Below are 55,941 nucleotides of genomic sequence, written 5' to 3' on the forward strand. Positions count from 1 at the left end.
CATCCGCCACCACGAGAGCCAACCAGCCCAGCCCGAGCGCCGCGAACCAGATCTGCCCCGACCGGCGCTGTACCGGCTCCCCGTTCTCGAAGCCCTCACGCTGCGCGAACCAGATCCCGAAGAGATACCACCCGGCTACCACGACAGCGAGCGCGACGATCGGAGCGGGATGAGCACTGTCGGTAACCGTGCGCACGACACCCACCGCGAGGAGCAGGAAGAACAGCAGATGGGCGCCGAATTGCATGGCGCGTAGCACCGGCACGGCCCCGCCCGAGTCAGACCCATCGGAATTCCGCATCTCGCCCACTCTAATACCGCACTATGCCGTCGACCGCACCGATCGACGACCTCCAACTTTCGATGGATCAGCGAACCCAACCAATGCGCGATGCCGGGAATGTTGCCTTGCACGACACTGAGATGCATGTTCCTCGCTTTCCGTGATCTCCGGTTCGCCAAAGGTCGCTTCACGCTGATGACCTCGGCCCTGTTCCTCATTTCGCTGATGGTGGTCACGCTGTCGGGGCTGACCTCCGGACTGGGTAATCGGTCTATCGCTGCGATCGAGAACATCGGCGCCGACCACTTCGCATTCGGTGCTCCCCCCGATGGCCGCTCGGTCTCGTTCGCCGAGTCGACCGTGACGACGCGGCAGTATGCGGAACTTGCGGAGGCCGACGGTGTCGATGCTGCGTCGATCATCGGGGTGGCACCCGCTCGGATCAGCGTCGACGGTCGAGAAGTTGCCGCTTCTGCGTTCGGCGTCGACGGGCATTCTTTCGCCGCTCCGGTCGTGCTCGGTGCCGGCTCGGTAGCCGTGGACGCCGACCTCGCCAATGACAACGGATGGACGAACGGAACCCGGATTTCGATGAGCGGAAAGGTATTCACCATCACCGCTCTGGTCGACGACTCGTTCTACAGTCATCAGCCCGTGGTCTGGATGGACCACGACGCATGGATGTCACTGCCGTCGGCCGGTGGCAGTGACGGCACCGTCGTTGCATTGCGGACCTCCGCAGGGTTCGACGCCGATTCTGTCGGTGAGGCGACCGGGACGGCCGTCACCGACGGCCGCGGTGCGCTGAACGCGATCGGGTCGTACACCTCCGAGCGTGGATCGCTGCTGTTGATGCAGACGATGCTGATGATCGTCAGCGCCTTGGTCGTCGGGGCCTTCTTCACGGTATGGACCATCCAGCGCGGCCAGGACCTCGCTGTGCTCAAGGCTGTCGGTGCCTCCACCCGCTATCTGCTCCAGGACGCACTCGGGCAGAGCTCGATCGTGCTGGTACTCGGATCCGGACTTGGAGCCCTGGCCGCAGCCGGTCTCGGAACGGCAGCCTCGCAGTCGGTTCCGTTCTCGCTCACGATGTCCACCACCGTGGTTCCGTTCCTCGCCCTCGTTGTGACGGGCATGATCGGCGCGGCTGCTTCCCTGGTCCGTATCGCCAAGGTCGACCCGCTCGCTGCCCTTGCAGCCGCTCGATGAGTCATCTACCGAGAACGAAGGACTTCGACATGAGTATCTGCTTACGCAACATCGTCCTCAGCTATCCCGACGGTGACGGGCATCGACGCGTCCTCGACGACGTGGATTTCGAGGTCCGACGCGGCGAATTCGTGGCTGTGACCGGTCCGTCCGGGTCCGGCAAATCGAGCCTGCTCGCTGTCGCCGGCCTTCTCATCACCCCCGATTCGGGTCGTGTCGTTATCGACGGCAGCGACATGACGGGACTGGACCGTGACGAGCGCACGACCGTGCGACGCGAGAAGCTCGGATTCGTGTTCCAGCAGTCGAACCTGCTGCCCTCGTTGACCGCAGTCGAACAACTGCAGATGATGTCCCATCTCGCGGGCGACTCGGTCCGCGAGAGTCGTGCCCGTGCCACGGACCTGTTGTGTTCATTGGGTCTCGACGGGCACCTGGACCGGCGACCCCACCAACTGTCGGGAGGGCAACGGCAACGGGTTGCGATCGCGCGAGGACTGATGAACGACCCCTCGGTGTTGCTCGTCGACGAGCCCACCTCGGCCCTCGACGAGAACCGCAGCCGCGAGGTCGTGGCCCTGCTCGCCGATCTGAGCCGGGATCGGGATGTGGCGATCGTGATGGTCACTCACGACCTGAGCCGGCTGACTCTCGTCGACCGCGCCTGTGCCGTGCGCAACGGGACACTGATACCCCTGCCTGGCTCCGTGCCGAGCGCAATTCACTGAAACAGCGGCGAACTGTTGTCACGCGGTATCGGGAATCTTCCTGACCGGGCCATGGCTTGGGCTTCGGCGGAGTGGGGTCGATTTTCCGGACCGCGGGAGGCATCGTGAACGACCCAGCGCCTGTGTCCGGCGACGCGCGGCGGAGTCTGCGCACGTCGGAACCGATCGAGACCGGTGTTGTTGTCGATTTCTCGCGGAAACTCGACAACAACACCGGTCTCGATCTGCTGGGAATCGGAATCAGGCGGCGGGACGCCCCTGATCGCGCAGGGCGGAGAGGGCGTCGATGCGCTCGACTGCCTCGGCGACGATGCGGTCGATCAGTTCCTGGCAGCTCGGCAGGTCGTCGAGCATGCCGACGACCTGGCCCGAGGCGAGCACACCGGCTTCGGTGTTGCCTTCCACGAGACCGGCCTTGAGGAGCATGGGGGTGTTGGCGGCCATGATGATCTGCTGCCAGGTGCGGTCGCTCGCCTTCTTCATGGCGAGGCCGTCCTTGACGATGGTCGACCACTTCATGCCCGTCATCGACTTGAACTTCGTCGCGTTCCGCGCGGCCGCGAGCAGTCCCTTCGCGTAGGTGGACTTCTCGAGGCTGTTCACCAGGTCGGTGTTCAGGACCCGGTGCGGCATGCCGTCGACCTTGAATGACACCGTGGTGTCCTGCAGTCCCCGCGAAAGGTACTGCTGCTTCACCGAATCGGGAACAGCACTGTCGCTCGTGAGCAGGAACCGAGTGCCCATCGCGATGCCGGCCGCGCCGTAGGACAGCGCGGCGGCGAGCCCACGACCGTCGAAGAAGCCACCGGCGGCGACGACGGGGATGTCGACGGCGTCGAGGACGCTCGGCAGCAGCAGGGTTGTCGCGACGGGACCGGTGTGGCCACCGCCCTCGCCGCCCTGCACGATCACCGCGTCGGCGCCCCACGAGGCGACCTTCACGGCGTGCTTGGCAGCACCGATCGACGGCACGACGACGATGCCGTGATCCTTGAGCTTGGCGATCAGCTCCTTCTTCGGTGCGAGGGCGAACGACGCGACCTTGACCTTCTCGCGGATCAGCAGGTCGATGCGCTCACCGGCGTCCGAGGCGTCGGCGCGGATGTTGACGCCGAACGGCTTGCCGGTCAGCGACTTGGTCTTCGCGACCGCCGCTTCGAGTTCGGCGTAGGTCATCGTCGCCGAGGCGAGGATGCCGAGACCACCGGCGTTCGACGTCGCGGCGGTCAGGCGGGGACCGGAGACCCATCCCATGCCCGTCTGAACGATCGGGTGCTCGATCCCCACCAGGTCGGTCAGGGCGGTGCGCAGGACGGTCACAGCGAGACCTCGCGGTCGCGCAGACCCTTGGGGTCGATCACCTCGCGGATCAGACGCAGTTCCTCGAAGGTCGGCTCGCGGGTCACGCCCGCCTCGTCCAGGCCGGCGACCTCGAAGGAGGTGTTCTCCGCGACGGTGGACGCCTCGACACCCGGGTGCAACGAGAGCGCCCGGAAGGTGTGGTCGGGACCGCCGAAGTCGAAGACACCGAGGTTGGTGACGACCCGCGCGATGTCCAGGAAGCGGTACGCCGGGTTCTCGGGATCGACCTTGTCGTATCCGACACCCGAGACGATATCGACCGTGTCGACGAAGACGCGCGAGGAGTGCTTGCCGACCCAGTAGCTGGTCGCGTGGTTGATCGTGTTGCCGGGAGCGCCGCGCACACCGAACATCTGGCGTGTCGGCTGCTGGAGTGGACCGAAGGCCGACAGGTTCTGGTTGCCGTACCGGTCGATCTGGTTGGCGCCCATCACCACGTGGCGGCGGCCCGAGGCGACGACGTCGAACACCTTGCGGAAGGGCATCCAGCCTTCGATCGGTGCCTTCGCGCCGAGGGCCGGGACGTCGGCGAGGATGAGTGCTTCACCGTCGGTGATCAGCAGGTCGGGCTCGGTGGTGAGCTTGGCCAGGCGTGCACCGATCTGCGGCAGTGTCGCCATCGGGCTCGCCATGATCTCGCCGGCACCCGAGAAGATGTCGGCGCATGCGATCGCGCAGTACTCGGCGCGGGTCACGGTCTCGGTGGTGGTCATGCCTGCTCCTGTGCGAACTTCTGGACTGCGGCCTGGTAGTCGTCCTCGCTGCCAGAGAGGAAGCGGTCGACGAATGCCTGCCATGCCTCGGGGTCCTTGGCGGACTCGGCGTAGTGGCGCTGGAACTTCTCGTCGCGGCCGTAGCTGTCGCCCGCGAGGGTGAAGTGCGCCCCGTTCGGTGCTTCGACGATTCCGTCGACCATCATGCGGTTGAGCAGGAGCTGCTGCAGCGGAACCTCTTTCACGAGCTGCTCGGTCTCGACGATCTTCTCGACGGAGACGTAGCGACGTTCGGCGGCCATGCAGTAGAGGTCGTCGAAGTAGGGGTCCACGCCCTGGTAACCGGAGTTGCCGTGCTTGTCGCCGATGTTGAGGTGCACGAAGGACGCGTCGAGGTTCAGCGCCGGCATGGCGATGAGGGTCTCGGTGCCGTCCGGTCCGGGATACGGCGAGGTGACGGTCTTCAGTTCACCCTCCCAGAAGTCGACCACGGCCGAACCCAGGCCCGCGCGGAGGGGCAGGAACGGCAGGCGCGCGGCGGCGGCTTCCAGGCCGCACTTGATCATGCCCTCGTCCATCTCACGGGCGATGATCTCGCCGCCCGTGCGGGCCTTGGAGAACCACGGGTCGTAGAACGGTGCCGAGTCGAGCGAGACGAATCCGTAGTACGCCTTCTTCACCTTGCCCGCCGAACACAGCAGGCCCAGATCGGGACCGCCGTAGGTGACGACGGTCAGATCCTTCACGTCCGAACGGAGGATGGCCCGCACGAGGGCCATGGGCTTGCGGCGCGATCCCCAGCCGCCGAGGCCGATGGTCATTCCGCTGCGCAGCTCGCCGACCACGTCGTCGAGCGACATTCTCTTGTCACGCATGGTGTTCCGAACTCCTGGTGGTGTGAGGCGTCAGCTGTTGCTGCGCGGCTTTCCTGTTGCGACGAACTCGTCGCGGTGCTCGTCGGCGATGCCGGCGAGATTCAACTCGAAGGTGAAGCCCTGCTCGAGGCGGTAGCTCGTCTTCACGTCGACGGGGTCGATGCGGTTGATGGCTTCCTTCGCACGGCGGATGACGCGGGTGTCCTTCGCGGCGATCATCTCGGCGACCTCGCGTGCGGCGGCGTCGAGTTCGCTGCGCGGCACGACCTTGTACACCGAGCCGAAGTGCTCGAGCTGCTGCGCGGTGACGTTCTGCGCCGTGTAGTAGAGGGTGCGCATCATGTGCTGGGGGACGAGGCGCGCGAGATGCGTTGCGGCGCCCAGTGCACCGCGGTCGACCTCGGGCAGGCCGAAGACGGCGTCGTCGGAGGCGACGATGACGTCCGCGTTGCCGACGAGGCCGATGCCGCCTCCGACGCAGAAGCCGTTGACGGCGACGATGACCGGTACCTCGCAGTCGTAGACGGCGGCGAATGCCGCGGCACACCCGTGGTTGGCGGCGATCAGGGCGTCGAACCCTTCGGTGGCCTGCATTTCCTTGATGTCCACACCCGCGTTGAAGCCTCTGCCCTCGGCGCGCAGGATCACCGCGTGGGTGTCGAGACTGCGCCCGGCCGTGGTCACGGCCTCGGCCAGGTCGAACCAGGCCTGTGAGGGGAGAGCGTTCACGGGCGGGAAGTCGACGGTGACCGTGGTGATACCGGCGCTGTCGGAGGTCGAGGTGATGCCCATGGCATGTTCCTAACGTCTGTACCAAACCAAGCGATTGCTTGGTAAGTTAGCACAGGATAGCCGCCGGACCCAGAGGGTCGAAGGGCCGTAGGGTCGAAGTACGACCGATCATCGAGGAGAGAAGATGCCCGAAGCAGTAATCGTGTCCGCAGTACGGTCGCCGATCGGGCGAGCACGCAAGGGCTCGCTCGCGTCGATCCGCCCGGACGACCTGGCGACCCAGATGGTCGCTGCAGCGCTCGCGAAGGTCCCCGATCTCGATCCCACCGAGATCGACGACCTCATGCTCGGCTGCGGCCAGCCCGCCGGACAGTCCGGCTTCAACATCGCTCGCGTGGTCGCGGTGCAACTCGGCTACGACTTCCTTCCCGGCGTGACCGTCAACCGGTACTGCTCGTCGTCGCTGCAGACCACCCGCATGGCGCTGCACGCCATCAAGGCCGGCGAGGGCGATGTGTTCGTCTCCGCCGGCGTCGAATCGGTGTCGAGCTTCGTGACCGGCAACGCCGACGGTCTGCCCGACACCAAGAACCCGCTGTTCGACGACGCCCAGGCGCGTACCGCCAAGCTCGCCGAAGGCGGAGTGCCGTGGACCGACCCGCGCACCGAGGGTCTGCTCCCCGACGTCTACGTCGCGATGGGACAGACCGCCGAGAACGTCGCCTCCCACACCGGCATCTCGCGCGAGGACCAGGACCGCTGGGGCGTGCGCTCGCACAACCGCGCCGAGGAAGCCATCAAGAGCGGCTTCTTCGAGCGGGAGATCACTCCGGTGACCCTCGCCGACGGCACGGTCGTCAGCACCGACGACGGTCCGCGTCCGGGCACCAACTACGAGGCCGTCAGTCAGCTCAAGCCGGTCTTCCGCCCGGACGGCACGGTGACCGCCGGCAACGCGTGCCCGCTCAACGACGGTGCGGCCGCTCTGGTGATCATGTCCGACACGAAGGCGAAGGAACTCGGACTGACCCCGCTCGCGCGCATCGTCTCCACCGGTGTCTCGGGCTTGTCGCCGGAGATCATGGGTCTCGGACCGATCGACGCGACCCGCAAGGCTCTCGCCAACGCGAACATGGGCATCGACGACATCGACCTGTTCGAGATCAACGAGGCGTTCGCCGTGCAGGTGCTCGGTTCGGCGCGTGAGCTGAAGATCGACGAGGACAAGCTCAACGTCTCGGGCGGTGCGATCGCGCTCGGTCACCCCTTCGGGATGACCGGTGCCCGCATCACCGCGACACTCATCAACAACCTGCAGACCCACGACAAGCAGTTCGGCGTCGAGACGATGTGCGTCGGTGGGGGTCAGGGCATGGCGATGGTGCTCGAACGCCTCAGCTGAGCTCAGTCCTCCGAGTCGGTCGGGGGGTCGTCGGTCTGCCGCTTGCGCTCGTCCTGGCGCCGGCGGCGCGCGACCTCCCGGTTCGCGAGGACGGCCGCGAGCACGACCGGCCAGACGTACTTCGCCTTGTCTGCGACGGCCTTCACCCACTCGGGCACGGTGAAGTCGAACAGGGAGAATTCCGGCAGGGAGATGGTCGGCCACGGAATGTCGGGCCACGGAATGTCCGGCCAGGAAATGTTGATATCCCAGTCGGGCCAATCGATTTCGGGGATCGGGATCTGTGCGAGCAGCCAGAGCACGATCAGCGGCACGGCGACCCCGGCTACGGCGACCGCCGTGCGCTGGGCGGCGTATTTCCGGGGGTGCGCCCGGATCCATTCCTCGCGAACAGCCGCCTTGGATCCAGGCTCGGGGTCGAGGTCGACCCCGCCGATGCCGGTGAGGGCGGCTGCTGCCGCACCGAGTTCGGTGTCGCCGTCCCACCAGGTGACTCGTCGGGCCGGTCCGATGAAGGTGGGGAGCCTGACGGCGATCGCGCCGCGTTCGTGCCCGTCGAGGACGACCTTGTCATCGGAGGTCTTCTTCGTGGCGATCTCCTCGCCGTCGATCGTCCAGGTGATCCTGCGGCCCAGCCCGGCATCGTCGATTTCCACGGCGTGCTCGGCGCTCTCCCAGGTGAGCAGCCAGCGCTCCGGAGTCTTCGGCATACAGTAATAATAGAGCGGACACTCCATCAATGGCATCCAGGGAGCCGGGGACATGGCACGTACGGTCGATCCGGTCCGGCACGAGGCGCGCCGCCTCGGGATCATCGACGCAGCTCTGACCTGCTTCGCCCGACACGGCTACGACGGCACGACCACGGCCGCGATCTGCCGCGAGGCCCGCATCGGGTCCGGAACCTTCTTCCACTACTTCCCCACGAAACTGTCGCTGATGGTGGCCGTTCTCGAACTGGGCACAGCCGAAAGCGTGGCGTGGTTCGAGGCGCAGAGCGGGCGAACCGACGCCACCCGTGTACTCGACGAATACGCCGTTCGGGCAGCAGAGGATGCGTCGGATCCCCGTACGGCCGGCTTCGTCCGAGCGGTCGGGGCTGTGATGACCCGGCCGGAGATCGCGGCTGCTCTCGACCGCGACGCCCGCGCGCTGCGCGACGGATTGCTTCCCTGGGTGCGGCTCGCGCAGCAGGCCGGAGAGATCCGGACCGACCTGCCCGCGGATCGGCTCGTCACCTGGCTACAGGCTTTGCTCGACGGCTACCTCGGCGTCGTCGCCGCCGAGACGTCCTTCGACCCCGTGCTCGAACAGGAAACGCTCCGCGACGCCCTGCAGCGCCTGCTCCGGCCGTAGATGTGCAGATCCGTCGTCACCAGTGGCCGTGGGTGTCGCGCCAGCCCTTGCGGATGATCTTCCCGGTGGCGTTGCGCGGCAACAGGTTGCACGTCAGCGTCCATTGCGTCGGCACCTTGAAGTAGGCGAGACGCTCGGATGCGAAGGTCGTCAATTCCTCGACGGTGACCGTGGAGCCTTCGACGAGCACGACCACCGCAGCCACCTCCTGGCCCCATTCCGGGTGGGGCGCGCCGGTCACCATGCATTCGCGGACCGCCGGGTGCAGGGCCAGGACGCGCTCGACCTCCGACGGGTAGACGTTCTCGCCGTTCTGGTGGATGAGGTCGGCGCGCCGGCCCACCAGACGCAGACGGCCGTTCTCGACCACGCCGAAATCACCTGTGCGCAACCAGCGGTCGGGAGTGATCGCCTCGGCGGTCGCCGCCTCGTCGTCCCAGTAGCCGAGCATGACGAAGGGGCTGCGCACACACACCTCGCCCACGCGGCCGTCGGGCAGCCAGGCGCCGCTCTGATCCCGGATCTCGAGGCTCACCGTGATGATCGGCGCGCCCACCGTGCCGGGGAACTCCTCGAGTTCGGCGGCGGAGGCCACAGCGATCGACGTGCTGCACTCGGTGATGGTGTAACTGTCGACCATGGCGTGCTTGCCGAACGGAAGCCCTTCGCGCAGAAGTTGTTTGAACTCCGGCGTCGAAGGTTCCGAGGACAGGGTGAACCGGCTCAGCGAGGTGAGGTCGTATCTGTCGAGATCTTCGTCCTCGAGCATCCGCGCCGCCATCGACGGCACGGCCATCCAGTGGGTGACCTGTTCCGCCTCGATGAGTTCGAGCACGGGACGCACGCCGTACCAGCCCTGGTTCATCACCACGGTGCTGCCGGTGGCCAGGCGCGGCACGATCGTGTTGTGCAGGCTCGTGATGTGGAACAGTGAGGACGTCAGCAGATAGCGGGAGTCCGATGGTGCGGACCGGTCGTATGTGCCGCCGGTCCAGATCGTCGCGATCGCGTCGAGGTACCGGTGGTAGTCGACCACTGCCAGCAGATTCCGCTGCGAGTGCAACGCACCCTTCGGATCCCCGCTCGTGCCCGAGGTGTACAGGAGGACGGCCGGATCGTCCTCGGCGACTCTCGGGGGCGGCGGCTGCGCGCCGTCGAATTCGGCGATGAGGCGCGGTAGATCCTCCTCGATCGACAGCACCACCGTCTGCGCACGGTCGATGCCGGCCACGGCCGCAGCGCGCGGACCGTCGACGAAGAGCACCCGGGGTCGCGAATGACGGATACCGAATTCGAGTTCCGGTTGCACCCACCACGCGTTCAGGCCCACCGAGATCGCACCGAGGGCCTGCGTCGCCCAGAAGGCGGTGACCCACTCGGGCCGGTTCGCCGACAGGATCGCGACCCGGTCGCCCACGCCAACCCCGTACCGCTCGTGGAGCGCCGCGGCGAGGGCGTACGACATGCGCGCGTTCCGGGCGAAGGTGATCCGCTGATCGGTCGTGACCAGATACTCGCGGTCGCCCCAGGCGAGGGACTGCGAGAGCAGATCCGCCACGGCGACGTCGCGTCTGCGCATGACGGGTATCTCGGTGCCCAGGACGTCCTGCACGACGATCTCGAACTCGCCACCCGGACCGGTGAGTCGCGATACCAGCTGATCGAGGAAATGGGAGGGATCGGAGGGGATGGTCATCGCCTGTATCCCACCGGTGCCCCTGCACGCTTCACGGACGTCCCCTCCTCCATCGAGTGCGTACCGCCAGAATCTCACGACGGGTCACCCCGACTTCGAATGTACCGGTGAGTGGGACGGGCGGTGACGGTCACCATCGCTCTCCCTAGCCTGTGACCTGGGCGTCTGTGGAAAAGCGAGGTCCTGTCTCCGTCGGGCCGCCGCCCGGCGCCCCTGTGAGAAAGGACCGAAGACGAATGACCGCAACGACGCCGACGCCCGCGCAGTGGCGAGGCCACGACCTGGGTGCCCGCACGATCCGCTACGACGAGCGGGACGCGATCCTGTACGCGCTCGCGGTGGGCGCCGGCGCGGCGGACCTCGATCTCGTGTTCGAGGACCGGCTGCGGGTGTTGCCGACGTTCGCCCTGACGCTGGCCCAGTGGGCACCGGATGCGCTCGGTGCGCTCGGTGCCTTCGACACGGCCACCGCGCTCCACGGTTCCCAGAGCCTCGAGGTGCTCGCACCGTTGCCACGCTCCGGGGAGATCGCGATGTCGGCGCGCGTCGGTGAGGTCTGGGACAAGGGCCGGGCAGCGGTGTTCGAGGTCGTCGTCGAGAGCGAGTTCTTCATCGCGACGTGGTCGTTGTTCGCACCGGGAGCGGGAGGTTTCGGCGGCGAGCGCGGACCGTCGGCGCCGTCCGCGCCGGAGGGGGATGCCGACGTGATCGGCACGCTCGCCACACGCGCCGACCAGGCGGCGCTTTACCGGCTGACCGGCGACCGGCACCACATCCACATCGATCCCGAGGCTGCGGCGCGCATCGGACAACCCCGCCCCATCCTGCACGGCCTGTGCACGCTGGCGGCCGCGACCCTGCCTCTGGCCGACATGCTCGGAGGGCACCCCGCCGACCTGAAGACGCTGTTCGGGCGCTTCGCGGCCCCCGTCTTCCCCGGCGATGCGGCACAGGTCCGCGCCTGGGGTGACGCAGTGGACGTCCGGTTCGACGTCGTCACGGCGACCGGCGCCGTCCTGTCCGGCGGTCGCGCCGTTTTTGCTTGATCGCCACAACCGTCTGGAGGAAAGACTTGGACACGTTCGCAGAAGTAGTGCGCGCTCGTCACGGTGACCCGAAGGTAGGGTTGCGTTTCGAGGACCAGCAGTGGACCTGGGGCGAGGTGGTTCAGGAAAGCGCCGATCGTGCCGCCGCGATCGTCGCGACCGTGCCTGCTCCCGCAGATCGGCAGCGCCACATCGGGGTGCTGCTCGAGAACGTCCCGGACTTCGTCTTCTGGATCGGCGCCGGTGCCCTGGCCGGAGCAGCCGTCGTGGGCATCAACGCCAGCCGCAGCGGCCCCGAGATCGCCCGCGACATCGCGCACGCGGACATCGACCTCGTCGTCACCGAATCCCGCCTCGCCCATCTGCTCGAGGACACCGGCCACGGACTGCCGGCCGACCGCATCCTCGACATCGACGACGATCGCTACGCGGAGTTCCTCGCGCCGTTCCGCGGTGCGGATCTGCCGGAGACGATTCCGTCCACCGACGACATCGCATTGTTGCTGTTCAGTTCCGGTTCCACCGGCGCTCCGAAGGCCGTGATCGTCGGCCAGGGCCGGCTCGCACGCCTCCTCGGTCCGCTCACCGAACGTGTTGGCATGCGCGAGGATTCGGTCGCCTATCTGTGCATGCCGCTCTTCCACGGAAACGCACTCATGCTCAACCTCGGCACGGCCATGCGGGCCGGCGCGACCGTCTGCATGATCCGGAGGTTCTCCGCGAGCCGGTTCTCCGACGACATCCACCGCTACGGCGCCACTTTCGTCAACTACGTGGGCCGGGCCCTGTCGTACATCCTCAGCCGGCCGGAAGACCCCCGCGACCGCGCGAGCACCCTCGAACTCGCGTTCGGCACCGAGGCATCCGAAGCCGACGTGGCCCGCTTTTCCGAACGCTTCGGCTGCACGGTCGTCGAAGGCTACGGGATGAGCGAAGGCGTCTTCCGCATCAACCGCACCCCCGACACCCCGACCGGATCGCTCGGGGTCGCCGTCGGAGGCGTCGATGTCCGGATCTTCGACGAGGACACCGGGCAGGAGTGCCCCCGCGCCCGTTTCGACGAGACCGGTCGCCTCCTCAACAGTGACGCCGTCGGACAGATCGTCGCGTGCGGTGCCGCCCACACCTTCGAGGGCTACTACAAGAATCCCGAGGCGATGGCCGATCGGGTCAAGGGCGACGACTTCTGGTCGGGGGACCTCGGGTACCGCGACGAGAACGGCTTCTTCTACTTCGCCGGAAGATCCTCCGACTGGCTTCGCGTCGACAGCGAGAACTTCTCCGCCACTCCCGTCGAGCGCATCATCCTGCGGGTGCCGGGCATCCTGTCCGCCCCGGTCTTCGCCGTGCCCGATCCCACGACCGGGGATCAGGTCATGTGCGCCGTCGAACTCGAGCCCGGCGCGGAGTTCGACCCGGCGGTGTTCGGGGCGACCCTCGCCGAGCAGCCCGACATGGGAGACAAGTGGTGGCCGCGATTCGTGCGCGTCACCGCGCAGATCCCGCTGACGGGCAGCAACAAGGTGAACAAAGCCCCGCTGCGGGCGGTCGCGTGGAACACCCCAGACACGGTCTACGTGCGTGTCCGACGGACCTCCGAGTACGTCCTGCTCGGCGACGCGGAACGCACACGCATCGAGCGGGAGTTCGTGGCCAACGGCCGGGCGGCCCTGTTGCCGACCCCCGAACCTGCGCCGGTCGCATGATCGCGGTCCGGCCCGGTCTCACGACATCGGAAGGTCTCGACCAGTGAGATGGCCTCATCAGGGGTGATACCGATCACCTAGCGTTTCGGTCGTATCGCGACGGAATGCTCCAGCGGACTCCGCCGCCTGACCTCCTCAACGCTTCCCTCCCGAAAGGACGGACGACCGTGAGCATCGGCACTTCCGAACAATCCGAGATCCGCGAGATCGTCGCCGGGTCGGCTCCCGCCCGCTTCGCCCGGGGCTGGCACTGCCTCGGCCTGTCGAAGGACTTCAAGGACGGCAAGCCGCACTCGATCGAGGCATTCGGGACCAAGCTCGTGGTGTGGGCCGACAGCAACGACGAGATCAAGATCCTCGACGCGTACTGCCGGCACATGGGTGGGGATCTCAGCCAGGGCACGGTCAAGGGCGACGAGATCGCGTGTCCGTTCCACGACTGGCGCTGGGGCGGCAACGGGCGCTGCAAGAACATCCCGTACGCGCGGCGTGTTCCTCCGATCGCCAAGACCCGCGCGTGGCACACTCTCGACCAGGACGGCATGCTCTTCGTGTGGCACGACCCCCAGGGGAACCCGCCGCCCGCGGACGTGACCATCCCGCACATCGAGGGCGCCACGAGCGACGAGTGGACCGACTGGGTCTGGTACACCACCGAGGTCGATACGAACTGCCGCGAGATCATCGACAACATCGTCGACATGGCGCACTTCTTCTACGTGCACTACTCCTTCCCGGTCTACTTCAAGAACGTCTTCGAAGGCCACGTGGCCAGCCAGTTCATGCGGGGTCAGGCTCGTATGGACGCTCGTCCGCACGCGGACGGACAGCCGAAGATGCTCGGAAGCCGCTCCGACGCGAGCTACTTCGGACCGTCCTTCATGATCGACGATCTCGTTTACCAGTACGAGGGTTACGACGTCGAGTCGGTCCTCATCAACTGCCACTACCCGGTGTCCCAGGACAAGTTCGTCCTGATGTACGGCATGATCGTCAAGAAGTCCGACCGCCTCGAGGGGGAGGAGGCGCTGCAGACCGCCCAGCAGTTCGGGAACTTCATCGCGAAGGGCTTCGAGCAGGACATCGAAATCTGGCGCAACAAGACCCGCATCGACAACCCGCTCCTGTGCGAGGAGGACGGCCCCGTCTACCAGCTGCGGCGCTGGTACGAGCAGTTCTATGTCGATGTCGAGGACGTTGCGCAGGAGATGACCGACCGCTTCGAGTTCGAGATGGACACCACTCGCCCGGTGGCCGCGTGGATGAAGGAGGTCGAGGAGAACCTTGCCCGCAAGGCAGCCCTCGACGAGCAGGCAGGCGCGCAGCAGTCCACCACGACGGGCTAGGAGCCAAAGACATGCAGAACCGGATGGAACCGTTGCGCTGCGGCGAATGCGCCGCGCAGGTGCTCGTCCAGAAGAACAGCTGGGAGCACACGTCCATCCAGTGGAACACCGATGCGCGCCGTCGTTGCCCTGTCGTGCAGGACGACGACGGGCGCGACGGGCGACCCGGCGCGCCCTGGATGTCGTGTTCGCATCTCGACGCCGCGATCGCCAAGGCGGCTGCTTCCGGGGTCATCGAGGTCTTCGACGACACTCCGATCCGAGCCCCCATCGTGCAGTGACCTCTTCAGCTTCCGACTACCTCCCGAAGGACCAGTGATGGCCGAAACCCTCGATCTCGACCGCTCGTACTATGGCCCGTGGGCCGTCATCGCCGGTGGCTCCGAAGGCGTCGGCGCGGCATTCGCCGACGAATTGAGCCGCGCGGGTTTCGATCTCGTGCTCATCGCGCGTCAGCCGGGCCCACTGCAGGAGACGGCGGACAAGGCACGGAGCAACGGGGTGCAGGTGCGCACCCTCGCGCTGGATCTGCTCGACGACGATGCCGTGGAAGAGATCCGCAAGGCGACCGAGGACATCGAGGTCGGCCTGTTCATCTTCAACGCCGGCGCGAACAGCTACGGCCACGAGTTCGTCACCGGCGACCTCGATGGGTTCCGCGGCGTGATCGAACTCAACGTCCACCGGCAGATCGAGTTGTCGCACCTGTTCGGTGGACCGATGAAAGAGCGCGGGCGCGGTGGCATCATGCTGCTCGGGTCGCTCTCCGGCTACATGGGTGCCGAACACCAGAGCATCTACGCGGCCTCGAAGGCGTTCAGCCGCGTCTTCGCCGAAAGTCTGTGGCTCGAGCTCGCACCGCACGGCGTGCACGTGGTCGAACTGGTACTCGGTGTCACCCGCACCCCGGCGATGGTGCGCGCGGGCCTGAACTTCGACATCCCGGGGATGCTCGTCGCCGAGCCGGAAGACGTTGCGCGTGAAGGTCTCGAACGCCTCCAGGACGGTCCCGTGTGGGTCGCCGGCGGCAACTACGAGGCTGCGGTCAAGCGCAGCGGATTCCCGCGCGACAAGCTCGTCCGAGGCGCGGCTGCCGCGATGCGAGCGCTCCTGAACCGCTGAGCTCTGCCGCTTCCTCTACGACTCGTCCCCGGCTGCGGAACGGCAGCCGGGGACGCTTCATTGTCGGGGGTCAGAAGTCGATGCGCACGTGCTTGCTTTTCGGCTTGGCCTGGCACGCGAGGACGTATCCGTTGGCGATGTCCTCCTCGTCGAGGATCGCGGACGGCGGGGTGTCGACGTCGCCTTCGACGACGGTGCACGCGCACGACCCGCACTCGCCTTCCCGGCACGAGTAGGGCACGTCCAGGCCCTTCGAGAGCATGATGTCCACGAGAGTCGCGCTGCGCGGCCAGACGAGGTCGTGTTCCTCGCCGTCGAGCTGCACCGTCACGGAGGCGGCGTCGGTGTCCGACTCGTCGATCTCGACGGCAGGTACGTCGGCGAACGGATCGCCGGACAGGGAGGTGAAGACCTCGGCGTGGATGCGGTCCTTCGGGACGCCGGCCAGCAGCAGGCCTTCGCGGACGGTATCCATGAACGGCCCGGGTCCGCACATGTACGCGCGGTGATCGGCGAAGGTAGAGACCAGGGTCGCGAGCTGCTGCGGCGTCGGCAGGCCCTGCACGCTCTCGAGCCAGTGCACGACGGTGAGGGCAGTGGCGTGCCGGGCGGCGAGTTCGCGCAGCCTCTCGGCGAAGATGACGGACTTCTCGTCGCGGTTGCCGTAGACGAGCACCACGTTGCGATTGCCGCTGTGGAGAGCCGACTCGAGGATGGACAACACCGGCGTGATACCGCTGCCTCCGGCGAACAGTGCGAGTTTCTCGGTGAGATCGACCGGAGTGAACACGCCCGCCGGGGGCAGCACCTCGAGGGTTTGCCCTGCAGTGATGTTGTCGCACAGCCAGTTCGATCCGTATCCGTCGGCGGTGCGCTTGACGGTGACCTTGAGAGGCTCGCCGGTGTGGGGGGAGCTCGCGAGCGAGTAGCACCGTGCCACGGAACCGGTCCGATCGCTCGGGATGCGCAGGGTGAGGAACTGTCCCGGTTTGTAGGCGAAGCCCGCGCGGCGCTCTTCTGGCACGTCGAAAACCAGCGAAACGGCGTCGGCGGTTTCCTGGACGACTGCACCGACGGTCAGTACGACGGAGCGTGAACCGACCGGTGTCTCAACGGCTGTCATCGCAGTGGTTCCCTTCGATACGAATACTTCTCGATCGGATCACCGTAGAACGCCGACGGACGCCGACGCCCGTCTCCTCCCGGTAATCGGGACACGGGAGGAGACGGGCGTTCGGATCAGGCGGTGCGCACGCTGCGTGGGATCAGCAAGGTGATCCCGATGGTCACCACGGAGAGCGCGATGAGCATGCCGCCGACCATGTTGATTCCCGCGAGTGGGGTCGCAGCGAACGCGAGCAGCATGGTCGCGATCGACGTTCCGACACCCTGACCCGCGGTACGCAGCACGGCGTTCGTGCCGGTCGTCTCGCTGGTGTTGTGCTCGGGCACGGACTCGACGATCAGGTTCGGAATCGCCGTGTAGGCGAAGGCGGTCGCGACCGACACCACGACGACCATCGCGGTCATGGCCACCACGGAGTGGTGCGCGGTGAGCATGACGACGACGCCGACGATGAACAGGGCGGTACCGAGCAGCATCGACGCGCGTGAACCCACCGCGGCGGAGATCCGGCCGCTCAGCGGAGTGCAGACGAATCCGAACAGGGAGCCGATGAACGAGAGCCAACCCGCGTGCGTCGCGCTCAGGCCCAGGCCGAAGTCGCCGGTGGACGGCGTCTGCATGATGATCGGAATGATCATGGTGACCACGCCCAGCGGTCCCACCGCGATCGCGACGGTGGCCAGCATCGTGAGCGAGAACTTGCGGTCGGCGAACAGGCGCACGTTGATGATGGGGGAGGGTGTGCGCAGTTCCCACCGCACGAGCAGGACCAGAGCGACGACCCCGCCCAGGATGAGACCGAGGGTCCGCGGGTCCGACCAGCCCCATGACTGGGACTTGTTGACGCCGAGCAGGATCGCGGCGACCGCGCCGGCGAAGGTGACCGCACCGATGTAGTCGATCTTCTCGGAGGTCCCGGTGGGCCGGCGCCACGGGAGGACGAACCAGACGAGCAGCAGGGCGAAGATCGCGTACACGGCGGCGACGACGAAGATCATGTGCCAGCTGGCGTTGTCGATCAGCAGACCGGCGACGAGCAGCGACGCCGAACCGGCGGCGACCGCCGAGCCGGAGATCAGTGCGACGGCAACGGGAACGCGGGAAGCGGGAAGATGCTCGCGCGCCAGCCCGATGCACAGCGGCAGGATCGCACCGGCCACACCTTGGATCGCGCGGCCGATGATGATGCTGGTGAGGCTGTCACCGAGGGCGCTGACCATCGAGCCGAGCGCCGCGACGGCGAGCAGGACCATCAGGATCCGTTCCCGGCCGTACATGTCGCCGAGCCGGCCGCACACGGCGGCCGAGGCGGCCGAGACGAGGAGGAAGGCCGTCACCGCCCATCCGACCGTCGATGCGTTGCTGTCGAATTCGACGATCAACGTCGGGATCGCGGCGAACATCATCGATGTTTCGAACGCACTGATGATCTCGACGGCGATCAGGACCGACACGATCACCCATACCGGCTGCTGCCGGTCGAACCGGCTCCGCCCCTTCGGCGTTGCGGATTCCGGCTGGGAGAAGTCATTGGCGTAGGACGTCAAAGCGCATTCCAGACTCTCGGCGGCCCGATCGCGGGCCGTGTTTCCTGCCCCACGAATGGGAGTGGCTCGGATCACTTGGTATCGCAGGTGAGGGCTGTCACGCTGTTCTATCTCGCTGAGCGAGAACGATTTTGATGCGTCAGATGAGCGCGGCCTCGTGTACTGCGCGGTCGAACTCGGGCAGTTCCGCGCCGTTGCGAAGGGTCGTCGCGAGCGACGGGTCGGCGAGATGGAGCCGACCGATAGCGATCAGATCGAACTCGTCGTCGCCCAGGCGTCGTTCGAGTTCGGGAACGTTGTTGCGCACAGGTGCGCTGCCCTGGAGGCGGCTCTCCCGCAACGTCGTTGCGATTCCGACGCTGCCTACGGCCATCGAATGTGCGCCGGTGACCTTCTTGGCCCAGCCTGCGAGTGTCAGGTCGCTGCCTTCGAAGGCCGGCATGTCGAAGCGGCGGATGCTCGCGTCGAAGACGTCGACGCCGGCTTCCTTCAATGGGGTGAGGACGGCTTTCAGTTCGTCCGGGGTGTGGGCGATCCGGGCTTCGTAGTTCTGTTGCTTGTGCTGCGAGAACCGGTAGAAAATCGGCAGGTCGTCGCCGATGCGCGCGCGGATGGCGGCGACCACCGCGGCGGGGAAACGGGTGCGGCGCTCGAGGTCGCCGCCCCATTCGTCGTCGCGGAGATTCGTTCCCTCCCAGAGGAACGCGTCGAGCAGATAGCCGTGCCCACCGTGCAGTGCGATGCCGTCGAATCCGACTCGGGCAGCGGCGGCCGCCGCGTCGGTATAGGCCGCGACGACCTGCTCGATGTCCTCCACGGTCATGGCCCGCGTGGGCGCTGAGGCCCGGGAGATGTAGTCCTCGCCGTAGGACGTCACGCCGAGCTCGCCCCAGACTCCCGACGGCCGCATGGGGACGAGGTCGGGGTCGACATCTGCGGTCATCGCGCCCCAGAGGGGGCCGACGTGCCAGAGCTGGGGGACGATGCGTCCACCCTCGGCGTGAACCGCGTCGACGACGCGACGCCAGCCGTCGAGGGCTTCTTCGCCGTGCATGTGTGGCACGCGGGGATTGTCGACTGCTGTCGGGTGATCGATCGCGACGCCCTCGGTGAGGATCAGGGCCGTGCCGCCCGCGGCGCGTCGCCGGTAGTACTCCACGACATCCCGGCCGGGCACGCCACCCGGCGAGTGCGAGCGGGTCATCGGCGACATCACGATGCGGTTGCGGAGCTCGAGGGAACGGACCGTCAGGGGACGGAAGAGGGGGGACTCGGTATCCGGCATCGTGGTCTCGACTCTTTCGGCTCGTGCGGGCGACGGGTGCAGGCGGGTTCGGCCCACATCCGAGGTTGTACCCACCGCCCGGTCCGCGGGACAGGGACCTCCTGCTCAGTGAGACGTGCCGGCGGAAGCGCGAGGGGAGGGACGTAGATCGCGGGAGCATCGAGTCCGCTGATCGGGAATTGTGCGACAGGTCACTCGCCTTGTACTCTGGGCATCACTCACAAGAATCAATTTCAATTCTTGCTTTCGTGGGTGATCGGATTCCGGAGAAAGGGTGACGATGTCCGAGGCGCAACGTACGCAGGTCTCCCAGGCACCGAAGCGCGAACTGCCTGCATCGATGGTCGAGCGAATGACCCTCATCCTCGATGCCTTCGACGATCTCTCGTCGCGGCTCACCCTGGAAGAAGTCGCGTGCCGCACCCGGCTTCCGCGCTCGACGGTCCACCGCATCCTCGACCAGATGGTGCGACTCGACTGGATCGACCACGCGTCGTTCGGGTATTGCCTCGGCCGTCGTGCGAAGTCCATGGGAGAGGGCGACAGTGGGCACATCCGCGTCCGTGAGGCCGCGGCGCCGCTCCTCCACGAACTGCACATGACCACCGGGATGGTCGCGCACCTGTCTGTGCTCGACGGGCCCGACTGCGTCTACCTCGACAAGATCGGCGGCCAGCTCGCCGCGGCACTGCCGTCGCGGGTCGGCGGACGTGTCCCCGCCTACGCCACCGCCGGCGGCAAGGCGCTGCTCGCCGGACTCGAGCCGGAGCAGGTCGATGCCCTCTACCCCGGCCCGCAACTGCTGCGTCGCACCGAGCGGACCATCACCGATCTGTCGACCCTGCACCTCGAACTCAACCGCATCCGCCGTCGCCACGGTCTGGCCTTCGAGACCGGAGAGGCCACCGCCGGTATGTCCTGTGCGGGCGCCGCGATCCGCAGCCCTGCATCGCCGGTCGCCGCGATCTCCCTGTGCGGTCCCACCCGCCCCGGCCACCTCGAACGCATCGCGCCGCTGGTCGCCGATGCGGTCCGCACGATCTCGCGCGCGCTCTATCCCGAACTCGACACCCCTCGACGCAATCGCGCCGCACGCACGTCCGGAGCGTCGTGGTCGCCGCAGGTCATGGAGCGAATGCTCGCCACGCAGTCGAACGGCTGGATCTGACGGCCGGAGCCGGCAACATCACGCACCGCCCCGCGGCGGGCGGAACATCCCGGTGATCGGGAACGTTCGAGCCGCGTGAGGTGGATCACTGGAAACCTTCTCGTCATGACGACGGAATCGACTTTCGAGAACACGGCGAGAGAACTCGCGACCGACCGCGGCACCCTCCGCTACCACGAAGCCGGTCAGGGTGAACCACTCCTGCTGCTCCACGGCTCCGGACCGGGCGTCACCGGCTGGCGGAACTACCGCGGTGTGCTCGCCGATCTCGCCGAGCACTACCGGTGCCTCGTCCTGGAGTTCCCCGGCTTCGGCGTGAGCGACCCGTGCGAAGGACACCCGATGGCGATGGCCTCGGTCGCGGTGACCGACTTCCTCGACGGACTCGGCCTCGACCGCGTGTCGATCATCGGGAACTCGATGGGCGGCATCGTCGGGACGCAGTTCGCGATCGCGCAGCCCGAGCGGGTGAAGAAGCTCGTCACCATCGGAGGCGCCGGCCGTTCGGTCTTCGCGCCGTCGCCGGGCGAGGGCATCCGGCTGCTCATGGAGTTCACGGACGACCCCACGCGCGACAAGCTCGTCCGTTGGCTGCGGTCGATGGTCTACGACCCCGCGATCGTCACCGAGGAACTCATCGAGGAGCGGTGGGCACTGGCCACCGAACCGAAGACCCTCGAGATCGCCCGACGCATGTACAGCACCGCGGCCTTCGCTGCGGGCGCGAAGGCCGCTGCCGCCTCCGACGCCACCCCGTACTGGGCGCAGCTCCACAAGATCACCGCACCGGTGCTGCTGACCTGGGGTCGCGACGACCGTGTCAGCCCCGTCGACATGGCGATGCTTCCCATGCGCGAACTGCGCCGCGGCGAGCTCCACGTCTTCCCCAACTGCGGCCATTGGACGATGATCGAGGCGCGCGAGGCGTGGCTGTCGGCGGTGCTCGCGTTCCTTCGCCGCGACGACGCGTAGGCCCCCTCCGCGCGGACTCGTAACCCGCTCCCGCTCAGCCCCATCGACCGCTCCCGCTCAGTGGAAAAACGACGATACGGGAGCGGTCCACCTGAGACCGTAGGCGTCAACGGAACCGACGCTCACCACGCCGTATCGGGGGCGTCACCCTCACAGAGCTGGAGAGATCATGGGACAGGTGCTCGACTCCGTTTCGGAGTTCGCAGACGAGATCCGCGCGGACGGCGCCGAAGGCGACACGCTGATGCGGCTGACCGACCGCAGCGCGAAGAGGCTCCGCGACGCCGGCGTCATCCGTCTCCTGCAACCGAAGGAATTCGGGGGCCTCGAGGCGCACCCGCGCGAGTTCGCGGAGACCGCCATGGCCATCGGCGCCATGGACGGCGCGACCGGCTGGGTCAGCGGCATCGTCGGTGTCCACCCGTGGGAGATGGCCTTCTTCGACCCGAAGGCCCAGGAGGAGGTGTGGGGCGAGAACCCCGACACCTGGATCGCCTCCCCGTACGCACCGATGGGTGTGGCGACCCCCGTCGACGGCGGATACATCCTCAACGGCCGCTGGTCGTTCTCGTCGGGCACCGACCACTGCGACTGGGTGATGATCGGTGCGGCCGTGGGCGACAAGGACGGCAACCGCCTGAACCCGCCACAGAGCCTGCACGTGTTGCTGCCGCGGTCGGACTACCGGATCGACCACGACAGCTGGAACGTCGTCGGCCTGCGCGGCACGGGTTCGAAGGATCTCATCGTCGAGAACGCCTTCCTCCCCGAGTACCGGACCCTGCGCGCCGAGCGCGTCATGGGCGGGGTGGCGTGGCAGGACGCCGGACGCGACGAGACGCTCTACAAGTTCCCCTTCTCGTGCATCTTCCCGCTCGGCATCACCTCGTCGCTCATCGGCATCGCCGAGGGTGCGCTGAACTGCTACATCGAGTCCCAGCGCGAGCGGGTCACGGTGTCCGGCACCGCGATCAAGCAGGACCCGTACGTGCTGTCGAACCTCGGTGACGCCGCAGCGGAGATCGCCGCGTCGCGCGCCGCCCTGCTCGAAACCGTCGACCGCTTCTGGGATCTGACCGAGCGGGGCATCGAGGTCACCTTCGAGCAACGCGCGATCGGACGCCGGACCCAGGTCGCCGCGGCATGGCGGGCCGTGCGCGCCGTCGACGAGATCTTCTCGCGGGCCGGCGGCGGCGCGCTGCAGCTGAGCAATCCGCTGCAGCGCTTCTGGCGCGACGCGCACGCCGGTCTGAGCCACGCCATCCACGTCCCCGGTTCGATCTTCCACGCCGCGACGCTCACCCAGCTCGGCGAAGAGCCGCAGGGCATGATGCGGTCGATGATCTGACATCACATCCATTACGGCGAAGGAACATTCGGATATGACGGATATTCGGGGCCTGGGTTATCTCAGGATCCAGACCACAGACATCGCACGATGGCGCGAACTCGTCGTCGACGGACTCGGCATGGCGATCGGTACCGGCCCGGAACCCGACGGCCTGTACCTGCGTGTCGACGAGCGGCGGGCACGCCTGATCGTGCTGCCCGGTGAGGTCGACAAGGCACTCGCCGTGGGCTGGGAGGTGCGCGACGAGTTCGCGCTGCGTAGCGTGCGCGAAGCGGTCGAGAAGGCCGGCATCGCCGTCGAGGTCCTCTCCGAGGAGGAGTCGACCTACCGCGACGCCGAGCAGGTCATCGCATTCGACGATCCGGGCGGCACCCGCACCGAGGTGTTCTTCGGTCCGGTGCTCGACCACAGCCCCCTCGTGACGCCGTTCGCCGGTGTCTTCCACACCGGTGAGGAGGGACTCGGCCACGTCGTCCTGCCCACCGCCGCGTTCGCGGAGTCCTACGAGTTCTACACCGAGGTACTCGGGTTCCTGCCGCGCGGAGCGACGCGGCTCGGTGGCCTGTCGGCACCGCCGCCCGTGCGACGCGTGCGGTTCCTGGGCGTCAACCGCCGCCACCACAGCCTCGCGTTGTGCCCGGCTCCGCCCACCGCCGAGCCCGGTCTCGTGCACCTGATGCTCGAGGTCGAGACGCTCGACGCGGTCGGTCAGGCCCTGGACCGAGTGAACAAGTTGGGCTTCTCGATCTCGTCGACCCTGGGCCGGCACACCAACGACAAGATGGTCTCCTTCTACGTGCGTGCCCCCGGCGGATGGGACCTCGAGTTCGGTACCGAAGGCATGCTTGTCGACGAAACCTTCTACACCGCAGAAGAAATCACCGCGGACAGTTACTGGGGTCACGACTGGTCGGGCTCCGAGCCGCTCGCGGCGTTCTCGCCTCCGGTGGGCTGATCGAGTTCGTCCACCCGGATGCCTTCCGACGATGCCACGGCGTACGACGCCGTGGCATCGTCGCGTCGGTGGCCCTGTCCGATCGCCTCGGTACACCCGGGAGGGCGGCTCCCGGTGAGCGGGACCGGAAGGCGGTGCGTCACAGGCTTCGGGGAGAGTGATGTGGATTACAGATCGTGCCGGATCCTCACGCATCTCGACGCGGGCCGTCCCTACGCATGGAACGTACTCGCATGGCACACAAGGTGATCGACCGCCTCGGTGGGGTCGAGGAGGCCACGGTGTTCGGCCGTTCGACCAAAGCGCCTGCTGCCGTTGCTGCTGCGTTCAACTCCGATATCACCTACGCGCTCGACGCGGACGACACACTCTTCGACTCGGCGCACTTCGCGACGATCGTGGTCTCCTCGGCCCGCGCCGAGGCCGAACGCGTCGATGCGTCCGGCGACAGCCTGCTCCGTGCCGTCGCTGTCGGCTACGACATGACCGCGCGGCTCAACCTCGCATGCTCGTTCATGGAGGTCGTCGACGGAAAGATGAAGTGGTGGATACTCGACAGTGCCGTGAAGTACTGCCCGGCCTTGCTGCTACACGGGTGCCTCCATCGATGCGTTGCGCGCGCTCGTCCGTGAACACGGCCGGGGGCCGGACGATATCGAACACATCGAGGTTCGGCTCAACCCCGGCGCCTACAGCCAGCGGGAGTTCCACACGCCGGCAACGAGTATCGAACCCGACCATCGTGCCGCGGTCCACGGAGCCTTCAACCTCCCGGGCGGACCGGCCAGCTCACCATGTACCAGAACGACAATCAGGCGTTCCTGGTCATCGACGAACAGGCCTACGAGGAAGGAATGGCCACACCGACTTCGAGTCCGCAACTCCGTCGCCAGCCGACCTGGGTGTGAGACGGTGTCGGAGCTCGAGTCCGAAATGGGTCTTCCCGCAGGAACTCTCGGATCGACGGTGGGGCTCTACAATCGGCACGCCGAATCGGGGACGGATCCGGTCCTCGGAATGAAGGCGGAGTGGGTGCGGCCCCTCCGATCGCCGATCGCCGCGATCGATCTGCGTGGCATGACCGAAGGTTTCACCCTGGGGGACTGCAGACCTCGGTGGACTCGGAAGTTCTTCACGTGGGCTGAGATCCGATTCCCGGTCTGTATGCGGCGGGCCGTTGTACGTCCGGCCTCTCGGCGTGGGGCTACTGCAGCGGCATCTCCCTCGGTGACGGTAGCTTCTTTGGCCGGCGCGCGGGAATGCGTGCGGCGGCGAAGTGAGTGGCACCGGGATGTCCCCTCGGATGCGATGAGCGGAGCATTCCGGATCCGGGTCCAGGAGGGCTCCGCGTCTCGTGTCGTGCGAGCGTGCCACGGGGCGATGCCGGGTTCGCGACCCCTGCCGTGCGCCGGCTCTGCAATTCGCGCCGGCGGTCGGCGACCGGACCTCGGTGCCGGGTGCGCGGCCTGATCGGGTATTCGAGCACGCGAGGAGCGTTGTCGCCGTAGACGAAAAGGGCGGACCTCCTCACCGTCCTCCGCACGCATTGTGTATGTTCGACACCGCGAACAGGGGGGCATCGATGAACGAACACAGGACTGGGCACGGTTGTCGGGGGCCGGCGGGGGCGGGCTGCCGCCGGGATTCCTCGTCGTCTCCGGTGCGGAAGTGTGCGGTCCAGCCCTCGACGGCGGTGCTCGTCCTGCGGCGATCGACGGTTCGGCCGACCGGTTCGTAGGGAGCCGGTCCTCGGGCGAGGACGACCGGCACGGAATTCGTCTCCGTGCCCGGGACGAAGTACTTGCCCGAACGAGGATCTGGTGTAGAACGTTTCGGAAAGATGTAATTTTTGTCCGAAAAGCACGTTCTCTTCACCGTGAAAGGGAGATCCGAGAATTGGAGCCGAGCCGAACAGGTGCGCTGCAGATCGGTCGCTGGCGTCTCAAATACAGACTCGCGGCCGTGCTGTCGATTCCCCTCGTCCTCGCTGTCGCTCTCGGTGCCGTGCGCGTCACGACTCAGCTCGACGAGGCGCAGCGGTCGGCCGCATTGTCCGAGCAGACCGTTGTCGCGCCGGCGCTGCTCGACTTCTCCATCGCTGTGATCAGCATTACCGCCGCCACGAGCCTCGGATTCACGCCCAAGAGCGTGGCCGCGGACGATGTGACGCAGTCCATGGACACTCTGAGGGAACTCGCCGCAGGAAGCGATCTCAGCTCCGATGTCGCCGTAGAACTCGATGCGCTGCTCGCGCAGGGCGACCAGCTCTACGCCGCGGTCATGAACTCCTCCCTCGGAGCCGAGGAGTTCGGTCGCCTGACCACCGACTTCCTGGTGCGGTGCAGGGATATCTTCCGAGATCTGTTCGATCAGTTCGAGAACCACGACGCTCTCGTCGACGCCACGAACCTGCTCCTGATGTGGGACGCGCAGCTCAACCTCCTCGACCAGATGGAGTCCTTCCGGCTGCTGGCCACCAACCCCGAAGCCGCCCGGATCCTGGCGACCGGCGCCATGAACACCGAAGAGTCGACGCTGCGGCTCCTTCGAGGATCGGGGCTCGATACCGGGCAGATCGACGGGATGCTCGGCGATATCGAAGCGCGCCGTAGGTTGATCGAGAACTTCACGCCGAGCAGGCAATTCGGGGAAGACCTTCGCAACGCCGTACTTTCGGCGTCTCGGTCTTATGCGGAAGGGATCGACAGCGCCAGCGCGCGTATCATCGGGACGCTCGAAGAACTGGCGGACGAGACACGTACCGCGGCCACCCGCGACGCGCTCTTCGTCACGGCAGCACTCGTACTCGCCCTGCTCCTCGCGATAGCAGTCATCCGTTCCCTGTCGGTGCCCCTGGGACGTCTGCGAGACAATACTCTCGCAGCGGCGAACACCGAGCTTCCCGCCGCCATCGCGGCGGTCAAGGACGGGGCCGACATCGACACCGTCCGTCTCGCTCCCGTCGGCACCGATACGGACGAGGAGATCGGCGAACTCTCCCGAGCGGTGGATTCGATGAACACGCAGGCGCTGCGTCTCGCCGGCGAGCAGGCCCACCTGAGGAAACAGGTGAACGTGATGCTCGAGACGCTGGCACGCCGCAACAAGACCCTCGTCGAACAGCAACTCTCGCTGATCGAATCTCTCGAATACGAGGAGAAGGATCCCGCCCGGTTGCAGAGCATGTTCGCTCTCGATCATCTGGCGACGCGCATGCGGCGTACCGGCGAATCCCTGTTGGTTCTCGCGGGCACGCGCCCGCGTACTCGCAGCGGGCCCGCACCGCTCGGCGACGTGCTCCGCGGTGCGGTGTCCCAGGTGGAGAACTACCAGCGGGTGCAGATCGGGAACACCCCGCGCGGATATCTCGTCGGTAAGGTGGTGAACGACGTGGTGCATCTGGTGGCCGAACTCGTCGACAACGCGCTGCGGGCTTCCCCGCCCACCACTCCCGTCAGGTTCGAGTTCTCCTCCGCCGTGGAGGGTGGCCTGCTTCTCGATATCGCCGATCGCGGAATCGGTATTCCCCGAGATACCATGGAGGAGATCAATATCCGTCTCGCGGCGGGTGAGAATGCCGATGTCGACGCCCCGCGTCAACTGGGATTGTTCGTGATCGGGCGTCTGGCGGCCCGCAACGGCATGAGCGTGCGTCTGAGGCCGACCTTCGACACCGAGACGAACGCCGGTGTCACGGCGTCGGTCTACTTCCCGGCCGCTCTCCTCAGCGAGGTGCACACGGTCCAGCCCACCGTGATGACGGAACGCCCCCGCCGGCTCAGGACCGAGGAACTTCCGTCCTTGGTGCCGTCGACGACGCCCGCCGGAGGTATTGCCCACGGAAAGCATCGTGGTTGACGTGTGACCGGAAGTGATGCCACCGCCGTCTCGACGGCGGTGGCATCACTCGTACCGCGGGTGTTCCGGTCTGCCGGTGGTCTCGGCCGGCCACCGAACCGTGTTCGCACGGTACCCCCGGCTCACATCCCCCCCGACGGACCCGTCGGGAAGATGCACTGCGGACCCGGGGGGCGCGGCCACGGATGCCCCGTCAAGCGTTCGATGTCTTGTTGAAGCGTTCGAGCCGGGGTTCGCGATCCGTTGATGGGATCGGTCCTGGGCCTGGCAGTCGTCGCCACGATCTGCAGAACGGGAGTCGGGTTCGCATACGGTGCGATGCCCGCCCTGATCATGGGGGAGGTCCCTGCCACGGAGACGGCATCCGCCAAAAGCGTGAACAGTCTCATGCGGTCGGTCGGCACGTCCTCCGCTTCCGCCGTCGTCGGTGTCGTCCTCGCACAGATGAGCGTGCCGTTCGCCGGTCATACCATTCCCACGGAGTCCGGCTTCCGGGTCGTCCTGCTGACGGGCGCAGGCGTCGCGCTTCTCGCGGCTGTCCTCACCGTCGCCGGTCCGCAGCCGCGCCGGGCCCGTCTCGCGAAGGTTGCCGCCGGCGCGACGCCCTCCGTGAGGGTGTGACGACGACTTCCTCCGCCCGTCGGTAGCGGCGGACGGAGGAAGTATCCGCGGAGTTACCGCGCGTCGAGCCCGAACGCCCCGCGGTAGAACACCATCGGACTCCGGTCGCCGACGCACTCCAGTTCGGCGACCCGGCCGATGACGACGTCGTGATCACCCGCGACGTGCACGTTCTCCACCGATGCGTGCACCCGCAGCAGGACATCCGGCAGCGACGGAGTGTCCCAGCGGGACAATTCCCAGTGGAGACCGTCGAACTTCGGACCGCGGCTCGACCCGAAACGCGCGCACAGATCACTCTGGTCGGCACCGAGCACGTTGACGGTGAACCGGCCGACGCGGCGGATCCGCGGCCACGCGCGCCCGCGGTGATCCGCGCAGAACAACACGAGGGGCGGTTCGAGCGAGACCGACGCGAACGACTGGCATGCGAAGCCGGTGGGCCCGTCCTCGTCGAGACCGGTCACGACGGTGACGCCGCTCGCGAACCGTCCCATGGCACGTCGCATCTCGTCGGGGCCCGGCAGTTCGATCCTGTGGTCGGTGTCGCGGGTCGGTATCCGGGTCTGCATGTGGCTCACTCCGATTCGATCGTGGAGGTCGACTCCGACCGTCCTTCTCCGACTCCGACGTTACGGCCCGAGAAAGTCGGGACGGACCGGCTTCTCGCTCAGTGGACGCTCGGATCCGATGCCGTCCCAGCACGACGTCCGGTGCCCGTGCTCCCACCGTTCGGGACCGTGGACGATCCGCGATGCGACAATCTGCCGGGCGGTTCGGTGCAGAATCGACGGGTCGTCATCGTGGAAAGGGGGACCGGTGCCCAGAATAGGTAAGGCGCGGGACGGAGCCGAGCCGACCTCGGTCGAACAACGGCGACGCCATGTGCGGATCCTCGAGGCTGCAGCGCAGCTGGGGTCCGAGCACGAATTGGCCCGCGTGCAGATGACCGAGGTGGCGAAGAACGCCGAGGTCGCGATCGGCACCCTGTACCGATACTTTCCGTCGAAGACGCACCTGTTCGTGGCGTTGCTGCTCCACCGGCTCGAGCTCGGCGCCGACCGGTTGCCCGAACGGAAACCGGGGACGAGCGCGCGCGAGGCGATCACCGAGACGCTCGTCGAGATGACCCGCCGGTTCGTCGACCGACCACGCCTGGCCTCCGCGATGTTGCTGTCCAACAGCACCGCCCCGGCCTCGGTGGTTCCGGACTCCACCGAGGTGAGGCGGACGTTCCACCGAATCCTGTTCGAGAGGGCAGGCCTCGACGAGCCGACAGAGGAGGATCGCAACGCCGTGCGGCTGCTGTCGATGTTGTGGTCCGGACTGCTGGTGACCTATCTCAACGGCGGAGCGACCCTCGAGGAGACCGAGGCCGATGTGCGGAGGAGCTGCGACCTGCTGCTCGCGCACCTGTCGGAGTAGGGCACCGGAAACGACGCGAGTCCCCCTCCGCGGTCTGCGGAGAAGGACTCACGTCATCGGTGCGAGAAGACTATCCGGCCGCACCGATCGGGGGTGCGGTGTCCAGGACGTCCCCGAGGGCAGCTGCCGTCGCGTCGGCGCCGCCGAAGGTGAACGCAAGCTGCCGGCCCCACAGGAAGTAGCGGTGGATGGGGTAGTCGATGTCGGCGCCGATGCCGCCGTGCAGGTGCTGGCCGGTCAAGCCCACCCGCACACCGCCGCGGGACGCCCACCACTTGGCGACCAGGGCCGCGGAGTCGGCTTCGTCCTCGCGTCCGACGTCGATCAACCACGCGGCCTTCCGCACCGTGAGTCGGATCGCTTCGGTGTCGAGGTAGGCATCGGCCGCGCGCAATGCGACAGCCTGATTCGTCGACAGCGGGCGGCCGAACTGTACGCGCTCGGAGGTGTACTTCGCCGTTGCCCGCAGCGTCTCCTCGCACACCCCGAGCTGAACGGCAGCCAGAGCGATGCGGATACGACGACGGGTCCAGGTCGCGATCTCCTCACCGTCACCGGGCAGGACGTCCTCGGCTCCGATGTGCACGTCCGTGAAGCGCACCGCGGCTTCGGCGCCACGTCCGGTCACGGCGACCGGGACGGCCTCGACGCCGGTCGCGTCCACCGGGGCGACCACCACGGCGACCGAGTCGTCGTCGCAGCGGACCGGGACGACGACGCCGGCGATGATGGGAGCCCACGGAACGGACGGAATCTCACCGCTGATGACGAGATCGTCGCCCTTGCGGATCGCTGTCACCGTGGGGCTCGCGCCGGGGGTGTCGTCGAATGCGCCGGTCAGGACGACCGACCCGTCGATGAGCTTCGGAACGTAACGCTCGACCTGGGTTTCCGTGCCGAACTGTGCGAGCGGAAGAGCCGCACCGGCCACGGTGGACCACACGGGAACGGGTGCGACGCGGCGGCCCTGCTGCTGCAGGATCGTCGTGAGCCCGAGCATGCCCATGCCGGCGCCGCCGACGGACTCGGGCAGAGCGAGTCCGAGGATCCCGGCGTCGGCGAGTGCCTGCCACAGGGTGGCGTCGAAACCGCCCTCCTTGCGCTCCACCTCGACCACACGCTCGACCTTGGCCAGCGAACCGAAGACCTGCGACGCGAGGTCCTCGACCGCGATCAGGTCGTCATCGAGTTCGAATTCCATGTCAGCTCCTCGTCTCGGCCGGCGTCTTCACCGCAGCCTGTGCCGTCGCGTCGGGGCGCCTACGGGCGCCCAGGGTCATTCCGAGGGTCTTCGCCGCCACGATCTCGCGCATCACCTCGTTGCTGCCACCACCGAAGGTGTTGTTCTGCGCGCGTCGACCGAGCGCTTCGACCCGGCCTTCGATCACGGCGCCGTGGCTACCGGGACGCAGCAGACCGCGGGCGCCGAGCACCTCCTGCAACATTCCGTACGCGGCGACGACACCCTCGGTTCCGAACACCTTCGCTGCGGCGGAGTCGCCACCGTCGAGGGTGTTGGCCGCGATGTCCGACACCAGGCGCAGGTTCACGAGGTCGGCTGCCGACAGCAGCGCGTAGACCTCGGCGAGAGTCGAACGCACCCACGGGACGTCGAACAGCACACCGGGGCCGAAGGGCTCCTGCTTCGCCCAGGCGAGGACCTCGTCGTACATCTCGTTGGCGATGCCACCGCGGGCGGCCAGCGCGACACGCTCGTGGTTGAGCTGGCTCGTGATGAGGGTCCAGCCGCCGTTGAGCTCGCCGACGACGTTGCTCAGCGGAACGCGGATGTTCTCGTAGTACGTGACCGCTGTGCTGATTCCGCCGACGGTCTGGATCTCGGTGGCGGAGAAGCCCGGCGACGAGGTCGGCACGAGCACGACCGAGATCCCCTTGTGGCGAGGCGCGTCCGGATCGGTGCGCACGGCGAGCCAGATCCAGTCGGCGAAGATGGCCGAACTCGTGAACAGCTTGTTGCCGTCGATGACGAGTTCGTCACCGTCGATGCGTGCCCGCGTCTGAAGTGCAGCGAGGTCGGTGCCGGCACCGGGCTCGGTGTACCCGATCGCGAACTTCAGTTCACCCGTGAGGATCTTGGGAAGGAAGAAGTCCTTCTGTTCCTGCGTGCCGTACTTCATCAGTGCCGGCGCAACGGTGTTGAGAGTGACCAGCGAGACCGGTGCGCCCGCACGGATCGTCTCGTCGTAGAAAACGTACAGCGCCTCGGGATCCTCCCCGCGTCCGCCGTACTCCTCGGGCCACCCCAGGCCGAGCCAGCCGTCGGCGCCCATCTGCCGGTAGATCTTGTCGAAGACCGGTCCACCCTCGGTCTGATCGACCAGGGCGCGTCGATCGTCGTCGTCGATGATGCGGGCGAAGTACTCCCGCAGTTCGGTGCGCAGCCGCCGTGACGTGTCGGACAGCTCGGGATGCATGTGGTCTCCTGAGAGGTGGTCGGGGCCCGGGTTGCGGGCCTAACGGTCGGCCGAGAGGACGATCGCGCTGTGCGGCACCGGCGATCCGCCCGTGACGAGCACGTTGTCGAGTGTCTTCGCCGGCTGGTTCACGGAGGTGCCGCGGATGAGCCGGACGCCTTCGGCGATGCCGTTGACGCCGTGGATGTAGCCTTCGCCGAGCTGACCGCCGTGGGTGTTGATCGGCAGTCGCCCGTCCACCTCGAGGTTGCCGTCGGCGATGAAGTCCTTCGCCTCACCGCGACCGCAGAAGCCGTACTCCTCGAGCTGGAGCAGGACCATGGGGGTGAAGGCGTCGTACAGGATCGCGGCGTCGATACCTTCGGGACCGAAGCCGGCCTGTGCCCACATCTGCCGGGCGACGAGTTCGACCTCGGGCATCGCGTCGATGTCCTCGCGGTAGTAGCTGCTCATCGAGATCTGCTGAGGGCCGACGCCCTGCGCCGCGGCGGTGATGATCGCCGGAGGATGCGGAAGATCTCGCGCGCGTTCGGCACTCACGATGACCAGTGCCTGGCCGCCGTCGCTCTCCTGGCAGCAGTCCAGCAGGCGCAGCGGGTCGGCGAGCATCCGGGAGTTCTGGTGGTCGTCGATGGTGATGGGGCGCTCGTAGAACCAGGCCTTGGGATTGTTCGCCGCATGCTTGCGCGAGAGCACCGAGATCTGCCCGAAGTCTGCACTGGTCGCCCCGTACTTGTGCATGTAGGTGCGCGCCAGGAAGGCCTCTTGCTGAGCAGGAGTGAGCAGACCGTAGGGGTTGATCCAGTTCCGGTATTCCTGGTCGGTGTTCGAGTTGTACGCGAACGGCGGCGGACCGGCACCGAACCGGTGGCCCGAGCGCTCGTTGAAGGCGCGGTAGACGACCACGACGTCGGCGACACCGCTCGAGACGGCCAGCGCGGCCTGCTGCACGGGCGCGCAGGCACCGCCGCCGCCGTGAGGGATCCGGCTGAAGAACTTCAGTTCCGGGATGCCCAGCGCGCGGGCGACGGCGATCTCTGGGTTGGTCTCCATGGTGAACAGTGCGAAGCCGTCGACCTCTTCGACACCGATCTGTGCGTCCTCGAGAGCGGCGAGGACCGACTCGCACGCGAGTTGCCATTCGCTACGGCCGGAGTTTTTGGAGAACTCGGTGGCTCCGATGCCGGCGATGGCGGCGGCTCCGGAGAAGCCCTTGACGGTCATCGTGTCTTCCTCTCGTAGGGCTCCACCACGACCTCGGCAGTGACGTGGACGCCTCTGCTGTTGCGGCCCTGCACCTTCAGGGTGACGGCTGCGCCGTCGACGGCGGTCACCTCACCGTTCATGTGCATGGGGTCGCCGGGGAAACAGGGCACGCCCAGACGCAGCGACGCGCGGCGCACCCGCGCCGACGGCCCGGTCCAGTCGGTGACGTACCGGTCGACGAAACCGTTCGTGGCGTTGATGCTCATGAAGACGTCCGGTGTGCCGCGTCCGAGTGCGGCGTCCGGGTCGTGGTGCACGTCCTCGAAATCCTGCGAGGCGATCGCGGTAGCCACGATGGTGGTGCGATCCATAGGCAGGGCGAGTTGGGGAAGTTCCTGTCCGACAGTGCATTCGGCGAGGTTCATGCGTCTCCTCCGGGCTTGCGCAGCTGGGGCAGGATCTCGCCGTGTGCGTGCTCGGAGAATCCCACCTCGAGTTCCATGCCGATCTCGAGGGTGTCGTGGTCGGCGCCCGCGATGTCGGCGACGATGCGGATCCCCTCGTCGAGGTCGATCAGTCCGACGGCGAGCGGGTACTCGAAGGCCGGATCCTGCGGGTGGTGAATGACAGTCCAGCTGTGAAGCGTTCCGCGCCGTGAGGATTCGACGGTCTTCCATTCGAACGAGCGGCACGCGGGGCATGCCGGACCCGGAGGATGGCGCAGAGTGCCGCACTCGCTGCACTGCTGGATCTCGAGTCGGCCCTCACGGACGGCGTCGAACCAGAACTGGTTGTCCTGGGTGATGGTGAGCCGGGGGACGGCGGTCATCGCGTCTCCTTGTCGGTGTTCGGGTTGAACCGGAGCATCCGGAAGCGTTCCTCGGCGACGACTTCGCCGTTCTGGTCCTCGTAGCGCTTGTACAGCGTGAAGAATCGGCCGTGGCCGAGACCCGTTCGCTTGACCTCGGATACGGACTCGATCGTGTAGTGGGCGGTGATGTGGTCGCCCGGGACGAGTTCGCGGTGGTAGTCCTGCTCGACGTTTGTCGCGACGACGGAGGTGAAACCCTCCCGATCGAGGTCGGCAAGCATCCGGGAGTATGCGAAGTCCTCCACGACGCCCTCGGCGCGCTTGCGCTGCACGTCACGCCAGCGGCGGTAGCCGGCCATGATCCAGGTGGAGATCATGGCGGGCGGGCACACGACGGAGTCGCGTCCGGTCTCGCGCGCGGCCTCGGCGTCGACGTAGATCGGGTTGAAGTCGTCGTGGGCCTCGACCCAGTTGCGGATCATGGCGTCGTTGACGGCGTATCGGGCCACGCGGGGTGGTTCGGCCACCTGCCCGACGTACTTCTCGTAATCCTGCTCGACGGTCTGCATGGCCCAGTCACTCCTCTTCGACGCGCGCGTTCGTCGTCACGCTAAGTGGGGCCGACAAGCGAGTTCCCGTGATTCCCACTGAGCAGGAGCAGTGGCGGGGTGAGGGGGAGCTGGTACCGAACCAAGCGATTGCTTGGTAAGTTGTCGACGTGAGACCCGCGCATCCCGCGGGATGAATGACGTGGAGGCAGCGAATGGATCTGGGACTCGACGGCGCGGTCGTGCTCGTCACCGGGGGAATACGGGGAGTCGGTGCAGGCATCACCAGGGTGTTCCTGCGTGCCGGTGCGACCGTCGTGACGTGCGCTCGCAACGAGCCCGAACAGCCTCTCGAGGTGGACGGGCGGACCGCGGAGTTCCTGACGTGCGACGTCCGCGATGCCGATCAGGTGGCCGCGCTGATCGAGACCATCGTCGACCGCCACGGGCGGCTCGACGCCGTGGTGAACAATGCCGGCGGGTCACCGTACGCGCTGGCGGCCGATGCCAGCCCGAAGTTCCACGCCAAGATCGTGGAACTGAACCTGCTGTCCCCGCTGCTGGTCGCGCAGGCCGCCAACGCGGTGATGCAGAAGCAGGACACCGGCGGCTCGATCGTCAACATCTCGAGCGTGAGCGGATCCCGCCCCTCGCCGGGCACCGCGGCATATGGTGCGGCCAAGGCAGGCGTCGACAGCCTCGCACAGTCGCTCGCCGTCGAGTGGGCCCCGAAGGTACGGGTGAACTCGGTGGTGGTCGGCCTGGTCGAAACCGAACAGTCGCACCTGTTCTACGGAGACAAGGCCGGCGTCGCCGCAGTCGGCGAGACCGTTCCGCTGGGACGGCTGGCCCAGCCCGAAGATATCGGCCACTGCGCCGCATTCCTGGCCTCTCCGCTGTCGGCCTACGTCAGCGGATCGACATTGACCGTCCACGGCGGCGGTGAACGCCCTGCCTACATGGCAGCGGCCGAAACGAAGGAGACGAAGTGAGTGGACTGATGGACGGGCGCGTCGTCATCGTGACCGGCGCCGGACGCGGCCTCGGTCGCGCGCATGCCCTGGCATTCGCCGCGGAGGGTGCGAAGGTCGTCGTCAACGACATCGGTGTCGGCAGTGACGGAACCGCCACGGGGGAGAGCCCCGGTGAGCTGGTCGTCGAGGAGATCCGTGCGGCCGGGGGAGAGGCCGCCGTCAACGGCGACGACGTCGCCGACTGGGCCGGCGCCGAGAACCTCGTCAGGACCGCCCTCGACAACTTCGGCCGGCTCGACGTGCTCGTCAACAACGCCGGATTCCTGCGCGACCGCATGCTCGCCAACATGAGCGAAGAGGAGTGGGACGCGGTCATCCGCGTGCACCTCAAGGGGCACTTCGCGCCGATGCGTCACGCCATGACCTACTGGCGCGCCGAGGCCAAGGCCGGCAACCCCGTCGACGCCCGCATCATCAACACCAGCTCGGGTGCCGGCCTGATGGGCAGCATCGGCCAGGGCAACTACGCCGCCGCCAAGGCCGGTATCGCGACGCTCACGATCCAGGCCGCAGCCGAATTCGGTCGCTACGGGGTAACCGTCAACGCGATCGCACCCTCGGCGCGCACCCGCATGACCGTCGGGGCCGGTGGCGCGATGGCCGAGATGATGGCCGCACCCGAAGAGGGTTTCGACGCCATGGCGCCGGAGAACGTCTCGCCGCTGGTCGTGTGGCTCGGCAGTGCCGAAGCGAAGGACGTGACCGGTCGCGTGTTCGAGGCCGAGGGCGGCAAGGTGTCGCTGGCCGACGGGTGGCGCCACGGTGAGGCGATCGACAAGGGCGACCGTTGGGATCCGAAGGAACTCGGTCCCGTCGTCGAGAAGCTGATCGCAGCGTCGCAGCCGCCGACGCCGGTCTACGGAGCGTGATGTCCCCGCGCGTTTCCGGTGGTCATCACCGGAAACGCGCACGGACGGCGTCGCCGCTCTAGGCGGGCGTGCGGACGATGAGGGTGGAGCCGGGGAAGTAGGCAGCGAGTTCGGAACGTGCCTGCTTGAGCGTGGCGGTGCCGTAACCCTGCTTGCGGAACTCGGGATGCACCCAGATCCGCACCTCGACCTCGTTGCCGGTCAGCTCGCCGAACGCGAACCCGATGGCCTTCGGCTCGTCGCCCGAAAGATCTTCGGCCACAAGCCACATGCCGGACTCGTCGTCCATCAGCTCGCTGCCGCGCTGCCGCTCGGATTCGACCTGTTCGTCGCTGTCGTCACCCAGCTGGTCGGCGCAGCGCTGCTTGAACAGCGCCGTGTCGGCCGCGCTGTGGGAAATGGGCCGCAACCGGAAATGCGCGCCGGTCGCGTACGGACGCGCCGCCGTCGTCCACTGCAGCACCGCATCGAGATCGTCGAGTTCTTCACGGATCTTCTTCCGCTCCGCCTGGGTCAGACGGCGGAACGGAAGGTTCAGCACGGCCTCCGCGCAGAACTCGTCGATGTCGAGCAGCGAGGCGAGCTTCGCGACCGCGTCGCCCCGATCCTTGCTCTCGACGATCACGTCGAGCACCTCGTGGCGTCGTTCGAGCGCCCGGAGCAGCGCGGCCGCGATTTCCCGCCGGTCGAGCACCTTGTCGTGATCGGTGGTTTCCATCGTGCGACATCCCTTCGTCGAGAACCTGGACGTACGAGACTCAGTATTCCCGCACGGGACCGTCCCGGCGAACCGTGCCGGGCGGGACGCTCACTCGCACACGACGACGGGAATCACACGGTCGGTCCACGACTGGTAGTTGTCGAAGTCCGGGTACATCGCCGTCAGACGTGGCCAGTAGGCCGCTCGTTCCACGTCGCTCGCGACCCGCGCCCGCATGGTCCGGATGCGCGACTTGATCTGCACCGTGGTCTCCGGGTTCGCCTGGATGTTGCGGAACCACAAGGGGTGCTTGGGCAGTCCTCCCTGGGAGGCGACGAGGACCACCTTGTCGCCGTCCTCGAGGAACAGCAGCGGGACCGTTCGCGGTTGCCCGGTCTTCCGCCCGATCGTGGTCACCAGGCACACCGGGATGCCCCACGGGAAGGCGCTTCCCACGCGCCACTTCCCGCCGATGCGACCGCCGGTCGCCCGGTACGCCGCGACGTTGAACCGCGACATCCACTTGATGATCGAGATCGTGGCCTTCGAGTCGAGGCCCTTCGGCGCCGCTTCGGTGCCCATGTCAGATGCGCTCGATGATGGTGCCCGTCGCCAGCGCTCCACCGGCGCACATCGAGATCAGAGCGGTCGACGCGTCACGCCGCTCGAGCTCGTGCAGCGCGGTGGTGATGAGGCGGGAGCCGGTGGATCCGACGGGGTGGCCGAGCGCGATCGCGCCACCGTTGACGTTGACCTTGTCCATGTCGGGTCCGTGCACCTGGGCCCAGGACAGCAGCACCGACGCGAACGCCTCGTTGACCTCGAACAGGTCGAGATCGCCGACGCTCATGCCCGCCTTCTCGAGAACCTTCGCGGTGGCCTGGACCGGGCCGTCGAGGTGGAACTCGGGTTCGGCGCCGACGAGAGCCTGCGCGACGATCCGCGCCCGCGGCTTCAGTCCGAGTGCCTTCGCGCGGTCGGAATCCATGAGCAGCACGGCCGCGGCTCCGTCGGAGATCTGCGACGAGGTGCCGGCGGTGTGGATGCCACCCTCGAGCACGGGCTTCAGCTTCGCCAGCGACTCGGCCGACGTCTCGCGCAGACCCTGGTCGCGGGTGACGGTCGCCTTCTCACCGGTGCGGTTGCCCTCCTTGTCGACGACGGGTGCGACGACCGGCAGCACCTCGCGGTCGAACCGGCCCTCGTCCCAGGCCTGCTTCGCGAGCTGCTGTGAGCGCACGCCGAGTGCGTCGACGTCCTCGCGGGTGATGCCGCGGCGCCGCACGATGCGTTCGGCGGCCTCGAACTGGTTGGGCATGTCGATGCTCCAGGACTCCGGCCGGCGCGGGCCCGCCTGGTCGCCGACGTTGGCGCCGAGGGGCACCTGGGTCATCGCCTCGATGCCGCAGGCGATGCCCACGTCGATGGCGCCGGTGGCGATGAGGCCTGCGATGAGGTGATTGGCCTGCTGCGCCGATCCGCACTGGGCGTCGATGGTGGTCGCGCCGACCTGCCAGGGCAGCCCCGCGTTGAGCCATGCGGTGCGGGTGATGTTGTTGGACTGGGCGCCCGCCTGGGTGACGCAGCCACCGATGACCTGTTCGACGAGCTCGGCGTCGATGCCGGCGCGTTCGACGAGTCCGGCCTGGACGGCGCCCAGGATCTCGGCAGCGTGCAGGCCCGCGAGCCATCCACCCCGCTTGCCGATCGGGGTCCGTGCGGCCTCGACGATGACTGGTGTGCCCACTTCGGGCTCCTTTCTCCTACGTTCTTCGCAAAATAGAACAGGTTTCTCCGAGAGGCAACAGAACTCGATTATCCACGGGACGTGCAGATCTCTTGGTCGCGCGGCGCGCCTGTGTTTGAATGGTTCTAGAACGTGTTACAAATCACGCGAGCGGTACTCGCCAGGGCAGGAGAGATATCAGTGGCGCAGCCGAACATCCCCGAAGACATCGACTTCACCGACCCCGATCTGTACGCAGACCGTATGCCGTTCGAAGAGTTCGCGGAACTGCGTAAGACGGCACCGGTGTGGTGGAACAAGAAGTCTCCCGACGTCGGTGGTTTCCACGACGAGGGTTTCTGGGTTGTCTCCCGGCACGAGGAGGTCCGAGAGGTCTCCCGCCGGAGCGACGTGTTCTCCAACTGGGAGAACACTGCGATTCCGCGGTTCAACGACGACATTCCTCGTGAGGCCGTCGAGCTGCAACGTCACGTCCTGCTCAACAAGGACGCCCCCGAGCACACCAAGCTGCGCAAACTCGTCGCCCGAGGCTTCACGCCCCGTGCGATCAACGGCCTGCGCGACGAGCTCGACCGTCGCTCCAAGATGATCGTCCAGGAGGCCTGCCAGGCCGGTCGGGGCGACTTCGTCACGCAGATCGCCGCGGAACTGCCGCTGCAGGCGATCGCCGACCTCATCGGTGTGCCGCAGGAGGATCGCGCCAAGCTCTTCGAGTGGTCCAACCAGATGACGGGCTACGACGATCCGGACAACACCGCCGATCCGGCGGCAGCGTCCATGGAAGTCCTCGGGTACGCCTACCAGATGGCCGCGGCCCGCAAGGAGAACCCGGCCGACGACATCGTCACCACCCTCATCGAGGCCGACATCGACGGTGACGAACTCGCTCCCGAGGAGTTCGGCTTCTTCTTCATCGTGCTCGCGGTGGCCGGCAACGAGACCACCCGCAACGCGATCACCCACGGCATGGTGGCGTTCCTCGACAATCCGGAGCAGTGGGAGATCTTCAAGCGCGACCGGCCGAAGACCGCCGCCGACGAGATCATCCGCTGGGCCACCCCGGTCACGTCGTTCCAGCGCACCGCCCTCGAGGACACCGAACTCGGCGGGCAGACGATCAAGAAGGGCGATCGCGTCGTCATGCTGTACGCGTCGGCCAACAACGACGAAGAAGTGTTCGACAACCCCCGCGAGTTCGACATCCTTCGTGATCCCAACCCGCACCTGGCATTCGGTGGAACGGGCGCGCACTACTGCCTGGGCGCGAATCTCGCACGTATGGAGATCGACCTGATCTTCAACGCGATCGCCGATCACATCCCGGACATCACGAAGATCGGCGACCCGCACCGTCTGCGGTCGGGCTGGCTCAACGGCATCAAGGAATTCCAGGTCGACTACAAGACCTCGGGTGGGTGCCCGGTCCAGCACTGACCGAACCGAACACCGACCGAACCGAACATCGAGGTCCCCGGCCGCCCCTGCGCGCCCGGGGACCTCGCACATCCCGTGTCGTCTACAGGACCTCGGACCTGCGGCCGATCCACCACATCGCGGCCCCCGCCGCGAGCACACCGGCTACCGATACACCGGTCGTGAGAACCGTCCACGAGTCCGGCGTCCACCCGGACGGAGAATCGGTGAGAGGCGTGTAGGCGGTCCATCCGAATCGGGTGAGCAGAGGCAACGCCATCACGGCGGGCAGCGAGAAGGACGCGGCGGTGACTGCGCTCGTCGACGGTAGTGCCGCGCTGATCGTGTACGCGGCTGCCACCGGAAGAACGAAGAAGGTCGCCAGGAGGTGGACGTTGTCCCAGGGCGCACGAGTGAAGATCGCCGTGATCGTGACGAACGCGAGCACGCCCACTCCGGCCGTCGGCCTCGGCGCGCGACGGCCCAGCCACGCGCCGACGGCGGCGAGCACGACCATCACGGCCGGCAGGAACCATCCGCCGGGAATCCACGAGGGAGCGGTACCCGCGGCGACGGCCACCGCGAAGGCGGCGAGCAGGACCGCTCCGCTTCTCTCGCGCAGCCACAGGGCAGCACCGATCACGAGTGGGACAGCGACGATGCCCCACAGCCATCGCCCGTTCCCGCCGGGACTCGCATCCGGAGATCACACGGCACTGTGAAGAGACCGATACAGCACGACGGCGACGAGCGGTAGGCCGATACCGACCACCGTTTCCCTCACATCCCATCGTCGTTCGTCGACCGAATCGGGAGCACCGGCACGCATCACGAGAGCCGCTGTTGCCACCGCGATGACAGTCACCGAGAGAACCGTCCACACTGTGTTGGCGGGCTGCGCCGACACCTCGAGGTACACGGCGCTTCCGGACGAGGAGGCCGCGAACTCCCGGTATTCCGCGACGGGTTCCGCGGTGAGCAGCGCGGCAACGACGCCACCGGTCATCACCGCGGGGAGCCGGGTGCCCGCAGTTCGGGCGCAGCAGACGACGAGGGCACCGAGCACCAGGCCTGCACCGACCGCCGAGACGTACATGTCGAACCGCCACGCACCCGGCAGGGCGACGACCGCCACGAGTGCGGCTCCGGCCACGACGGCGCCGAGCGCGCCCACCCGGTGGCGTAACCACAGCGCGATCGACGCGGCGACGAGCGCTCCCGTGGCAGACGCGGTGATACCCGAAGTCTCCACGGCACCGAAACCGAACCCGGTATCGAGTGGATAGGTGTCGACGCTCGGCGCGGCGAGGACGGTTCCGGCGGTGAAACTGCCGACGGCTGCGAGTGCGTAGAGAATCCAGGAGGGCACCCCCTACCTTCTCCGAGCGGTCACCGGGACGCGGCGCCGACACGCCGGGCGACGATGCGATCAGGTCAGGCGGCGAAGATCCTCGGGGGTATCGACGTCTCCGGGGTCGGCGAGCCCGGTGCAGTCGAGACGCCGCACGCGTTCACGATTGCGGGCGAGGAAGGACCGCGCGCCCTCGTCGCCGGTGGCGTCGGCGGCGGCGCCCAGCGCATCGGCGATGTCGAAGACCACCGGGTGACCGGGGTGATCTCCGAAGGCGGGGAGCGTCACCGTCCCCGTGTGGTGCACATCCAGGAGATGGCGGACCAATTCGGCTGTGATGCCGGGAAAATCGACGACGGTGAGCGCAACCCTCTGGTGGGCTCGTGCCGCGTCGACCCCGCGGCGCAGGGATGTCGACATGCCGACGGTCCAGTCGGGGTTGTAGACCGTTGTCGCTCCGGTAGGGCACGCGGCGGCCACATCGTCGCCGAATGCGCCCACGACCACGATCACGTCGTCACAACCACCTTCGAGCAGTGCCTCGACGACGGTATGCAGCAGGGGACGGCCGCGGTGGGGGAGCAGCGCTTTCGCCCGTCCGCCCAGTCGCGAGCCGTCCCCTGCCGCAAGAACGATCCCGGCTGTGCCCATGGCCCGACTCTACGAGACGGGGCGCACGGTTTTCATCGCGCGGTCCACTTCCCAGAACGCACGCAGCGAGACGATCCTCCCGTCGTCGTCCACGCGGTAGACGAACACGCCCTCCGCATCGATCAGATTGCCTGCCATCGTCGTACGGATAGTGCCGATGTTGACGCATTCGTCGCCGCAGACCAGCACGTCGTCGACGAGGAATTCGAGCTTGTCGGTGTTCGCGATGGTCATGTCGTAGAACTTCGCGATCGCCTCGGCACCGTGATGCCCCTTGCCCTCCGGATCGAAGCCGGACGGACCCACCGGATCCTCGACGCACGCGTTCTCCGCGAACAGCGCGAGCCACTCGTCCTTGCGTTTCCCGCTCGCCGCCGCCTGCGACGCCTTCGCTGCGATACGCGCCGGGTGTTCCTCGCTCATGCGGCATCCCTTCCGGGAATGTACTTGTCGGCGAACTTCCGCAGCGATTCCTGCTTCGCCTCGAGCGGGGAGTCGAAACCGTGGCCGTCGAAGATCCACGGCACCACGATGATGTCGGTGACCCCGGCGTCGGCCAGTTCGGCGTAATCGGAACCACCGAACCTGTCGACACACACCGTCTGGATCTCGAACGGCAGGTTGCTGCGGCCGTACTCGGCCCGCAATTCGCGCAGTCGGGTGATGACCCCGACCAGATCGTCGAACCCGATCATCGCCGACGTCCAACCGTCACCGACCCGGGCCGCACGACGCAGTGCCACCTCGGTGTGCCCACCGACGTAGAGCGGTACCGGTGCGGTGGGCGCGGGACTCATCTGCAGCCGGTCGAAGTCGTAGAACTCGCCGTGATGTTCGACCATGCCGCCGTCGAGGATCAGCTTCAGAACGTCGATCATCTCGTCGACGCGCTTGCCGCGCTTCGCGTAGGGCACACCGCACCACTCGAATTCTTCCGGCGCCCAGCCGATTCCGACACCCAGTCCGAACCGGTTCCCGGTGAGGTTCGCAACGGATCCGACCTGCCGCGCCAGCAGCACCGGATTGCGGGAGCCGAGCTTGAGCACCTGGGTGTAGAACCGGATCGTCGACGTGGCGGCCGCCATCGACGCCGCGGCGATGAGCGGATCCACCCAGGGGGTGTCGGGCGTCCACATCCGCGAACCGTCGGGGGTGTACGGATAGTCGACCGTCTGCTTCTCCATGTAGAACAGGGAGTCGGGCAGTGCGATCGAGGTGTATCCGCACTCCTCGGCGGTCTGCGCGATGCCGGTGAGCTGGTCGAGTGGGGTCATCGCGACCCCGACGGTGAACGAGACCATGATGCCTCCTAATTCGTGGGCCGGTCGGAGCCCACCACCCACATGGAGAAGTACTGGGATCCACCGCCGTAGGCATGTCCGAGTGCCTTGCGGGCGCCGTCGACCTGGTGATCTCCCGCCGTGCCCATCACCTGGATCGCGGCTTCGGCGAACCGGATCATGCCCGATGCCCCGATGGGGTTGGAGCAGAGCACGCCGCCGGACATGTTGACCGGAAGCCGACCGCCGATCGCCGTCTCGCCGGCCTCGGTGAGTTTCCACCCCGACCCCTCGGACGCGAAACCGAGGTTCTCGAGCCACATCGGCTCGAACCACGAGAACGGCACGTAGATCTCGGCGCAGTCGATCTCGCCGAGCGGATCGGTGATACCGGCCTGCTTCCACAGTGCTGCGGCAGCGACCCGTCCGGCCTCCGGATTCACCTGATCGCGCCCGGCGTAGGTGGTGGGTTCGGTGCGCATCGCCGTGGCATGGATCCACGCCACCCGGCGGCCGGCCTGCTCGGCGGCCTTCGCGGTGTCCTCGTCGCCGAGCACGACCGCGCACGCACCGTCGGACGACGGGCACGTCTCGTCGTACCGGATCGGATCCCACAGCATCTGCGAGGCCTGCACCTTCTCGAGGGTGATCTCGGGCTGCTTCAGATGCGCGTACGGATTCTTCGCGCCGTTGAGGCGGTCCTTGACCGCGACCATCGCCCCGATGTGCTCGGGCGCACCGGACCGGCGGATGTACGAACGGACGTGCGGCGCGAAGTAGCCGCCCGCGCCGGCACCGACCGGCATGGTGAACGGGACCGGTGTGGACAGCGCCCACATCGCGTTCGACTCGGACTGCTTCTCCCAGGCCACCGCGAGTACCCGGCGGTGCACGCCGGCCTGGACGAGGCTTGCCGCGACGTTCGCCGTCGAGCCCCCGACGGACCCGGCGGTGTGCACGCGCAGCATCGGCTTGCCCGTGGCGCCGATGGCGTCGACCATCGACAGTTCGGGCATCATGACGCCCTCGAACAGGTCGGGGGCCTTGCCGATCACCACGGCGTCGATGTCGTCCCAGCCCACCTGGGCGTCCGTCATGGCGCGGTCGATCGCCTCGCGGACGAGGCCGGACATCGACACGTCGTGCCGCTTGGCGACGTAATGGGTCTGCCCGGTTCCGAGGACAGCTGCGGGTTGCTTCGCCATCAGTTGCGTCCCTCCAGAACGGCTACCAGATTCTGTTGCAGCACAGCACCGCTCGTCGCGTGCGCGAGTGCACGTCCGGCCGTGCCGTCCATGATCGCCTGCGCTGCGTAACCGATGCGCTCGAGACCGCCGGAGAACATCGGGTTGCCCGTCAGCGGCCCACCGGACGGGTTGATCGTCGTCGACTCGCCCAGGCCGATCGCCTCGCGCAGGATGAGTTCCTGGTGCGTGAACGGTGCATGCAACTCGGCGACGTCGAAGGCGGTGTCCCCGCCGGTGACGGCCTGCGCTGCGGCCCGGGTCGAGGGTGAGACGGTCAGATCGAGTGCGCCGAAGTTCGGTGAATCGGTGCGATGCTCGATCCCGGTGATCCACGCCGGGTTCTCGCACAGCTCGCGCGCCCGGTCGCCGGTCGCGAGGACGATCGCGGCCGCGCCGTCGGTGACGGGGGCGCAGTCGTGCTTGCGCAACGGGTCGGCGATGTACGGCTGGGCGAGCAGTTCGTCGATGTCGAAGTCGCCGGAGAGTTGCGCCTTGGGATTGTCCTTGGCGGCGGCGCGGCTACGGACCGCGACCTCCGCCATCTCGCGGTCGGTCCACTTACCGGATTCGAGACCCAGGCGGGCCTGCAGGCCCGCGAGCGAGACGGAGTCGACGCCCAGAGGGGCCACGAGGTACGGATCGAGCTGCAGGGACAGGGTTCGGCGCAGAGTGCCGGCCGAGGACTTGCCGAAGCCGTACACGAGGGCGGTGTCGACCTCACCCGTGATGAGCTTGACCCACGCCTCGTAGAGCGCCCAGGCCGCATCCATCTCGACGTGCGATTCGTTGATGGGCGGGACGGCGCCGATCGCATCGATCGCCGAGATGAACGAGAATGCTCGTCCGGCAAGGTAATCGGAGGAACCCGAACACCAGAAACCGATGTCGGACTTGGTGATGCCGAGCTTGCCGTACAGCTCCTGGAAACACGGGACGAGCATCTCGACGCCGTTGGTGGTGCCGAACGTCTCGCGCACGTGCGGAGCGTGCGCGAAGCCGACGACTGCGATGTCTGTCATGTGTCCGCCGCTCTCAGAGGTGGTGTTCGAAGGTGTCGTAGTCGGCGTCGGGTTCGCCGGTGGGACGGAAGTACTCGATGTTGCGCAGCGTGTGATCCCACTCCTCGCGAGGACGCCATTTCGCTTCGACACGCATGCCCATCCGCACCTCGGACGCATCGCATTCGAGGATCAGGTGCAGGAACGGGATGTCGGCACCGTCGAGCAGTACGTAGGCGGCGACATAGGGCGGCTCGATCTGCTGGCCGAGGAACGGCACGTTCACGATGCAGAAGGTGGTGACGATGCCCTTGTCGGACACTTCCACGGGTTCCTTCGTCGGTACACCGTCGGTGGGGCTCGCACCGCGCGGGGGCACGTAGACCTTCCCGCCCGGGCCGGTGCGGCCACCGATGATCCTGCCGTCCTTCAACCCTCGCAGGTACCAGGATTCCTCGGGGGAGGCGGAGTGCCGGTAGTCCAGGTCGACGGGAGTGGTGATCATCGTGACCGGATCACCCTCGGCCGCTGCGACGGTGATCGTCGCCTCGCCGGGTTCGAACGCCTCGATGTCGTGGATGTCGCCGGTGCGTTCGGCGGCCCACCGCACACGTACACGCAGACCCGTCTCGATGTCGTCCGGGGAGCCGACGTCGACGGCGTGCAGGAGTGCGGTGTCGGTGCCGTCGAGGCGGATCAGTGCCCAGGCGAAGGGCCGGTCGAAGGGCTGTCCGGGCAGCGGTTCGGCGTTCCACGTCCAGCTCATCACGGTGCCGGTCTGTCCGACCTCGACGACATCGGTGAGTGGTTCATGGGTGACCGCGTCGTATTCGGGGGGTGGGACGAGGACCCGTCCGTCGGATCCGCGGGCGCCGAGAATGCGGCCGTCGCGCAATCCGGTGACGAAGGCTCCGACGGTCGGCCCGGTGGATCGTGTGTAGTCGAACTTCAGATTCAGCGGTGCGCTCAGCGGTGGCTCGGCAACCGCGCTCTTTCCCAGGCTCACAATTTCGAGTAGAACAGGTTCTAGTGGTGCTGGCAAGAGCGGCGCGCGAACTGCATCTCTCCACGATTCGCCCGACAGGAAAGGCGTCCAATGAAACTGGGACTGCAACTCGGCTACTGGGGTGCTCAGCCGCCCTCGAACGCACCGGAAGTCGTTGCTGCGGCCGAGGCCGAAGGATTCGACGCCGTCTTCGCCGCCGAATCGTGGGGATCGGACGCGTTCACGCCGCTGGCCTGGTGGGGCTCGTCCACGGAACGGGTGCGGCTCGGCACGTCCGTCGTGCAGATCTCCGCGCGTACTCCGACGAGTTGCGCGATGCACGCGCTGACGCTCGATCACCTCTCGAAGGGCCGGCACATCCTCGGTCTCGGCGTCTCGGGGCCGCAGGTGGTGGAGGGCTGGTACGGCCAGCCGTTCGCCAAGCCCCTCGCACGGACCCGCGAGTACGTCGACGTGATCCGCAAGGTGCTCGCGCGCGAAGCGCCGGTGACCGGCGACGGACCGCACTTCCCGCTGCCCTACGCGGGCGCCGGATCAACCGGGCTCGGTAAACCGCTCAAGCCCATCACGCATCCGCTGCGGTCGGACATCCCGATCTGGATCGGTGCCGAAGGTCCGAAGAACGTCGCGCTCACCGCCGAGATCGCCGACGGCTGGCTCGCGATCTACTACACCCCGCGCCTGGCGTCGATGTACGACGAATGGCTCGACGAGGGGTTCGCCCGGCCGGGCGCCCGACGCACCCGTGAGGACTTCGAGATCGCGGCGACCTGCCAGGTGGTGATCACGGACGATCGCGCAGGGACGATCGCGGCGATGAAACCGGTGACCGCGCTGTATGTCGGCGGAATGGGTGCGCCGGAGTTGAACTTCCACGCGCAGGTCTACCGGCGGATGGGATACGAGGCCGTGGTCGACGAGGTGACCGCGCTGTTCCGTGCCGGCCGTAAGGACGAGGCGGCGGCAGTGATCCCGGACGAGATGGTCACCGAGACGATGATCGTCGGCAATGCCGACGAGGTGCGCGAGGGTGTGAAGCGCTGGGAGGCGGCCGGCGTGACGATGCTGCTGGTCGGTTGTCGCGATGTCGACCAGGTGCGCACGATCGCCGAGGTGGTGCTGCGCTAGATGCCGCCGCGGGCGGAAACCCTTCCGTGAGGACGGTTTCCGCCCGCCGCGGGCGGGGCGTCAGGAGGCGTAGGCCGCCTTCAGCTTGCCCTTCACCAGCTTGCCCGTGGGGGTGCGGGGCAGTTCGTCGACGAAGTCCACCGACCGCGGCACCTTGAAGTGGGCGACCCGCTCGCGGACGTACGCGATGAGGTCGTCGGCGAGATCGGGTGATGTGGTGGCACCGGACGACACCTGCACGACGGCCTTGACCTCCTCGCCCATCTCCGGATGGGGTACGCCGATGACGGCGACGTCCTCGACGGCCGGGTGCAGGGCGAGCACGTTCTCGATCTCCTGCGGATAGATGTTCACTCCGCCGGAGATGATCGTGAACGACTTGCGGTCGGTCAGATACAGATAACCGTCCTCGTCGAGGTAACCGAGGTCGCCGACCGTGGTCCATGTGGGATGCTCGGGATGCTGCGACGCCGCGGTCTTCTCGGGATCGTTGTGGTACGAGAACGGAACCTTCTCGTACTCGAGGTAGATGGTCCCCACCTCACCGGCCGGGAGTTCCCGCCCTTCCTCGTCGCAGATGTGTGCGGGCCCGAGCACGCTCTTGCCGACCGAACCCGGGTGTTCGAGCCATTCCTGGCTGTTGATGAACGTGATCCCGTTGGCCTCGGTGGAGCTGTAGTACTCGTAGATCACCGGTCCGAGCCAGTCGATCATCGACCGCTTGACCTCCGGCGGGCACGGCGCGGCGGCGTGGACGAGCACGCGCAGACTCGACAGGTCGTGGCGGGCACGGATCTCGTCGTCGAGCTTGAGCATGCGGACGAACATCGTCGGCACCATCTGCCCGGCGGTGATCTTGTGCTCCTCGATGTGCCGGAGCGCGGTCTCGGCGTCGAACTTCTCGGCCAGGACCACCGTGCCGCCGAGCGCGTGGATCGCCCCACCCCAGCGCAGAGGCGCTGCGTGATAGATCGGGGCGGGGGAGTAGTAGACGTCGGAGTCGGTGAGGCCGAAGAGGAACTGTGCCACCGTCACCAGCGGCTCACCGGGTTCGTCGACGCGACGTTCCGGGAGATCCGGCTGGATTCCCTTGGGGAAGCCCGTGGTTCCGGACGAGTACAGCATGATGGCGCCGCACGGTTCCTCCTCGAGCCGCGGACCGGCCCCGGCGAGGGCGTCCTCGTACGACTCGAAACCGCGCACGGCGCCGCCGAACGCGAGTCGCGCGGAACCGATCGTGACCTTCTCGCCGACCTGTTCGGAAAGCTCACCCAGCGTCGTCGAGACGATCAGAGCCTTCGCGCCGCTGTCCTCGACGATGTACGCCACCTCGCCGGCGGTGAGGTGGCTGTTGACCGCCGTGATGTACAGCCCGGACCGCATTGCGGCCCAGAACACCTCGAATGCCTCCGGCCGGTTGTCGGTGAGGAGGGCGACGACGTCGCCGGGGCGGAGCCCGGCATCGTGCAGCACTCGGGCGAGCGCCGCTGACCGGTCGTCGAGTTCGCGGTAGGTCAGGCTCCGGCCACTGTCGGCCAGGACGACGGCGAGCTTGTCCGGGGCGGTGCGGGCGTGGACTCCTGGATACATGGGGGCTCCTCATTGCCTCGACATCGCCTCGACGAACACTGTGATCTTGTGGTCTGGATCACGGCCGACAATGTAGCAGAGCTAAGGAGATGGTTGTGACCGTGCTCTCACGGGTGGGAGTGCGGTCCACAGTGGCGCAGGTCAGGAACCCGAGAACTTCGGGGCACGCTTCTCCGCGAACGCCCGCGGCCCCTCCTTGGCGTCGGCGCTCTTGAAGACGGCGGCGCCCAGTTCGGCGTCGATCCGGAACGCCTCCTCCTCGTGCAGACCTTCCGCGTCGCGGATGGTCCGGAGGATGGCCTGCACGGCGACCGGGCCGTTGTTCGCGATCGTCTCGGCGATCTCGAGGGCCTTGTCGAGTGCGGTGCCGTCGGGGACGACGTAGCCGATGAGCCCGATCTCCTTGGCCTCGGCGGCCTTGATGTGGCGGCCCGTGAGCAGGATGTCGGCGGCGATCGTGTACGGGATCTGCCGGACGAGGCGCACGGCGGATCCGCCGAGCGGGAACAATCCCCACTTCGCCTCGGAGACGCCGAATTTCGCGCTCTCGCCGGCGACACGGATGTCGGTGCCCTGCAGGATCTCGGTGCCACCGGCGATCGCGGCACCCTCGACGGCCGCGATGAGCGGTTTCGTCAGGCGGCGGCCCTTCAGTAACGCCGGCAGACGCGACAGGTCCCAGCCCCCGTCGTTGCCTTTCCCGTCGCTCCGCTCGCCCTGCTCGAACTTGTCTCCGGGAGGCGCTGCATTCATGGCCTTGAGATCGGCACCCGCGCAGAACGCTCCACCGGTGCCGGTGAGGATCGCGACGCGGATCTCGGGATCTTTGTCGACGCGATCCCAGGCCTCGTTCATGATCGCCATCATTTCGCCGGACAGCGCATTTCGTGCCTCGGGGCGGTTGAGAGTGACGATCAGAACGTGGCCGCGTTGCTCGACGAGGCAATGCGGTGCGCGGGACGAAATGTCCGAATCGGCTGCGCCGGGGGCTTCGGTAGCGGACACTGGCGGGACTCCTCGCAGGATTGTGAACTGGATCATATTCAGGTCTTGTCAGAAACGGTAACACGTTCTACTTTTGTCAGTGTGGCCCTAAACATCGCAGACCTCGTCGAACACGCAATCGACCTCGTTCCCGAGCGCGTCGCGCTGGCCTCGGACGGACGTGAGGTCACCTACGCACAGCTGGAGGAACGAGCCAACCGACTTGCTCATTACCTGCGCGAACAAGGTGTGAAGCCGGGCGACAAAGTCGGCATCTACTCGCGCAACACCATCGAGGCCGTAGAGGCGATGATCGCGGTCTTCAAGATCCGCGCGATCATGATCAACGTCAACTACCGCTATGTCGAGAACGAGTTGCAGTACATCTTCGACAACTCCGACATGGTCGCGCTCGTCCACGAACGTCGCTACTCCGACAAGGTCGCGAACGTCCTGCCGAACACTCCGCTGGTGAAGACCGTCGTGGTGGTCGAGGACGGCACCGACGTCGACTTCTCGGCCTATAGCGGCATCGAATACGAAGCGGCACTGGCGCAGAGCAACCCGGAACGCGACTTCGAAGACCGCAGCGCCGACGACATCTACATGCTCTACACCGGCGGCACCACCGGTCACCCCAAGGGCGTGATGTGGCGTCACGAGGACGTGTGGCGCGTCCTCGGCGGCGGTATCAACTTCATGACCGGGGAATGGGTCAAGGACGAATGGCAGCTGGCGAAGGAGGGCGCCGAGAATCCCGGTCTCGTGCGCTATCCCATCCCGCCGATGATCCACGGTGGCGCCCAGTGGGCGCTGTTCCAGTCATTGTTCAGCGGCGGCAAGGTCGTCATGCACCCCGAGTTCTCGGGCCACGAGGTGTGGCGCATCATCGACGACCACAAGGTCAACGTCATCTTCATCACCGGCGACGCCATGGCCCGCCCCATGCTCGACGCACTGGAGGAGGGCAACCCGGCAACCGGTCAGCGCTACGACCTCTCGACCCTGTTCGCCATGGCATCGAGTGCGGCCCTGTTCTCCCCGTCCATCAAGGACCGTTTCCTCGACCTGCTGCCCGGCAAGATCATCACCGACTCCATCGGCTCGTCCGAGACCGGCTTCGGTGGCATCGGCATCGCCGAGAAGGGCAAGACCCTCGGCGGCGGCCCCACGGTGAAGATCGACGAGTCGACCACCGTCCTCGACGACGACGGCAACCCGATCGAACCGGGTTCCGGAAAGGTCGGCATGGTCGCGCGCACCGGCAACATCCCGCTCGGCTACTACAAGGACGAAGCCAAGACCAAGGCGACCTTCCGCGAGTACAACGGGATCCGCTACTCGATCCCCGGTGACTACGCGCGCGTCGAGGGTGACGGCACCGTCACAATGCTCGGCCGCGGTTCGGTCTCGATCAACAGCGGCGGCGAGAAGGTCTACCCCGAAGAGGTCGAGGGCGCACTCAAGCAGCACCCGGCGGTCTTCGACGCCCTGGTGGTCGGTGTGCCGGACGAGCGCTTCGGCGAGCGGGTCTGCGCCGTCGTCGCCCTGCGCGAGGGCGAGCAGACGACGCTCGACGAACTCATGACGACGGCACGGTCGAAGATCGCAGGGTACAAGGTGCCGCGCGCGGTGTGGTTCGTCGACGAGATCAAGCGGTCGCCGGCCGGCAAGCCCGACTACCGGTGGGCCAAGGACCAGACCGGATTGCGTCCGGCCGACGAGGTCTACAACAACGGCGACGGCAACGGCGCCGCGGCGACGGGATAGAAGGACGCATGCAGACCGGCCTCAGCAAGAAGTTCGGTATCGAGTATCCGATCTTCGGATTCACGCCTTCCGAACACGTCGCGGCGGCGATCAGCCGCGCGGGTGGACTCGGTGTCCTCGGGTGTGTGCGGTTCAACGACCCGGAGGAACTCGACGCCGTCCTGACCTGGATGGACGAGAACACCGACGGCAAACCGTACGGCGTCGACATCGTGATGCCCGCCAAGGTGCCCACCGAGGGCACCGCGGTGGACCTCGACAAACTGATCCCCGCCGAACACCGTGCCTTCGTCAACCGCACGCTCGAAGAACTCGGTGTGCCGCCGCTGTCCGACGACGTCGGCAAGGCGAGCGGTGTTCTGGGCTGGCTGCATTCGGTCGCGCGTTCGCACGTCGACGTGGCACTCGCACACCGGCCCGCCCTGATCGCCAACGCCCTGGGGTCGCCGCCGAAGGACGTCATCGACCTCGCGCACGAGAAGGGAGTGCCGGTCGCGGCACTCGCGGGTGCGGTCGAGCACGCGAAGCGGCACGTCGAGAACGGTGTCGACATCGTGATCGCGCAGGGCTACGAGGCCGGCGGGCACACGGGTGAGATCGCATCGATGGTGCTGTGGCCCGAAATCGTCGACGCGCTCGGCGATTCCGCGGCAGTGCTCGCCGCCGGTGGTGTGGGATCGGGACGGCAGGTCGCGGCGGCGCTGGCCCTCGGCGCCTCCGGTGTGTGGATGGGTTCGTACTGGCTCACCACCTCGGAGTACAAGCTCGGGGCGGCCGCGCACGGTCCGTCGTCGATCCAGCGCGCGTTGCTCGGAGCGAGCTCGTCCGACACCGTGCGGTCGCGGATCTATTCGGGAAAGCCCGCGCGTCTGCTCAAGACCAAGTGGACGGAGGCGTGGTCGAAACCCGGTGCGCCCGAACCGCTGCCGATGCCGCTACAGAACATCCTGGTGAGCGAGGCGCATCAGCGCATGTCGGCGGCCGATGACCCCGAGGCCGTCGCGATGCCGGTCGGGCAGGTGGTGGGGCGAATGAACGAGATCCGTCCCGTCGCGGAGATCATGGCCGACCTCGTGCGGGGCTACGACGAGGCCGTCGATCGGCTGAACGAGGCGCGATAGGACCACAGTGGTGGGGTGGCAGGTGCCCGGGGTGGAGTGATCCGCCCCGGGCACCGTCCCTTTCCGGGATCTGCGTCGGCCGGGGTGTCGCCGGACAGGGGGGCAGCGGCGGTCGGGGGTGGGGGTCGACGGCTGAGGTGTGCCCGATCCGGCACTACCCTGGGGTGGACGTGACGCGAGCGGTACCGGTCGTGAACCGCACCGCAGCGGACTCGAAGCGTTCACCGAGGAGGAGGCCGTTCACCTCGGTTACCGAGCAGAGGACGGAAGACGCAGTGACACAGGCCGAGTCGCAGGCAACCGGAGCGCTCACGGACATCAGGGTGCTCGAACTGGGCACCCTGATCGCCGGGCCGTATGCAGGACGCCTGCTCGGCGACATGGGCGCCGACGTCATCAAGATCGAGGACCCGAAGCGGCCCGACCCGCTCCGCACCTGGGGGCAGGGCGAGCGGGACGGGCATCGCTTCTTCTGGACGGTGCACGCGCGCAACAAGCGCTGCGTCACCCTCGATCTCCGGGCGCCCGACGGGCAGGAACTGTTCCGGCGTCTCGTCGCCGAGTCCGACGTGGTGGTCGAGAACTTCCGTCCCGGCACGCTCGAGAAGTGGGGGCTCGGCTACGACCTGCTCTCCGAGATCAATCCGGGCATCGTGCTGGCTCGCGTCTCCGGATACGGGCAGACCGGTCCCAAGGCCGGGCAGGCCGGCTACGCGTCCGTGGCCGAGGCTGAGAGCGGTCTGCGGCACCTGAACGGCTATCCCGGGCAGGCGCCCCCGCGACTCGCGCTCTCCCTGGGCGACTCCCTCGCCGGGATGTTCGCCGTGCAGGGCATCCTCGCCGCGCTGCTCGGCCGCGAACGGACCGGACGTGGGCAGGTCGTCGACGTGGCGCTCACCGAGGCGTGCCTCGCGATCCAGGAATCGGTGATCCCCGACTACGACGTCGCAGGCGTCGTCCGCGGCCCCTCCGGCACCCGGCTCGAGGGCATCGCCCCGTCGAACCTGTACCGGACGTCCGACGACATGTGGATCGTCATCGCCGCCAACCAGGACACCGTCTTCCGTCGCCTGTGCGCGGCGATGGAGCGCCCCGAGCTCGCCGACGACCCGCGCTTCGCCGACCACCTCGCGCGCGGCGTGAACCAGGACGAGCTCGACACCCTCATCGGCGAGTGGGCGGCGACGTGGACGCTCGACGACCTGCTGGCGCACCTGTCGTCGTCGGGTGTGGTGTCCGGGCCGGTGAACACCGTCGCGGAGGTCGTCGCCGATCCGCAGTTCCAGGCACGGGACATGATCGTTCCGCATCACGACGAGCGCACCGGCGCAGACGTACTCGGCCCCGGTGTGGTGCCGACGCTCACCGGGACGCCGGGTTCGGTGCGTCGTGCCGGCCCGCCCGTCGCGGGATACGACAACGCGGCGGTCTACGGCGAGATCCTCGGACTGAGCGACATCGAGCAGAAGGAACTGCGCGAGCGCGGAATCATCTGAGGTACGCAACGCGAGGCGAAGGCTCGCAACGTCGGCAGTCACTACCGGTGTTGCGAGCCTTCGTCCGTTGTTGCGTGCCTTCCGCGCAAGGTCACCCCGCAGGTGGAGGTGGCGCTGCAGCATCCGAAGGTCACGCTCATCGCCAACGCACTCGGCACCCCGCCGGCCGACATGATCGAGCACATCCACAAAGCCGGTCGCAAGGTCGCGGCGCTGTGCGGTTCGCCGAAGCAGGCCCGCAAGCACGCCGACGCCGGTGTCGACATCATCATCGCTCGGATTCGTCTCACGGGGAGGGACGAGGGTGCTCGAGGTTCGGTCCGGGTGCAATCCGGATCGGGCCTCGTGCCGTCTCCATGTCCACCGGCTCGCCCTTCTGCGTGATCACCACGTGGCCGCTGCGTTCGAGTTCGGCGGCCACCGAGCGTGCGGCGTCCATGAGGTCGCGCCACGAGTCGCCACCCGCGACCCGCGCGGCGTCGCTGGGACAGATGGTGGACGGATCCCGTTCCCGGAGCAGCGCGCAGATCGTGGCCGCCAGCCGTTCACGATCCGCATACTCGTCGCGTGGTTCCCACCACGGATGCCCGCGTTCACCGAGCGCGACCTTCGCGTCCTGGACGCGGTGCCGTGCGGAGTCGCCGTCGCTCTTCACGAGACGCCGAGCGC

General features: G+C 67.2%; 54 protein-coding genes and 3 pseudogenes (2 of these 57 cut by a window edge). 26 read left to right on the plus strand and 31 right to left on the minus strand.

All coding sequences use genetic code 11. From position 1 onward, the window contains the following. Nucleotides 1–301, minus strand: the start of a protein-coding gene (locus tag K3M35_RS12650) for a sensor histidine kinase (RefSeq protein WP_220666498.1). 914 nt of this gene lie to the left of the window's left edge; 301 of the gene's 1,215 nt are visible here — the first part of the coding sequence; the start codon lies at nucleotides 299–301; its stop codon lies off the left edge, out of view. Nucleotides 302–427: 126 nt separating this feature from the next. Between K3M35_RS12650 and K3M35_RS12655 the strand changes: the two genes are divergently transcribed. Both K3M35_RS12655 and K3M35_RS12660 read left to right on the plus strand, forming a co-directional pair. After that, complete coding sequence (locus K3M35_RS12655) at nucleotides 428–1,495, plus strand: ABC transporter permease (RefSeq protein ID WP_094979508.1); 1,068 nt, start codon at nucleotides 428–430, stop codon at nucleotides 1,493–1,495. 29 nt (nucleotides 1,496–1,524) lie between these two features. Continuing rightward, nucleotides 1,525–2,223 (plus strand): ABC transporter ATP-binding protein, encoded by a 699-nt coding sequence (locus K3M35_RS12660; RefSeq protein ID WP_019290135.1) that lies wholly within the window; start codon nucleotides 1,525–1,527, stop codon nucleotides 2,221–2,223. 240 nt (nucleotides 2,224–2,463) lie between these two features. Here the strand turns inward: K3M35_RS12660 and K3M35_RS12665 are convergent, their stop codons facing one another. Genes K3M35_RS12665 through echA20 form a run of 4 tightly spaced genes read right to left on the minus strand, consistent with a single transcriptional unit; the run spans nucleotide 2,464 to nucleotide 5,965 of the window. Continuing rightward, nucleotides 2,464–3,543 (minus strand): nitronate monooxygenase family protein, encoded by a 1,080-nt coding sequence (locus K3M35_RS12665; RefSeq protein WP_072740528.1) that lies wholly within the window; start codon nucleotides 3,541–3,543, stop codon nucleotides 2,464–2,466. Then, nucleotides 3,540–4,298, minus strand: a complete 759-nt coding sequence (gene ipdB, locus K3M35_RS12670) for a cholesterol ring-cleaving hydrolase subunit IpdB (RefSeq protein ID WP_024102905.1) — start codon at nucleotides 4,296–4,298, stop codon at nucleotides 3,540–3,542. The genes K3M35_RS12665 and ipdB overlap by 4 nt, the downstream gene beginning before the upstream one ends. After that, the gene (locus K3M35_RS12675) at nucleotides 4,295–5,173 is read right to left on the minus strand and encodes a CoA transferase subunit A (protein ID WP_024102906.1); all 879 of its coding nucleotides are present in this window, start codon (nucleotides 5,171–5,173) and stop codon (nucleotides 4,295–4,297) included. Before K3M35_RS12675 ends, ipdB begins: the two co-directional genes overlap by 4 nt. 30 nt (nucleotides 5,174–5,203) lie before the next feature. Continuing rightward, nucleotides 5,204–5,965, minus strand: a complete 762-nt coding sequence (gene echA20 / locus K3M35_RS12680; RefSeq protein ID WP_024102907.1) for a (7aS)-7a-methyl-1,5-dioxo-2,3,5,6,7,7a-hexahydro-1H-indene-carboxyl-CoA hydrolase — start codon at nucleotides 5,963–5,965, stop codon at nucleotides 5,204–5,206. A gap of 124 nt (nucleotides 5,966–6,089) precedes the next feature. On the opposite strand from echA20, the gene K3M35_RS12685 reads away from it, so the two are divergent. Further along, nucleotides 6,090–7,307 (plus strand): acetyl-CoA C-acetyltransferase, encoded by a 1,218-nt coding sequence (locus K3M35_RS12685; protein WP_006550414.1) that lies wholly within the window; start codon nucleotides 6,090–6,092, stop codon nucleotides 7,305–7,307. 2 nt (nucleotides 7,308–7,309) lie between these two features. On the opposite strand, the gene K3M35_RS12690 is transcribed toward K3M35_RS12685, so the two are convergent. After that, on the minus strand, nucleotides 7,310–8,017 hold the full coding sequence (locus K3M35_RS12690) for a hypothetical protein (RefSeq protein ID WP_064061684.1): 708 nt from the start codon (nucleotides 8,015–8,017) through the stop codon (nucleotides 7,310–7,312). 52 nt (nucleotides 8,018–8,069) lie between these two features. On the opposite strand from K3M35_RS12690, the gene K3M35_RS12695 reads away from it, so the two are divergent. Further along, on the plus strand, nucleotides 8,070–8,663 hold the full coding sequence (locus K3M35_RS12695) for a TetR/AcrR family transcriptional regulator (protein WP_024102909.1): 594 nt from the start codon (nucleotides 8,070–8,072) through the stop codon (nucleotides 8,661–8,663). Nucleotides 8,664–8,679: 16 nt separating this feature from the next. On the opposite strand, the gene K3M35_RS12700 is transcribed toward K3M35_RS12695, so the two are convergent. Beyond that, nucleotides 8,680–10,359: a class I adenylate-forming enzyme family protein gene (locus tag K3M35_RS12700; protein ID WP_006550411.1), complete on the minus strand. Its 1,680-nt coding sequence runs from the start codon at nucleotides 10,357–10,359 to the stop codon at nucleotides 8,680–8,682. A 236-nt stretch (nucleotides 10,360–10,595) separates the two neighbouring features. Here K3M35_RS12700 and K3M35_RS12705 point away from each other — a divergent pair, with 236 nt between their 5' ends. The 5 genes from K3M35_RS12705 to K3M35_RS12725 all read left to right on the plus strand — a co-directional run bounded on the left by K3M35_RS12705 (nucleotide 10,596) and on the right by K3M35_RS12725 (nucleotide 15,579). After that, nucleotides 10,596–11,405, plus strand: a complete 810-nt coding sequence (locus tag K3M35_RS12705) for a MaoC/PaaZ C-terminal domain-containing protein (RefSeq protein ID WP_064061685.1) — start codon at nucleotides 10,596–10,598, stop codon at nucleotides 11,403–11,405. A 26-nt stretch (nucleotides 11,406–11,431) separates the two neighbouring features. Next, on the plus strand, nucleotides 11,432–13,111 hold the full coding sequence (locus K3M35_RS12710; RefSeq protein WP_064061686.1) for an AMP-binding protein: 1,680 nt from the start codon (nucleotides 11,432–11,434) through the stop codon (nucleotides 13,109–13,111). 167 nt (nucleotides 13,112–13,278) lie between these two features. Further along, nucleotides 13,279–14,457 carry a Rieske 2Fe-2S domain-containing protein gene (locus K3M35_RS12715; RefSeq protein ID WP_006551946.1) on the plus strand — a complete coding sequence of 393 codons (1,179 nt, stop codon included), beginning with the start codon at nucleotides 13,279–13,281 and terminating at the stop codon, nucleotides 14,455–14,457. An 11-nt stretch (nucleotides 14,458–14,468) separates the two neighbouring features. Then, complete coding sequence (locus K3M35_RS12720) at nucleotides 14,469–14,738, plus strand: hypothetical protein (RefSeq protein ID WP_006551945.1); 270 nt, start codon at nucleotides 14,469–14,471, stop codon at nucleotides 14,736–14,738. Nucleotides 14,739–14,775: 37 nt separating this feature from the next. After that, nucleotides 14,776–15,579, plus strand: coding sequence for an SDR family oxidoreductase (locus K3M35_RS12725; RefSeq protein ID WP_220666499.1), 804 nt, complete (start codon nucleotides 14,776–14,778; stop codon nucleotides 15,577–15,579). Nucleotides 15,580–15,649: 70 nt separating this feature from the next. Here K3M35_RS12725 and K3M35_RS12730 read toward each other — a convergent pair whose 3' ends face one another. From K3M35_RS12730 to K3M35_RS12740, 3 genes are all read right to left on the minus strand, one after another. Beyond that, nucleotides 15,650–16,702, minus strand: coding sequence for a ferredoxin--NADP reductase (locus tag K3M35_RS12730; protein ID WP_220666500.1), 1,053 nt, complete (start codon nucleotides 16,700–16,702; stop codon nucleotides 15,650–15,652). Nucleotides 16,703–16,818: 116 nt separating this feature from the next. Further along, entirely contained in the window at nucleotides 16,819–18,165 is a 1,347-nt protein-coding gene (locus tag K3M35_RS12735; protein WP_220666518.1) for an MFS transporter, read from the minus strand. Nucleotides 18,166–18,391: 226 nt separating this feature from the next. Continuing rightward, entirely contained in the window at nucleotides 18,392–19,537 is a 1,146-nt protein-coding gene (locus K3M35_RS12740; protein WP_220666501.1) for a 12-oxophytodienoate reductase, read from the minus strand. A gap of 274 nt (nucleotides 19,538–19,811) precedes the next feature. Between K3M35_RS12740 and K3M35_RS12745 the strand changes: the two genes are divergently transcribed. From K3M35_RS12745 to K3M35_RS12775, 8 genes and pseudogenes are all read left to right on the plus strand, one after another. Continuing rightward, nucleotides 19,812–20,705, plus strand: a complete 894-nt coding sequence (locus K3M35_RS12745) for an IclR family transcriptional regulator (RefSeq protein ID WP_374107763.1) — start codon at nucleotides 19,812–19,814, stop codon at nucleotides 20,703–20,705. A 105-nt stretch (nucleotides 20,706–20,810) separates the two neighbouring features. Then, nucleotides 20,811–21,677 (plus strand): alpha/beta fold hydrolase, encoded by an 867-nt coding sequence (locus K3M35_RS12750; protein ID WP_019290122.1) that lies wholly within the window; start codon nucleotides 20,811–20,813, stop codon nucleotides 21,675–21,677. A 169-nt stretch (nucleotides 21,678–21,846) separates the two neighbouring features. Continuing rightward, nucleotides 21,847–23,025 carry an acyl-CoA dehydrogenase family protein gene (locus tag K3M35_RS12755; RefSeq protein WP_006551939.1) on the plus strand — a complete coding sequence of 393 codons (1,179 nt, stop codon included), beginning with the start codon at nucleotides 21,847–21,849 and terminating at the stop codon, nucleotides 23,023–23,025. Nucleotides 23,026–23,059: 34 nt separating this feature from the next. Next, a complete protein-coding gene (locus K3M35_RS12760; RefSeq protein ID WP_019290121.1) occupies nucleotides 23,060–23,983 on the plus strand; it encodes a VOC family protein in 924 nt (307 codons plus the stop codon). 218 nt (nucleotides 23,984–24,201) lie between these two features. After that, nucleotides 24,202–24,615, plus strand: coding sequence for an MmgE/PrpD family protein (locus K3M35_RS12765; RefSeq protein WP_084222262.1), 414 nt, complete (start codon nucleotides 24,202–24,204; stop codon nucleotides 24,613–24,615). Nucleotides 24,616–24,753: 138 nt separating this feature from the next. Beyond that, nucleotides 24,754–25,263, plus strand: a pseudogene (locus tag K3M35_RS26140) (FAD-binding protein); the annotation flags it as partial. A 682-nt stretch (nucleotides 25,264–25,945) separates the two neighbouring features. Next, nucleotides 25,946–27,841: an ATP-binding protein gene (locus K3M35_RS12770; RefSeq protein ID WP_308257074.1), complete on the plus strand. Its 1,896-nt coding sequence runs from the start codon at nucleotides 25,946–25,948 to the stop codon at nucleotides 27,839–27,841. Between the two features lie 243 nt (nucleotides 27,842–28,084). Next, nucleotides 28,085–28,462, plus strand: a pseudogene (locus K3M35_RS12775) (MFS transporter); the annotation flags it as partial. A 53-nt stretch (nucleotides 28,463–28,515) separates the two neighbouring features. Here the strand turns inward: K3M35_RS12775 and K3M35_RS12780 are convergent. Further along, the gene (locus tag K3M35_RS12780; protein ID WP_217580244.1) at nucleotides 28,516–29,034 is read right to left on the minus strand and encodes a flavin reductase family protein; all 519 of its coding nucleotides are present in this window, start codon (nucleotides 29,032–29,034) and stop codon (nucleotides 28,516–28,518) included. 256 nt (nucleotides 29,035–29,290) lie between these two features. Here K3M35_RS12780 and K3M35_RS12785 point away from each other — a divergent pair, with 256 nt between their 5' ends. Beyond that, complete coding sequence (locus tag K3M35_RS12785) at nucleotides 29,291–29,887, plus strand: TetR family transcriptional regulator (protein ID WP_255312751.1); 597 nt, start codon at nucleotides 29,291–29,293, stop codon at nucleotides 29,885–29,887. Between the two features lie 70 nt (nucleotides 29,888–29,957). Here the strand turns inward: K3M35_RS12785 and K3M35_RS12790 are convergent, their stop codons facing one another. From K3M35_RS12790 to K3M35_RS12815, 6 genes are read right to left on the minus strand one after another with little or no spacing between them, the layout of a single operon-like run. Continuing rightward, the gene (locus tag K3M35_RS12790; RefSeq protein WP_033096889.1) at nucleotides 29,958–31,088 is read right to left on the minus strand and encodes an acyl-CoA dehydrogenase family protein; all 1,131 of its coding nucleotides are present in this window, start codon (nucleotides 31,086–31,088) and stop codon (nucleotides 29,958–29,960) included. Between the two features lies 1 nt (nucleotide 31,089). Further along, nucleotides 31,090–32,322 (minus strand): acyl-CoA dehydrogenase family protein, encoded by a 1,233-nt coding sequence (locus tag K3M35_RS12795; protein WP_039585803.1) that lies wholly within the window; start codon nucleotides 32,320–32,322, stop codon nucleotides 31,090–31,092. Nucleotides 32,323–32,361: 39 nt separating this feature from the next. Further along, nucleotides 32,362–33,546 (minus strand): lipid-transfer protein, encoded by a 1,185-nt coding sequence (locus K3M35_RS12800; protein WP_064061697.1) that lies wholly within the window; start codon nucleotides 33,544–33,546, stop codon nucleotides 32,362–32,364. Beyond that, nucleotides 33,543–33,953, minus strand: a complete 411-nt coding sequence (locus K3M35_RS12805; RefSeq protein ID WP_019290114.1) for a MaoC/PaaZ C-terminal domain-containing protein — start codon at nucleotides 33,951–33,953, stop codon at nucleotides 33,543–33,545. Before K3M35_RS12805 ends, K3M35_RS12800 begins: the two co-directional genes overlap by 4 nt. After that, nucleotides 33,950–34,357 (minus strand): Zn-ribbon domain-containing OB-fold protein, encoded by a 408-nt coding sequence (locus K3M35_RS12810; RefSeq protein WP_064061698.1) that lies wholly within the window; start codon nucleotides 34,355–34,357, stop codon nucleotides 33,950–33,952. The genes K3M35_RS12805 and K3M35_RS12810 overlap by 4 nt, the downstream gene beginning before the upstream one ends. Then, a complete protein-coding gene (locus K3M35_RS12815) occupies nucleotides 34,354–34,908 on the minus strand; it encodes a MaoC family dehydratase N-terminal domain-containing protein (protein WP_064061699.1) in 555 nt (184 codons plus the stop codon). The genes K3M35_RS12810 and K3M35_RS12815 overlap by 4 nt, the downstream gene beginning before the upstream one ends. Nucleotides 34,909–35,102: 194 nt before the next feature. Between K3M35_RS12815 and K3M35_RS12820 the strand changes: the two genes are divergently transcribed. Both K3M35_RS12820 and K3M35_RS12825 read left to right on the plus strand, forming a co-directional pair. Beyond that, nucleotides 35,103–35,879 carry an SDR family oxidoreductase gene (locus K3M35_RS12820; RefSeq protein ID WP_006551924.1) on the plus strand — a complete coding sequence of 259 codons (777 nt, stop codon included), beginning with the start codon at nucleotides 35,103–35,105 and terminating at the stop codon, nucleotides 35,877–35,879. Next, nucleotides 35,876–36,790: an SDR family oxidoreductase gene (locus K3M35_RS12825; protein WP_024102934.1), complete on the plus strand. Its 915-nt coding sequence runs from the start codon at nucleotides 35,876–35,878 to the stop codon at nucleotides 36,788–36,790. Before K3M35_RS12820 ends, K3M35_RS12825 begins: the two co-directional genes overlap by 4 nt. A gap of 58 nt (nucleotides 36,791–36,848) precedes the next feature. Here K3M35_RS12825 and K3M35_RS12830 read toward each other — a convergent pair whose 3' ends face one another. From K3M35_RS12830 to K3M35_RS12840, 3 genes are all read right to left on the minus strand, one after another. Beyond that, on the minus strand, nucleotides 36,849–37,508 hold the full coding sequence (locus K3M35_RS12830) for a GNAT family N-acetyltransferase (RefSeq protein ID WP_220666503.1): 660 nt from the start codon (nucleotides 37,506–37,508) through the stop codon (nucleotides 36,849–36,851). A gap of 90 nt (nucleotides 37,509–37,598) precedes the next feature. Continuing rightward, nucleotides 37,599–38,072 (minus strand): nitroreductase family deazaflavin-dependent oxidoreductase, encoded by a 474-nt coding sequence (locus tag K3M35_RS12835; RefSeq protein WP_094979496.1) that lies wholly within the window; start codon nucleotides 38,070–38,072, stop codon nucleotides 37,599–37,601. Nucleotide 38,073: 1 nt separating this feature from the next. Continuing rightward, the gene (locus tag K3M35_RS12840; protein WP_220666504.1) at nucleotides 38,074–39,237 is read right to left on the minus strand and encodes a steroid 3-ketoacyl-CoA thiolase; all 1,164 of its coding nucleotides are present in this window, start codon (nucleotides 39,235–39,237) and stop codon (nucleotides 38,074–38,076) included. Nucleotides 39,238–39,417: 180 nt separating this feature from the next. Here K3M35_RS12840 and K3M35_RS12845 point away from each other — a divergent pair, with 180 nt between their 5' ends. Then, nucleotides 39,418–40,671 (plus strand): cytochrome P450, encoded by a 1,254-nt coding sequence (locus tag K3M35_RS12845; RefSeq protein ID WP_064061700.1) that lies wholly within the window; start codon nucleotides 39,418–39,420, stop codon nucleotides 40,669–40,671. A gap of 82 nt (nucleotides 40,672–40,753) precedes the next feature. Here K3M35_RS12845 and K3M35_RS26145 read toward each other — a convergent pair whose 3' ends face one another. The 8 genes from K3M35_RS26145 to K3M35_RS12880 all read right to left on the minus strand — a co-directional run bounded on the left by K3M35_RS26145 (nucleotide 40,754) and on the right by K3M35_RS12880 (nucleotide 47,183). Beyond that, complete coding sequence (locus K3M35_RS26145) at nucleotides 40,754–41,293, minus strand: hypothetical protein (RefSeq protein ID WP_259443956.1); 540 nt, start codon at nucleotides 41,291–41,293, stop codon at nucleotides 40,754–40,756. 63 nt (nucleotides 41,294–41,356) lie between these two features. Continuing rightward, the gene (locus K3M35_RS26150; protein WP_259443957.1) at nucleotides 41,357–42,019 is read right to left on the minus strand and encodes a hypothetical protein; all 663 of its coding nucleotides are present in this window, start codon (nucleotides 42,017–42,019) and stop codon (nucleotides 41,357–41,359) included. 60 nt (nucleotides 42,020–42,079) lie between these two features. Further along, nucleotides 42,080–42,652: an NTP transferase domain-containing protein gene (locus K3M35_RS12855; RefSeq protein WP_220666505.1), complete on the minus strand. Its 573-nt coding sequence runs from the start codon at nucleotides 42,650–42,652 to the stop codon at nucleotides 42,080–42,082. Between the two features lie 9 nt (nucleotides 42,653–42,661). Continuing rightward, nucleotides 42,662–43,075, minus strand: a complete 414-nt coding sequence (locus K3M35_RS12860; RefSeq protein WP_006551916.1) for a nuclear transport factor 2 family protein — start codon at nucleotides 43,073–43,075, stop codon at nucleotides 42,662–42,664. Continuing rightward, nucleotides 43,072–43,953: a TIGR03619 family F420-dependent LLM class oxidoreductase gene (locus K3M35_RS12865; protein ID WP_220666506.1), complete on the minus strand. Its 882-nt coding sequence runs from the start codon at nucleotides 43,951–43,953 to the stop codon at nucleotides 43,072–43,074. Before K3M35_RS12865 ends, K3M35_RS12860 begins: the two co-directional genes overlap by 4 nt. Nucleotides 43,954–43,961: 8 nt before the next feature. Next, the gene (locus K3M35_RS12870; protein WP_006551914.1) at nucleotides 43,962–45,137 is read right to left on the minus strand and encodes a thiolase domain-containing protein; all 1,176 of its coding nucleotides are present in this window, start codon (nucleotides 45,135–45,137) and stop codon (nucleotides 43,962–43,964) included. Continuing rightward, nucleotides 45,137–46,198, minus strand: a complete 1,062-nt coding sequence (locus K3M35_RS12875) for a thiolase domain-containing protein (RefSeq protein WP_019290103.1) — start codon at nucleotides 46,196–46,198, stop codon at nucleotides 45,137–45,139. Before K3M35_RS12875 ends, K3M35_RS12870 begins: the two co-directional genes overlap by 1 nt. Before the next feature lie 13 nt (nucleotides 46,199–46,211). Next, entirely contained in the window at nucleotides 46,212–47,183 is a 972-nt protein-coding gene (locus tag K3M35_RS12880; protein ID WP_220666507.1) for a Zn-ribbon domain-containing OB-fold protein, read from the minus strand. A 90-nt stretch (nucleotides 47,184–47,273) separates the two neighbouring features. Between K3M35_RS12880 and K3M35_RS12885 the strand changes: the two genes are divergently transcribed. Further along, entirely contained in the window at nucleotides 47,274–48,311 is a 1,038-nt protein-coding gene (locus tag K3M35_RS12885) for an LLM class F420-dependent oxidoreductase (RefSeq protein ID WP_019290101.1), read from the plus strand. Between the two features lie 60 nt (nucleotides 48,312–48,371). On the opposite strand, the gene K3M35_RS12890 is transcribed toward K3M35_RS12885, so the two are convergent. Beyond that, a complete protein-coding gene (locus K3M35_RS12890; RefSeq protein WP_006551910.1) occupies nucleotides 48,372–49,901 on the minus strand; it encodes an AMP-binding protein in 1,530 nt (509 codons plus the stop codon). A 141-nt stretch (nucleotides 49,902–50,042) separates the two neighbouring features. Then, a complete protein-coding gene (locus K3M35_RS12895; protein ID WP_232512420.1) occupies nucleotides 50,043–50,942 on the minus strand; it encodes a crotonase/enoyl-CoA hydratase family protein in 900 nt (299 codons plus the stop codon). Nucleotides 50,943–50,987: 45 nt separating this feature from the next. On the opposite strand from K3M35_RS12895, the gene K3M35_RS12900 reads away from it, so the two are divergent. The 4 genes and pseudogenes from K3M35_RS12900 to K3M35_RS12915 form a co-directional block, all read left to right on the plus strand. Continuing rightward, nucleotides 50,988–52,655, plus strand: coding sequence for an acyl-CoA synthetase (locus tag K3M35_RS12900; protein ID WP_220666508.1), 1,668 nt, complete (start codon nucleotides 50,988–50,990; stop codon nucleotides 52,653–52,655). 8 nt (nucleotides 52,656–52,663) lie between these two features. Further along, entirely contained in the window at nucleotides 52,664–53,776 is a 1,113-nt protein-coding gene (locus tag K3M35_RS12905) for a nitronate monooxygenase family protein (protein ID WP_024102947.1), read from the plus strand. A 275-nt stretch (nucleotides 53,777–54,051) separates the two neighbouring features. Next, nucleotides 54,052–55,272: a CaiB/BaiF CoA-transferase family protein gene (locus tag K3M35_RS12910; protein ID WP_220666509.1), complete on the plus strand. Its 1,221-nt coding sequence runs from the start codon at nucleotides 54,052–54,054 to the stop codon at nucleotides 55,270–55,272. Between the two features lie 93 nt (nucleotides 55,273–55,365). Beyond that, nucleotides 55,366–55,593: pseudogene (locus K3M35_RS12915) on the plus strand (nitronate monooxygenase); the annotation flags it as partial. On the opposite strand, the gene K3M35_RS12920 reads toward K3M35_RS12915, so the two are convergent. Further along, nucleotides 55,559–55,941, minus strand: the 3' portion of a protein-coding gene (locus K3M35_RS12920; RefSeq protein WP_006551904.1) for a DUF3253 domain-containing protein. It continues 139 nt past the right edge of the window; the window shows 383 of its 522 coding nt (coding positions 140–522); its start codon lies off the right edge, out of view — the gene reads right to left on this strand; the stop codon is at nucleotides 55,559–55,561. The pseudogene K3M35_RS12915 and the gene K3M35_RS12920 overlap by 35 nt on opposite strands.

The sequence above is a fragment of the Rhodococcus sp. DMU2021 genome (assembly GCF_019641445.1).
In the GTDB taxonomy this organism is placed as follows: domain Bacteria; phylum Actinomycetota; class Actinomycetes; order Mycobacteriales; family Mycobacteriaceae; genus Rhodococcus; species Rhodococcus pyridinivorans.

Excerpts from the sequence above, each read along its gene's own strand:
- K3M35_RS12730 (WP_220666500.1), bottom strand. The coding sequence starts at position 16,702 with ATGACAGCCGTTGAGACACCGGTCGGTTCACGCTCCGTCGTACTGACC.
- K3M35_RS12760 (WP_019290121.1), top strand. The coding sequence starts at position 23,060 with ATGACGGATATTCGGGGCCTGGGTTATCTCAGGATCCAGACCACAGAC.
- K3M35_RS12660 (WP_019290135.1), top strand. The coding sequence starts at position 1,525 with ATGAGTATCTGCTTACGCAACATCGTCCTCAGCTATCCCGACGGTGAC.
- K3M35_RS12810 (WP_064061698.1), bottom strand. The coding sequence starts at position 34,357 with ATGACCGCCGTCCCCCGGCTCACCATCACCCAGGACAACCAGTTCTGG.
- K3M35_RS12685 (WP_006550414.1), top strand. The coding sequence starts at position 6,090 with ATGCCCGAAGCAGTAATCGTGTCCGCAGTACGGTCGCCGATCGGGCGA.
- K3M35_RS12780 (WP_217580244.1), bottom strand. The coding sequence starts at position 29,034 with ATGCAGACCCGGATACCGACCCGCGACACCGACCACAGGATCGAACTG.
- K3M35_RS12890 (WP_006551910.1), bottom strand. The coding sequence starts at position 49,901 with ATGTATCCAGGAGTCCACGCCCGCACCGCCCCGGACAAGCTCGCCGTC.
- K3M35_RS12690 (WP_064061684.1), bottom strand. The coding sequence starts at position 8,017 with ATGCCGAAGACTCCGGAGCGCTGGCTGCTCACCTGGGAGAGCGCCGAG.
- K3M35_RS12835 (WP_094979496.1), bottom strand. The coding sequence starts at position 38,072 with ATGGGCACCGAAGCGGCGCCGAAGGGCCTCGACTCGAAGGCCACGATC.
- K3M35_RS12790 (WP_033096889.1), bottom strand. The coding sequence starts at position 31,088 with ATGGAATTCGAACTCGATGACGACCTGATCGCGGTCGAGGACCTCGCG.
- K3M35_RS12885 (WP_019290101.1), top strand. The coding sequence starts at position 47,274 with ATGAAACTGGGACTGCAACTCGGCTACTGGGGTGCTCAGCCGCCCTCG.
- ipdB (WP_024102905.1), bottom strand. The coding sequence starts at position 4,298 with ATGACCACCACCGAGACCGTGACCCGCGCCGAGTACTGCGCGATCGCA.
- K3M35_RS12820 (WP_006551924.1), top strand. The coding sequence starts at position 35,103 with ATGGATCTGGGACTCGACGGCGCGGTCGTGCTCGTCACCGGGGGAATA.
- K3M35_RS12815 (WP_064061699.1), bottom strand. The coding sequence starts at position 34,908 with ATGCAGACCGTCGAGCAGGATTACGAGAAGTACGTCGGGCAGGTGGCC.
- K3M35_RS12800 (WP_064061697.1), bottom strand. The coding sequence starts at position 33,546 with ATGACCGTCAAGGGCTTCTCCGGAGCCGCCGCCATCGCCGGCATCGGA.
- K3M35_RS12705 (WP_064061685.1), top strand. The coding sequence starts at position 10,596 with ATGACCGCAACGACGCCGACGCCCGCGCAGTGGCGAGGCCACGACCTG.
- K3M35_RS12905 (WP_024102947.1), top strand. The coding sequence starts at position 52,664 with ATGCAGACCGGCCTCAGCAAGAAGTTCGGTATCGAGTATCCGATCTTC.
- K3M35_RS12855 (WP_220666505.1), bottom strand. The coding sequence starts at position 42,652 with ATGGGCACAGCCGGGATCGTTCTTGCGGCAGGGGACGGCTCGCGACTG.
- K3M35_RS12795 (WP_039585803.1), bottom strand. The coding sequence starts at position 32,322 with ATGCATCCCGAGCTGTCCGACACGTCACGGCGGCTGCGCACCGAACTG.
- K3M35_RS12725 (WP_220666499.1), top strand. The coding sequence starts at position 14,776 with ATGGCCGAAACCCTCGATCTCGACCGCTCGTACTATGGCCCGTGGGCC.
- K3M35_RS12870 (WP_006551914.1), bottom strand. The coding sequence starts at position 45,137 with ATGGCGAAGCAACCCGCAGCTGTCCTCGGAACCGGGCAGACCCATTAC.
- K3M35_RS12675 (WP_024102906.1), bottom strand. The coding sequence starts at position 5,173 with ATGCGTGACAAGAGAATGTCGCTCGACGACGTGGTCGGCGAGCTGCGC.
- K3M35_RS12720 (WP_006551945.1), top strand. The coding sequence starts at position 14,469 with ATGCAGAACCGGATGGAACCGTTGCGCTGCGGCGAATGCGCCGCGCAG.
- K3M35_RS12740 (WP_220666501.1), bottom strand. The coding sequence starts at position 19,537 with ATGCCGGATACCGAGTCCCCCCTCTTCCGTCCCCTGACGGTCCGTTCC.
- K3M35_RS12865 (WP_220666506.1), bottom strand. The coding sequence starts at position 43,953 with ATGGTCTCGTTCACCGTCGGGGTCGCGATGACCCCACTCGACCAGCTC.
- K3M35_RS12695 (WP_024102909.1), top strand. The coding sequence starts at position 8,070 with ATGGCACGTACGGTCGATCCGGTCCGGCACGAGGCGCGCCGCCTCGGG.
- echA20 (WP_024102907.1), bottom strand. The coding sequence starts at position 5,965 with ATGGGCATCACCTCGACCTCCGACAGCGCCGGTATCACCACGGTCACC.
- K3M35_RS12765 (WP_084222262.1), top strand. The coding sequence starts at position 24,202 with ATGGAACGTACTCGCATGGCACACAAGGTGATCGACCGCCTCGGTGGG.
- K3M35_RS12805 (WP_019290114.1), bottom strand. The coding sequence starts at position 33,953 with ATGAACCTCGCCGAATGCACTGTCGGACAGGAACTTCCCCAACTCGCC.
- K3M35_RS12830 (WP_220666503.1), bottom strand. The coding sequence starts at position 37,508 with ATGGAAACCACCGATCACGACAAGGTGCTCGACCGGCGGGAAATCGCG.
- K3M35_RS12750 (WP_019290122.1), top strand. The coding sequence starts at position 20,811 with ATGACGACGGAATCGACTTTCGAGAACACGGCGAGAGAACTCGCGACC.
- K3M35_RS12655 (WP_094979508.1), top strand. The coding sequence starts at position 428 with ATGTTCCTCGCTTTCCGTGATCTCCGGTTCGCCAAAGGTCGCTTCACG.
- K3M35_RS12755 (WP_006551939.1), top strand. The coding sequence starts at position 21,847 with ATGGGACAGGTGCTCGACTCCGTTTCGGAGTTCGCAGACGAGATCCGC.
- K3M35_RS12895 (WP_232512420.1), bottom strand. The coding sequence starts at position 50,942 with ATGATCCAGTTCACAATCCTGCGAGGAGTCCCGCCAGTGTCCGCTACC.
- K3M35_RS12875 (WP_019290103.1), bottom strand. The coding sequence starts at position 46,198 with ATGACAGACATCGCAGTCGTCGGCTTCGCGCACGCTCCGCACGTGCGC.
- K3M35_RS12860 (WP_006551916.1), bottom strand. The coding sequence starts at position 43,075 with ATGAGCGAGGAACACCCGGCGCGTATCGCAGCGAAGGCGTCGCAGGCG.
- K3M35_RS12700 (WP_006550411.1), bottom strand. The coding sequence starts at position 10,359 with ATGACCATCCCCTCCGATCCCTCCCATTTCCTCGATCAGCTGGTATCG.